Origin of the sequence: Streptomyces ziwulingensis (assembly GCF_039542605.1) — a bacterium.
GTDB lineage: Bacteria > Actinomycetota > Actinomycetes > Streptomycetales > Streptomycetaceae > Streptomyces > Streptomyces ziwulingensis.
Map to the genome: position 1 here is coordinate 56850 of NZ_BAABIG010000041.1, position 57671 is coordinate 114520.

The 57671-nt window shown below is 72.9% G+C and carries 50 protein-coding genes and 1 riboswitch (2 of these 51 cut by a window edge); of the genes, 36 read left to right on the forward strand and 14 right to left on the reverse strand.

The features are described from left to right. The 10 genes from lepB (ABEB00_RS20720) to ABEB00_RS20765 form a co-directional block, all read left to right on the forward strand. Positions 1-131 carry the 3' end of a signal peptidase I gene (lepB, locus tag ABEB00_RS20720; RefSeq protein ID WP_345621403.1) on the forward strand. The gene continues 1009 nt to the left of window position 1, outside the view, so 131 of the gene's 1140 nt are visible here — the last part of the coding sequence; its start codon lies off the left edge, out of view; the stop codon is at positions 129-131. After that, positions 28-975 carry a signal peptidase I gene (gene lepB, locus ABEB00_RS20725; protein ID WP_345621521.1) on the forward strand — a complete coding sequence of 316 codons (948 nt, stop codon included), beginning with the start codon at positions 28-30 and terminating at the stop codon, positions 973-975. The genes lepB (ABEB00_RS20720) and lepB (ABEB00_RS20725) overlap by 104 nt, the downstream gene beginning before the upstream one ends. 78 nt (positions 976-1053) lie before the next feature. Continuing rightward, positions 1054-1821: a signal peptidase I gene (gene lepB / locus ABEB00_RS20730; RefSeq protein ID WP_345621404.1), complete on the forward strand. Its 768-nt coding sequence runs from the start codon at positions 1054-1056 to the stop codon at positions 1819-1821. Further along, entirely contained in the window at positions 1811-2335 is a 525-nt protein-coding gene (locus ABEB00_RS20735; RefSeq protein ID WP_345621405.1) for an NUDIX hydrolase, read from the forward strand. Before lepB (ABEB00_RS20730) ends, ABEB00_RS20735 begins: the two co-directional genes overlap by 11 nt. A 56-nt stretch (positions 2336-2391) precedes the next feature. Then, positions 2392-2700 carry a DUF2469 domain-containing protein gene (locus ABEB00_RS20740; protein WP_345621407.1) on the forward strand — a complete coding sequence of 103 codons (309 nt, stop codon included), beginning with the start codon at positions 2392-2394 and terminating at the stop codon, positions 2698-2700. Between the two features lie 131 nt (positions 2701-2831). Continuing rightward, complete coding sequence (locus ABEB00_RS20745; protein ID WP_345621408.1) at positions 2832-3194, forward strand: YraN family protein; 363 nt, start codon at positions 2832-2834, stop codon at positions 3192-3194. Further along, on the forward strand, positions 3194-4813 hold the full coding sequence (locus ABEB00_RS20750) for a YifB family Mg chelatase-like AAA ATPase (protein ID WP_345621409.1): 1620 nt from the start codon (positions 3194-3196) through the stop codon (positions 4811-4813). Before ABEB00_RS20745 ends, ABEB00_RS20750 begins: the two co-directional genes overlap by 1 nt. Further along, entirely contained in the window at positions 4810-5970 is a 1161-nt protein-coding gene (gene dprA / locus ABEB00_RS20755; protein WP_345621411.1) for a DNA-processing protein DprA, read from the forward strand. The genes ABEB00_RS20750 and dprA overlap by 4 nt, the downstream gene beginning before the upstream one ends. 305 nt (positions 5971-6275) lie before the next feature. Beyond that, positions 6276-7118: an RNA polymerase sigma factor WhiG gene (gene whiG, locus ABEB00_RS20760; RefSeq protein ID WP_345621412.1), complete on the forward strand. Its 843-nt coding sequence runs from the start codon at positions 6276-6278 to the stop codon at positions 7116-7118. Positions 7119-7247: 129 nt separating this feature from the next. After that, positions 7248-7805, forward strand: a complete 558-nt coding sequence (locus ABEB00_RS20765; RefSeq protein ID WP_345621522.1) for a TetR/AcrR family transcriptional regulator — start codon at positions 7248-7250, stop codon at positions 7803-7805. Positions 7806-7905: 100 nt separating this feature from the next. On the opposite strand, the gene ABEB00_RS20770 is transcribed toward ABEB00_RS20765, so the two are convergent. Continuing rightward, positions 7906-8484, reverse strand: a complete 579-nt coding sequence (locus ABEB00_RS20770; RefSeq protein ID WP_425586540.1) for a M23 family metallopeptidase — start codon at positions 8482-8484, stop codon at positions 7906-7908. A 470-nt stretch (positions 8485-8954) separates the two neighbouring features. Between ABEB00_RS20770 and rpsB the strand changes: the two genes are divergently transcribed. The 9 genes from rpsB to ABEB00_RS20815 all read left to right on the forward strand — a co-directional run bounded on the left by rpsB (position 8955) and on the right by ABEB00_RS20815 (position 19099). Then, positions 8955-9908, forward strand: coding sequence for a 30S ribosomal protein S2 (rpsB, locus tag ABEB00_RS20775; RefSeq protein WP_345621414.1), 954 nt, complete (start codon positions 8955-8957; stop codon positions 9906-9908). Positions 9909-10064: 156 nt separating this feature from the next. Then, positions 10065-10901, forward strand: coding sequence for a translation elongation factor Ts (gene tsf / locus ABEB00_RS20780; RefSeq protein ID WP_345621415.1), 837 nt, complete (start codon positions 10065-10067; stop codon positions 10899-10901). 144 nt (positions 10902-11045) lie between these two features. Further along, positions 11046-11804 (forward strand): UMP kinase, encoded by a 759-nt coding sequence (gene pyrH / locus ABEB00_RS20785; protein WP_345621417.1) that lies wholly within the window; start codon positions 11046-11048, stop codon positions 11802-11804. A 181-nt stretch (positions 11805-11985) separates the two neighbouring features. Beyond that, positions 11986-12543 (forward strand): ribosome recycling factor, encoded by a 558-nt coding sequence (gene frr / locus ABEB00_RS20790; protein WP_345621418.1) that lies wholly within the window; start codon positions 11986-11988, stop codon positions 12541-12543. Next, on the forward strand, positions 12543-13706 hold the full coding sequence (locus ABEB00_RS20795; RefSeq protein WP_345621420.1) for a phosphatidate cytidylyltransferase: 1164 nt from the start codon (positions 12543-12545) through the stop codon (positions 13704-13706). The genes frr and ABEB00_RS20795 overlap by 1 nt, the downstream gene beginning before the upstream one ends. A gap of 151 nt (positions 13707-13857) precedes the next feature. Continuing rightward, positions 13858-14988: a dual-specificity RNA methyltransferase RlmN gene (rlmN, locus tag ABEB00_RS20800; protein WP_345621422.1), complete on the forward strand. Its 1131-nt coding sequence runs from the start codon at positions 13858-13860 to the stop codon at positions 14986-14988. 65 nt (positions 14989-15053) lie between these two features. Then, positions 15054-15159: riboswitch (TPP riboswitch) on the forward strand. Positions 15160-15236: 77 nt separating this feature from the next. Beyond that, positions 15237-16337 carry a thiamine ABC transporter substrate-binding protein gene (locus ABEB00_RS20805; protein WP_345621423.1) on the forward strand — a complete coding sequence of 367 codons (1101 nt, stop codon included), beginning with the start codon at positions 15237-15239 and terminating at the stop codon, positions 16335-16337. Continuing rightward, positions 16313-18067, forward strand: coding sequence for an ABC transporter permease (locus ABEB00_RS20810; protein WP_425586536.1), 1755 nt, complete (start codon positions 16313-16315; stop codon positions 18065-18067). The genes ABEB00_RS20805 and ABEB00_RS20810 overlap by 25 nt, the downstream gene beginning before the upstream one ends. Further along, a complete protein-coding gene (locus ABEB00_RS20815; protein ID WP_345621425.1) occupies positions 18068-19099 on the forward strand; it encodes an ABC transporter ATP-binding protein in 1032 nt (343 codons plus the stop codon). A 92-nt stretch (positions 19100-19191) separates the two neighbouring features. On the opposite strand, the gene ABEB00_RS20820 is transcribed toward ABEB00_RS20815, so the two are convergent. The 7 genes from ABEB00_RS20820 to ABEB00_RS20850 form a co-directional block, all read right to left on the reverse strand. Then, positions 19192-19902 (reverse strand): LAETG motif-containing sortase-dependent surface protein, encoded by a 711-nt coding sequence (locus ABEB00_RS20820; RefSeq protein ID WP_345621525.1) that lies wholly within the window; start codon positions 19900-19902, stop codon positions 19192-19194. Between the two features lie 165 nt (positions 19903-20067). After that, the gene (locus ABEB00_RS20825; protein WP_345621426.1) at positions 20068-21195 is read right to left on the reverse strand and encodes an LOG family protein; all 1128 of its coding nucleotides are present in this window, start codon (positions 21193-21195) and stop codon (positions 20068-20070) included. Between the two features lie 17 nt (positions 21196-21212). After that, positions 21213-21620 (reverse strand): VOC family protein, encoded by a 408-nt coding sequence (locus ABEB00_RS20830; protein WP_345621427.1) that lies wholly within the window; start codon positions 21618-21620, stop codon positions 21213-21215. 127 nt (positions 21621-21747) lie between these two features. Beyond that, entirely contained in the window at positions 21748-23109 is a 1362-nt protein-coding gene (locus ABEB00_RS20835) for a hypothetical protein (protein ID WP_345621428.1), read from the reverse strand. Continuing rightward, complete coding sequence (locus ABEB00_RS20840) at positions 23091-23861, reverse strand: ABC transporter ATP-binding protein (RefSeq protein WP_345621429.1); 771 nt, start codon at positions 23859-23861, stop codon at positions 23091-23093. The genes ABEB00_RS20835 and ABEB00_RS20840 overlap by 19 nt, the downstream gene beginning before the upstream one ends. Before the next feature lie 202 nt (positions 23862-24063). Continuing rightward, on the reverse strand, positions 24064-25437 hold the full coding sequence (locus tag ABEB00_RS20845) for an aspartate aminotransferase family protein (protein WP_345621430.1): 1374 nt from the start codon (positions 25435-25437) through the stop codon (positions 24064-24066). A 2-nt stretch (positions 25438-25439) separates the two neighbouring features. Beyond that, positions 25440-25955 carry an Lrp/AsnC family transcriptional regulator gene (locus ABEB00_RS20850; protein WP_345621431.1) on the reverse strand — a complete coding sequence of 172 codons (516 nt, stop codon included), beginning with the start codon at positions 25953-25955 and terminating at the stop codon, positions 25440-25442. Positions 25956-26137: 182 nt separating this feature from the next. On the opposite strand from ABEB00_RS20850, the gene ABEB00_RS20855 reads away from it, so the two are divergent. Next, complete coding sequence (locus tag ABEB00_RS20855; protein ID WP_345621433.1) at positions 26138-27577, forward strand: gamma-aminobutyraldehyde dehydrogenase; 1440 nt, start codon at positions 26138-26140, stop codon at positions 27575-27577. A gap of 55 nt (positions 27578-27632) precedes the next feature. Here the strand turns inward: ABEB00_RS20855 and ABEB00_RS20860 are convergent, their stop codons facing one another. Both ABEB00_RS20860 and ABEB00_RS20865 read right to left on the reverse strand, forming a co-directional pair. Continuing rightward, on the reverse strand, positions 27633-28322 hold the full coding sequence (locus ABEB00_RS20860; RefSeq protein WP_345621434.1) for a glycerophosphodiester phosphodiesterase: 690 nt from the start codon (positions 28320-28322) through the stop codon (positions 27633-27635). A 26-nt stretch (positions 28323-28348) separates the two neighbouring features. Continuing rightward, positions 28349-29410 carry an adenosine deaminase gene (locus ABEB00_RS20865; RefSeq protein WP_425586537.1) on the reverse strand — a complete coding sequence of 354 codons (1062 nt, stop codon included), beginning with the start codon at positions 29408-29410 and terminating at the stop codon, positions 28349-28351. Between the two features lie 155 nt (positions 29411-29565). On the opposite strand from ABEB00_RS20865, the gene ABEB00_RS20870 reads away from it, so the two are divergent. Next, positions 29566-30693: a DUF4190 domain-containing protein gene (locus tag ABEB00_RS20870; protein ID WP_345621436.1), complete on the forward strand. Its 1128-nt coding sequence runs from the start codon at positions 29566-29568 to the stop codon at positions 30691-30693. 28 nt (positions 30694-30721) lie between these two features. On the opposite strand, the gene ybiA is transcribed toward ABEB00_RS20870, so the two are convergent. After that, complete coding sequence (gene ybiA, locus ABEB00_RS20875; RefSeq protein WP_345621437.1) at positions 30722-31330, reverse strand: riboflavin biosynthesis intermediates N-glycosidase; 609 nt, start codon at positions 31328-31330, stop codon at positions 30722-30724. A 202-nt stretch (positions 31331-31532) separates the two neighbouring features. Between ybiA and ABEB00_RS20880 the strand changes: the two genes are divergently transcribed. From ABEB00_RS20880 to ABEB00_RS20910, 7 genes are all read left to right on the forward strand, one after another. Next, positions 31533-33068 (forward strand): gamma-aminobutyraldehyde dehydrogenase, encoded by a 1536-nt coding sequence (locus ABEB00_RS20880; RefSeq protein ID WP_345621438.1) that lies wholly within the window; start codon positions 31533-31535, stop codon positions 33066-33068. A gap of 54 nt (positions 33069-33122) precedes the next feature. After that, positions 33123-34370: a polyamine ABC transporter substrate-binding protein gene (locus ABEB00_RS20885; RefSeq protein WP_345621439.1), complete on the forward strand. Its 1248-nt coding sequence runs from the start codon at positions 33123-33125 to the stop codon at positions 34368-34370. A 5-nt stretch (positions 34371-34375) separates the two neighbouring features. Next, complete coding sequence (locus tag ABEB00_RS20890) at positions 34376-35566, forward strand: ABC transporter ATP-binding protein (RefSeq protein ID WP_345621440.1); 1191 nt, start codon at positions 34376-34378, stop codon at positions 35564-35566. After that, entirely contained in the window at positions 35566-36495 is a 930-nt protein-coding gene (locus tag ABEB00_RS20895; RefSeq protein ID WP_345621441.1) for an ABC transporter permease, read from the forward strand. Before ABEB00_RS20890 ends, ABEB00_RS20895 begins: the two co-directional genes overlap by 1 nt. Continuing rightward, positions 36496-37296 carry an ABC transporter permease gene (locus tag ABEB00_RS20900; protein WP_345621442.1) on the forward strand — a complete coding sequence of 267 codons (801 nt, stop codon included), beginning with the start codon at positions 36496-36498 and terminating at the stop codon, positions 37294-37296. Further along, a complete protein-coding gene (locus tag ABEB00_RS20905) occupies positions 37293-38705 on the forward strand; it encodes an NAD(P)/FAD-dependent oxidoreductase (RefSeq protein ID WP_345621443.1) in 1413 nt (470 codons plus the stop codon). The genes ABEB00_RS20900 and ABEB00_RS20905 overlap by 4 nt, the downstream gene beginning before the upstream one ends. A 134-nt stretch (positions 38706-38839) precedes the next feature. After that, positions 38840-39364: a hypothetical protein gene (locus ABEB00_RS20910; RefSeq protein ID WP_345621444.1), complete on the forward strand. Its 525-nt coding sequence runs from the start codon at positions 38840-38842 to the stop codon at positions 39362-39364. 73 nt (positions 39365-39437) lie between these two features. Here ABEB00_RS20910 and ABEB00_RS20915 read toward each other — a convergent pair whose 3' ends face one another. Continuing rightward, positions 39438-40232, reverse strand: a complete 795-nt coding sequence (locus ABEB00_RS20915; RefSeq protein ID WP_345621446.1) for a phosphatase PAP2 family protein — start codon at positions 40230-40232, stop codon at positions 39438-39440. Positions 40233-40362: 130 nt separating this feature from the next. After that, positions 40363-41697: a 4-aminobutyrate--2-oxoglutarate transaminase gene (gabT, locus tag ABEB00_RS20920; protein WP_345621447.1), complete on the reverse strand. Its 1335-nt coding sequence runs from the start codon at positions 41695-41697 to the stop codon at positions 40363-40365. 275 nt (positions 41698-41972) lie between these two features. Between gabT and ABEB00_RS20925 the strand changes: the two genes are divergently transcribed. The 3 genes from ABEB00_RS20925 (at position 41973) to ABEB00_RS20935 (ending at position 47931) form a co-directional block, all read left to right on the forward strand. After that, the gene (locus ABEB00_RS20925; protein ID WP_345621449.1) at positions 41973-44540 is read left to right on the forward strand and encodes an ATP/GTP-binding protein; all 2568 of its coding nucleotides are present in this window, start codon (positions 41973-41975) and stop codon (positions 44538-44540) included. 119 nt (positions 44541-44659) lie between these two features. Continuing rightward, the gene (locus ABEB00_RS20930; RefSeq protein ID WP_345621450.1) at positions 44660-46246 is read left to right on the forward strand and encodes a PucR family transcriptional regulator; all 1587 of its coding nucleotides are present in this window, start codon (positions 44660-44662) and stop codon (positions 46244-46246) included. A 221-nt stretch (positions 46247-46467) separates the two neighbouring features. Further along, positions 46468-47931 (forward strand): aldehyde dehydrogenase family protein, encoded by a 1464-nt coding sequence (locus tag ABEB00_RS20935; protein WP_345621451.1) that lies wholly within the window; start codon positions 46468-46470, stop codon positions 47929-47931. A gap of 88 nt (positions 47932-48019) precedes the next feature. Here the strand turns inward: ABEB00_RS20935 and ABEB00_RS20940 are convergent, their stop codons facing one another. Continuing rightward, positions 48020-50953, reverse strand: coding sequence for a glycoside hydrolase family 3 C-terminal domain-containing protein (locus ABEB00_RS20940; protein ID WP_345621452.1), 2934 nt, complete (start codon positions 50951-50953; stop codon positions 48020-48022). A gap of 437 nt (positions 50954-51390) precedes the next feature. On the opposite strand from ABEB00_RS20940, the gene ABEB00_RS20945 reads away from it, so the two are divergent. The 5 genes from ABEB00_RS20945 to ABEB00_RS20965 all read left to right on the forward strand — a co-directional run. Continuing rightward, positions 51391-53085 carry an extracellular solute-binding protein gene (locus ABEB00_RS20945; RefSeq protein WP_345621455.1) on the forward strand — a complete coding sequence of 565 codons (1695 nt, stop codon included), beginning with the start codon at positions 51391-51393 and terminating at the stop codon, positions 53083-53085. 29 nt (positions 53086-53114) lie between these two features. Continuing rightward, a complete protein-coding gene (locus ABEB00_RS20950; protein WP_345621457.1) occupies positions 53115-54146 on the forward strand; it encodes an ABC transporter permease in 1032 nt (343 codons plus the stop codon). After that, positions 54143-55081 (forward strand): carbohydrate ABC transporter permease, encoded by a 939-nt coding sequence (locus ABEB00_RS20955; protein WP_345621459.1) that lies wholly within the window; start codon positions 54143-54145, stop codon positions 55079-55081. The genes ABEB00_RS20950 and ABEB00_RS20955 overlap by 4 nt, the downstream gene beginning before the upstream one ends. A 74-nt stretch (positions 55082-55155) precedes the next feature. Then, complete coding sequence (locus ABEB00_RS20960; protein WP_345621460.1) at positions 55156-57123, forward strand: beta-galactosidase; 1968 nt, start codon at positions 55156-55158, stop codon at positions 57121-57123. Beyond that, positions 57120-57671: the beginning of a glycosyl hydrolase family 95 catalytic domain-containing protein gene (locus ABEB00_RS20965; RefSeq protein WP_345621462.1), read on the forward strand. Its footprint extends 1677 nt past the window's final position; only the first 552 of its 2229 coding nucleotides appear in the window; it begins with the start codon at positions 57120-57122; its stop codon lies beyond the right edge, outside the window. Before ABEB00_RS20960 ends, ABEB00_RS20965 begins: the two co-directional genes overlap by 4 nt.

Consider the following 57671-nt stretch of genomic DNA (forward strand, 5'->3'; position numbering starts at 1 on the left):
GACGGCGAGGAGGACCGGGGACGCCCCCTGGGAGCGGCCGGCCCGGCCGCGGGCAGCGCTCCGGCGCCCCGGAGCGACCTCCCGGCGGCGGGTGGAGGCGCGGTGACGGACGGGCCCCGGGGCCCTGGTGACCAGGGCCCCGGCGACCAGGGACCGGGCGGCACCCCGCCTCCGGCATCCCGGCCGGCCCGCGGGCAGCGCTCCTTCTGGAAGGAGCTGCCCATCCTGATCGGCATCGCGCTGGTGCTCGCGCTGCTGATCAAGACGTTCCTGGTGCAGGCGTTCTCGATCCCGTCGGCGTCGATGCAGAACACCCTCACCATGGGGGACCGGGTCCTGGTCGACAAGCTCACGCCCTGGTTCGGGTCCGAGCCGGAACGCGGAGAGGTCGTCGTCTTCCACGACCCCGACAACTGGCTGGCCGGCGAGCCGACCACCGACCCCAACGCCCTGCAGACCTTCCTGAGCTGGATCGGCCTGATGCCGTCCGCCGAGGAGAAGGACCTGATCAAGCGAGTCGTCGGCGTCGGCGGCGACACCGTCGAGTGCAAGGGCACCGGCCCGCTCAAGGTCAACGGCAAGGCGCTGGACGAGACGTCGTACGTCTACGCCGGGAACACCCCGTGCAGCGTCGACGACCAGGGCGGCCAGTTCACGGTGAAGGTCCCCGAGGGCTCCCTGTGGGTGATGGGCGACCACCGGCAGAACTCCCGCGACTCCCGGTACAACCAGGCCGACAAGAACCAGGGCATGGTGCCGGTGGACGAAGTCATCGGACGGGCCGTCGTGGTCGCCTGGCCGGTCAACCACTGGAGCAACCTCCCCGTGCCGGACACCTTCGACCAGGCCGATCTGAACAGCTCGTCCGCCGCCGCCGGCGTCCTGTCCGTCGCGCCCCAGGGCGCCGCCTTCGCCGGGGCCGTGCCGTTCGTGCTCTGGCACCGCCGGCGCGTCAGCGCCGCCCGGACCCGCTGATCCCACGCGTGCGGCCGGTGATCCCGGGAGCCCGGAAGGGCTGACCGGCCCGGGTACCGACCGGTAGTGTGCCGACCCATGGGTGGCGAGAACACGACGCGTACGGCCCCGCACAGCGGTGGCGCCCGGACGGGTCCGGCGCCGGGCCGGACCGGGCAACGACTCTCCGGGCTGGCCGTCGCGCTGGGCATGGTGCTGTTCCTCGGCGGCTTCGCCTGGGCGGCGGTGACCTACCTGCCCTACACGGTGCCGACCGGCTCGATGACACCGACGATCGACGCCGGGGACCGGGTGCTGGCCCAACGCGTCGACGGCGCCGACGTACGCCGCGGCGACGTGGTCGTCTTCAAGGACGCGGCCTGGGGCGACGCCCCCATGGTCAAGCGCGTGGTCGCGGTCGGCGGCGACACCGTCTCCTGCTGCGAGGACGGCCACCTGAAGGTCGACGGCAAGACCGTCGACGAGCCGTACCTGCCCGGCGGAAAACCGGCCGAGGGTACCGAATTCCCGACCGTGACCGTCCCCGAGGGGCGGCTGTTCCTCCTCGGCGACGAGCGTCGCACCTCCCTGGACTCCACCGCCCACCTCACCGACGCGGCGGGCGGGACCGTGGCCCGCTCAGCGGTGGAAGCCCGGGTCGACGCCGTGGTCTGGCCGATGGAAGGCATGCTGGAACGCCCCACCGGCTTCGAGGCGCTCGGCGGCCTCTCCTCGCCCGGTCCGCTGCCCGCGGCCACCTGGATGGTGATCGCCGGGACCGTACTGATCCTCGCGGGCGCCGCCTACGGCCCCGTGGCCAAGCGGGCCGCCTCCCGCGCCCGGGCGGGGTCCGCAGGTGTCCGCTGAGGTGACGCGGGCCGGCGAGGACACGTACGCGGGCGGGCTGCGCAAGGTCGCCCGGGTGGTGCTGCTCGACCCCGAGGACCGCATCCTGCTGCTGCACGGCCATGAGCCGGACGACCCGGCGGACGCGTGGTGGTTCACGCCCGGTGGTGGTGTGGAGGGCACGGAGACCCGCGAGCAGGCCGCGCGCAGGGAACTCGTGGAGGAGACCGGCATCACGGAGGTCGAGCTGGGACCGGTGCTGTGGCGGCGCCGGTGCTCGTTCCCGTTCGCGGGCCGCCGCTGGGACCAGGACGAGTGGTACTACCTGGCCCGTACCGCCCAGACGGCGACCGCGGCCACCGCGCTGACCGAACTGGAGCGGCGCAGCGTCGCGGGAGCGCGCTGGTGGACGTGCCGGGAACTGGGCCAGGCACATGAGACGGTGTATCCGACCAGACTCGCCGAGCTGCTGCGTACGCTGCTCGACGAAGGTCCCCCGGCCGCGCCGGTGACCCTTGACACCGAAATCGTCTAGGTGCTCACGGCCCTGGCGCACAATGGGGGGATCGCACGGCTGAAGGGGAACATGCCATGAGCGCCGAGGACCTCGAGAAGTACGAGACCGAGATGGAGCTGAAGCTCTACCGGGAGTACCGCGACGTCGTCGGTCTGTTCAAATTCGTGATCGAGACCGAGCGGCGTTTCTACCTCACCAACGACTACGAGATGCAGGTCCACTCGGTCCAGGGCGAGGTGTTCTTCGAGGTGTCGATGGCGGACGCCTGGGTGTGGGACATGTACCGGCCGGCCCGGTTCGTCAAACAGGTACGGGTCCTCACGTTCAAGGACGTGAACATCGAGGAGCTGAACAAGAGCGACCTGGAGCTGCCCGCCGGGTGACCTGAGCTGCCCGCCGGGTGACCTGAGCCGTCCGGTCGGGTGACGGAGTTCTCCACAGCCGTCGGCCTGTCCACCAAGATCCAACAGGTCCTCGTTCTGCCCTCATCGTTGGCGCCGGAGGTGGTGCCGACATGAACGCACGCGGTGCGAAGGGCAGGTACGGCGAGACGCTCGCCGCCCGCCGGCTGACCGAGTCCGGTATGACGGTCCTCGCGCGCAACTGGCGCTGCGGCAGGACCGGTGAGATCGACATCGTGGCCCGTGACGGGGACGTCCTGGTCGTCTGCGAGGTGAAGACCCGCGCCGCCGGGGCCTTCGAACATCCGATGGCCGGGGTCACCCCCGACAAGGCGGAGCGGCTGCGCGACCTCGCCCAGCGCTGGATCCAGAGCCACGGCGGAGCGCCGCCCGGCGGCGTCCGCATCGACCTCGTGGGCGTCCTCCTGCCGCGGCGCGGCGCGCCCGTCGTGGAGCACGCGCGGGGGGTGGCGTGATGGGGTTCGCGCGTACGTGCTCGGTCGCACTGGTCGGTGTGGAGGGTGTGGTCGTCGAGGTCCAGGCCGACCTGGAACCGGGCGTCGCCGCGTTCACGCTGGTGGGGCTCCCCGACAAGAGCCTGACCGAGAGCCGCGACCGGGTGCGGGCGGCGGTGGTGAACTCCGGCGCCCAGTGGCCGCAGAAGAAACTCACGGTGGGGCTCAGCCCGGCCTCCGTGCCCAAGAGCGGCAGCGGTTTCGACCTCGCCGTCGCGGCGGCCACGCTCGGTGCCGCCGAGCGGATCGACCCCCGGGTGCTCGCCGACATCGTGATGATCGGGGAACTGGGCCTGGACGGCCGGGTGCGGCCGGTGCGGGGCATCCTCCCGGCGGTGCTGGCCGCGGCCGACGCCGGTTACGACCAGGTGGTGGTGCCGGAGAGCGCCGCCGCCGAGGCGTCCCTGGTGCCCGGGGTCTCCGTGCTCGGCGTACGCAGCCTGCGCCAGCTCATCGCCGTGCTCGCCGACGAACCCGTGCCCGAGGAGGAACCTGACCAGCAGGGCCGCCCGGACCCGCTCCTGGCCGGCCTGCGGGTCCCGGGCACCGGCGCGGCCACCGGCATCCACGGCACGGCCGCGCACGACCAGGGCCACGACCTCGCCGACGTCGTCGGCCAGATGTCCGCCCGCACGGCCGTGGAGGTCGCCGCCGCGGGCGGGCACCACCTGTTCCTCGAAGGCCCGCCCGGCGCCGGCAAGACCATGCTGGCCGAGCGGCTGCCCGCGATCCTGCCCCGGCTCACCCGGCAGGAGTCGCTGGAGGTCACGGCCGTGCACTCGGTGGCGGGCCTGCTGCCGCCCGGCAGGCCCCTGGTCGACACGGCCCCCTACTGCGCGCCGCACCACTCGGCCACGATGCAGTCCCTCGTCGGCGGCGGCGCCGGCACCGCCCGGCCCGGAGCGGTCTCCCTCTCGCACCGAGGAGTGCTGTTCCTCGACGAGACACCGGAATTCAGCGGGCAGGCCCTCGACGCCCTGCGCCAGCCGCTGGAGAACGGACACGTCGTGATCGCCCGCAGCGCGGGTGTCGTGCGCTTCCCCGCCAGGTTCCTGATGGTGCTCGCCGCCAACCCCTGCCCCTGCGGGCGCTTCTCCCGCCAGGACGACCTGTGCGAATGCCCGCCCTCCGCGATCCGCCGCTACCGGTCGAGACTGTCCGGGCCGCTGCTGGACCGGGTCGACCTGAGGGTCGAGGTCGACCGCGTCACCCGCGCCGAACTGGCCGCGTGCGCGGCGCCCGGCGAGTCCACCGCCGAGGTCGCCGACCGGGTGCGGGCGGCCAGGGAACGGGCCGCGACCCGGCTGGCGGACACCCCGTGGCGCACCAACAGCGAGATCCCCGGACGCGAGCTGCGCAGCCGCTGGTACGCGGTGCCCGGGGCGCTGGACGAGGCCGAGCGCAGCCTGGACCGGGGCGTCCTGACCGCCCGCGGACTGGACCGGGTGCTGCGCGTCGCCTGGACCGTCGCCGACCTCGTCGGCCACGCCCGCCCGGACGGCACCGACGTCGCCCTGGCGCTGCAACTGCGCACCGGGGTGCCGCGCGGCGTACCCATGGCACTCGGGTCCCTGTCATGAGCGCCGAGGGCGCCACGCCCGGCAGCGTCCTGGACCGGGTCTTCCTCACCCGCGTCCTCGAACCGGGTGACGAGAGGGGCGGGCGCTGGGTGCGCGAGTACGGGGCGGCCGAGGTGGCCCGGCGGCTGCGCGAGGACGGGCCGCGCCCGCCGGGCGTGAGCGAGCGGCGGTGGGCGGGGCTGCGGTCCCGGGCCGAGCGGGCCGACCCGCACCGGGACCTGGCGGCGGCGCGGGCGGCGGACACGCGGTTCGTGGCGCCGGGGGACGCGGAGTGGCCCGGGCAGCTCGACGACCTCGGCGACGCCCGGCCACTGGGGCTGTGGGTCCGCGGCCGGCCGAGCCTGCGGATGTGGGCGCTGCGGTCGGTCGCGGTGGTCGGCGCCCGCGCCTGCACCGAGTACGGGGCGCACATGGCGGCGACGCTCGCCGCCGGCCTCGCCGAACGCGGCTGGGTCGTGGTCTCCGGCGGCGCCTACGGGGTCGACGGCGCCGCCCACCGGGGCGCCCTGAGCGCGGGCGGGGCCACCGCCGCCGTCCTCGCCTGCGGCGTCGACCGGCCCTACCCGCGTGGCCACACCGGGCTGATCGCGCGGATCGCCGAGCAGGGGCTGGTGGCCGGGGAGCTGCCGCCCGGCGAGCACCCGACACCGAGCAGATTCGTGCTGCGCAACCGCGTCATCGCCGCGCTCACCCGCGGCACGGTCGTCGTCGAGGCCGCCCACCGCAGCGGCTCGCTGGTCACGGCGCGGGCGGCCCAGCGGCTGGGCCGGCACACGATGGGCGTCCCCGGCCCGGCCACCAGCGCCCGGTCGGCGGGAGTCCACGAACTGCTGCGCGGCGACGCGGTACTCGTCACCGACGCCGCGGAGATCGTCGAGCTGGTCGGCGACATGGGCGAACTGGCCCCCGCCAGGCACGGCCCGGTGCTCCCCACCGACCTGCTCGAACCCCGCGCCCGGCAGGTCCTGGCGGCGCTGCCGGCCCGAGGGGCCGAACCACCCGCCGAGATCGCCCGCCGCGCGCAGACCACAGCGGACGACGCGGTCGCGAGGCTGTACGAGCTTCGAGCACTTGGGTACGTCGAACGACACGGCGACGGCTGGAAGTTGACACGCCAGGCGATGATCTCGTCCCGCGCCCGCGCGGGCCCCTGCTGACCGAGCGTGTTCGGCCGTCCGGGGGAACCCCTACGCCCTTGCGAATTCCCGTAGTTGGGGCAACCGGGTGATCACTCAGAGCAATCACCGACCACTCGACAGGGCGTGCAGCGGAACGTATCTGCGCATCCTCACGCCCCCCTCTTCGCTCACCGCGACACTTCAGTCACGCTACGCTCACGAAGACCCCCCAAGCGGACAGACCCCATACGGACAGACAGCCCACAAGGACAGACCCCCACCAGGCATCGGGCCGCCCCCTCCCGGCCGACCCGACAACACGGCAGAACGGCACAAGGCGACGCATGCCCCAGCACACCTCCGGGCCCGACCGGGCGGCGCTCCCCCCAGCCGCCCGCGACGGTGGCAGAGTGCGGCCTCCCGCTCCCTCGGCGCTCGACGAGCTGTGGCGGTCGTACAAGACGACGGGGGACGAGCGGCTGCGGGAACAGCTCATCCTGCACTACTCGCCCCTGGTGAAGTACGTGGCCGGCCGGGTGAGCGTGGGGCTGCCGCCCAACGTCGAGCAGGCGGACTTCGTGTCGTCCGGGGTGTTCGGGCTGATCGACGCGATCGAGAAGTTCGACATCGACCGGGAGATCAAGTTCGAGACGTACGCGATCACCCGGATCCGGGGCGCCATGATCGACGAACTGCGGGCGCTGGACTGGATCCCGCGCTCGGTGCGGCAGAAGGCGCGGAACGTGGAGCGTGCCTACGCGACGCTGGAGGCCCGGCTGCGGCGCACCCCGTCCGAGGGCGAGGTGGCCCGGGAGATGGGCATCGCGGTGGAGGACCTGCACGCGGTCTTCAGCCAGTTGTCGCTGGCCAACGTGGTGGCGCTGGAGGAGTTGCTGCACGTCGGCGGGGAGAGCGGGGACCGCCTCAGCCTGATGGACACGCTGGAGGACACCGCCGCCGACGATCCGGTGGAGGTGGCCGAGGACCGGGAGCTGCGCCGGTTCCTGGCCCGGGCGATCAACACCCTGCCGGAGCGGGAGAAGACCGTCGTCACGCTCTACTACTACGAGGGGCTCACCCTCGCCGAGATCGGCAACGTGCTGGGTGTGACCGAGAGCCGGGTCAGTCAGATCCACACCAAGTCCGTGCTGCAACTGCGGGCGAAGCTGGCGTCATTCGGCCGCTGACCAGGCCGGACGGTGCGTGGCCGGGCGGTCGGCGGGGCGGGGTGCCGGCCGGGGCGGGGGTGCGGTGTCTCCCGTCCGCGGGGGCACGTCCGTACAGTGGTCGGCGTGCCAAGGATTCGAGCGGCCTCCGTGGCCGAGCACCGGTCGATGCAGCGTGCCGCCCTGCTGGACGCGGCACGCTCCCTGCTGTCCGACGGCGGGACGGAGGCGCTGACCTTCCCCGCCCTCGCCGAGCGGACGGGTCTCGCGCGCTCGTCCGTGTACGAGTACTTCCGGTCGCGGGCCGCGGTCGTGGAGGAGCTGTGCGCGGTCGACTTCCCCGTCTGGGCGGCGGAGGTGGAGGCCGCGATGGCCGCGGCGGACCCGCCGGAGGACAAGGTCGAGGCGTACGTGCGCAAGCAGCTCGAACTGGTCGGGGACCGGCGCCACCGTGCCGTGGTCGCGATCTCGGCCAGCGAACTGGACGCCGGGGCGCGGGAGAAGATCCGGGCGGCGCACGGCGGACTGATCGCGATGATCGTCGAGGCGCTCGGGGAGATCGGCCACGAGCAGCCGCGGCTCGCGGCGATGCTGCTCCAGGGCGTCGTCGACGCGGCGGTACGCCGGATCGAGCTGGGGGTGGCGGAAGACCCGGCGTCGGTGACGGACGCGGCGGTGTCCATGGCGCTGCGGGGGGTCCGGGGCTGAGCGCGGGCACCGCGAGGGAGGCCCCGCCCCTCAGTCCCCCCTCTCCAGTCCCCCCTCTCCAGTCCCCCCTCTCCAGTCCCCTCTCTTCAGTCCTCGCCCTTCAGTCCCCGGTTGGCGGCCGCCGGTCCTCGGCTCCAGCCGGGATCGGGACCCCCAGGACCGGCAGCAGTACCGGACGGTGCGGGTTCAGGAGCCACGGCGGCAGCAGGGACAGCGGGTTCAGGTAGGTCTCGCCTCTGCGCAGGCCCCAGTGCAGGCAGCCGGCCGGGCAGTGCGAGCCCGCCGCCTCCACCGTGCCGACCACCTCGCCCGCGGCCACCTCCGTGCCCTTCTCCACCGAGGCCCGTACCGGCTCGTAGGTCGTGCGCAGGGGCGGTTCGCCGGTGTCCGCCGCCGTCACCGAGACGACGCCCTTCCCCGCCACCCGGCCGGCGAACGTCACCCGCCCCGCCGCCACCGCCCGTACCGGCGTGCCGGGCGGGGCCGCGAGGTCGACGCCGCGGTGGCCCGGCCGGTACGGCGTCGCGGGCGGAGCCCAGCCCCGTACGACGGTGGGGTGCGGGGCGACCGGCCAGGAACGCGCGACGGCCGGGACCGAGGGGTCCGCGGGGACCGAGGGGCCCGAAGGGTCCGGGAAGGACTTCGTGACCGTCTCGGCCCGCACCGGCGGCGACGCCACGGACCCGGCGGCCCCACCGATGAGCAGAGGCAGGAGCAGAAGCAGAAGCAGGAGCAGGGACTGGGACTGGGACTGGGACTGGGACTGGGACTGGGCGGGTAACGGCACCGGCCACCCACCCGCCCCCCATGTCGCGGACCCCCGCACCGCACCCGCCCGCACACCCCGCCCCGCTCGCCCCGCTCGTCCCCTTCGCATGCGAGAAGCCTCGCGCGAGAGCGCCGGTCACCGCTTGTGCCTGTGGGCGGCGTCCCGGTTGTGGACAGCGGCGTCACCCGGTGCTCCCCGGGTCCCGTACACTTCTGATGGCGACCCGGCTGACCGGGTCGACTTCGCACGCCCCGGCGCGAGGCCCTGTCGAGCCTCGGGTCAGCGCCCCTCGGTCCTCAGTGGCACGGCGCACAGCGGGCGTCAGGCGCGGAAGCCGTCCGGCATCCGCGGCACAACCGAGAAACACAAGGAGAACGGCCATGGCCGTCGTCACGATGCGGGAGCTGCTGGAAAGCGGCGTCCACTTCGGTCACCAGACCCGTCGCTGGAACCCGAAGATGAAGCGCTTCATCTTCACCGAGCGCAACGGCATCTACATCATCGACCTGCTCCAGTCGCTGTCGTACATCGACCGCGCCTACGAGTTCGTCAAGGAGACCGTCGCCCACGGCGGCACGGTCATGTTCGTCGGCACGAAGAAGCAGGCGCAGGAGGCCATCGCGGAGCAGGCCACCCGCGTCGGCATGCCCTACGTCAACCAGCGCTGGCTGGGCGGCATGCTCACCAACTTCTCGACCGTCTACAAGCGTCTGCAGCGCCTCAAGGAGCTTGAGCAGATCGACTTCGAGGACGTCGCCGCGTCGGGTCTGACCAAGAAGGAGCTTCTCGTGCTCTCGCGCGAGAAGGCCAAGCTGGAGAAGACCCTCGGCGGTATCCGCGAGATGTCCAAGGTGCCCAGCGCCGTGTGGATCGTGGACACCAAGAAGGAGCACATCGCGGTCGGCGAGGCCCGGAAGCTCAACATCCCGGTCGTCGCCATCCTCGACACCAACTGCGACCCCGACGAGGTCGACTACAAGATCCCGGGCAACGACGACGCGATCCGCTCCGTCACCCTGCTCACCCGCGTGATCGCCGACGCGGTCGCCGAGGGCCTCATCTCCCGCTCCGGTGTCGCCACCGAGGGCAAGGGCGACAAGGCCGCCGGCGAGCCGCTGGCCGCGTGGGAGCGCGACCTGCTCGAGGGCGAGAAGAAGGCCGACGACGGCGCGGCCAAGGCCGAGGACGGCGAGGCGAAGGCCGACGAGGCCGAGAAGCCCGCCGAGGCCGAGACCCCCGCCGCCGAGGCCACCGAGGCCCCCGCGGCCGAGGCCCCCGCCGAGGAGGCGCCGGCCGCCGAGGCCCCCGCCGCCGAGGGCGAGCAGCAGGTCTGACCCGTCAGTCGGTGTCGACGGCGGGAGCGGTGACCACCACTCCGCTCCCGCCGTTCACCCGTAGGTCAGCGCAGGGTCACGGCGCTACAGCTCGCTGCGGGCCGCAGACCCCGTAGATCTCCGATCTTCCAGACTTCGAGAAAGACTCACAGACTCATGGCGAACTACACCGCCGCCGACGTCAAGAAGCTCCGCGAGCTGACCGGCGCCGGCATGATGGACTGCAAGAAGGCGCTGGACGAGGCCGAGGGCAGTGTCGACAAGGCCGTCGAGGCGCTCCGCATCAAGGGCCAGAAGGGCGTCGCCAAGCGCGAGGGCCGCTCCGCCGAGAACGGCGCGGTCGTCTCGATCATCGCCGACGACAACTCTTCCGGTGTCCTCGTCGAGCTGAAGTGCGAGACGGACTTCGTCGCCAAGGGCGACAAGTTCCAGGGCGTGGCCGAGGCCATCGCCGCGCACGTCGCGAAGGTCGCCCCGGCCGACCTGGAGGCACTGCTCGCCTCCGAGATCGAGCCCGGCAAGACCGTCCAGGCGTACGTGGACGAGGCCAACGCCAACCTCGGCGAGAAGATCGTCCTGGACCGCTTCGCGCAGTTCACCGAGGGTTACGTCACGGCCTACATGCACCGCACGATGCCCGACCTGCCCCCGCAGATCGGTGTCCTGGTCGAGCTGGACAAGCCGAACGCCGAGATCGCCAAGGGCGTCGCCCAGCACATCGCCGCCTTCGCGCCGAAGTACCTCTCCAAGGAGGACGTGCCGGCCGAGGTCGTCGAGTCCGAGCGCCGCGTCGCCGAGGAGACCACCCGCGCCGAGGGCAAGCCCGAGGCCGCCCTGCCGAAGATCGTCGAGGGTCGCGTCAACGGCTTCTTCAAGGACGCCACGCTGCTCGGTCAGCCGTACGCGCTGGACAACAAGAAGTCCGTCCAGAAGGTCCTGGACGAGGCCGGTGTCACCCTGAAGCGCTTCACGCGCATCAAGGTCGGCATCTGAGTCCGTACCGCGACGGACGTACGACCCCGGTAGGGTCGACAGCAGATCTGACGAGGAGGCCATTGCCGCGCATGGGATGTGTACCAGCCCACCGGCAATGGCCTCCTTCGTGTGTGTGACCCACGTAAAAGAGGCGAGATCTCCATGACCACCAAGGCCGAGAAGAGCGACGACCCCAAAGTGAGCGGCCGGTTTCTGCTGAAACTGTCCGGAGAGGCGTTCTCCGGCGGCGGGGGCCTGGGCGTCGATCCCGACGTGGTGCACGCCATCGCCCGCGAGATCGCGGCGGTCGTCCGGGACGGCGCGCAGATCGCCATCGTGATCGGCGGCGGCAACTTCTTCCGCGGCGCCGAACTCCAGGTGCGCGGCATGGACCGGGCCCGCTCCGACTACATGGGCATGCTCGGCACCGTGATGAACTGCCTCGCCCTCCAGGACTTCCTGGAGAAGGAGGGCGTCGACTGCCGCGTGCAGACCGCCATCACCATGGGGCAGGTCGCCGAGCCGTACATCCCGCTGCGCGCCGTGCGCCACCTGGAGAAGGGCCGCGTGGTCATCTTCGGCGCCGGCATGGGCATGCCGTACTTCTCCACCGACACCACCGCCGCGCAGCGCGCCCTGGAGATCGACGCCGAGGCCCTGCTCATGGGCAAGAACGGCGTCGACGGGGTCTACGACGCCGACCCGAAGACCAACCCGGACGCCGTCAAGTTCGACGCGCTCGGCTACGGCGAGGTCATCACCCGGGACCTCAAGGTCGCCGACGCCACCGCGGTCACCCTCTGCCGGGACAACAGCCTCCCGATCGTCGTCTTCGAACTCCTGAAGGAGGGCAATATCGCCCGCGCCGTCAAGGGTGAGAAGATCGGCACGCTCGTGGGGGACCAGAACAGCCGGGACTGACCGGGCAGTACCGCCGTCCCCCGGTCTCCACCTGTCCGGGGGACGGACGGGACGGGGCCGGACCGGGGGATGGACAATGTCCTGCCGGTCCGGAACCGTGCAGGAAGAAGACGCGACGCAGCCGGCCGGCGCCTTGACGAGGAACCGCAGCCGGGCCCACTCAGAGACGCAGGAGCAAGTGGTGATCGAAGAGACCCTCCTCGAGGCCGAGGAGAAGATGGAGAAGGCCGTCGTGGTCGCCAAGGAGGACTTCGCCGCGATCCGCACCGGCCGTGCGCACCCGGCGATGTTCAACAAGATCGTGGCCGACTACTACGGCGCGCCGACGCCGATCAACCAGTTGGCCTCGTTCTCGGTGCCCGAGCCGCGCATGGCCGTGGTGACCCCCTTCGACAAGAGCGCCCTGCGCAACATCGAACAGGCCATCCGCGACTCGGACCTGGGCGTCAACCCCAGCAACGACGGCAACATCATCCGCGTGGTGTTCCCGGAGCTGACCGAGGAGCGCCGCCGCGACTACATCAAGGTCGCCAGGAGCAAGGCCGAGGACGCCAAGGTGTCCATCCGCGCGGTGCGCCGCAAGGCCAAGGACGGCGTCGACAAGCTGGTCAAGGACGGCGAGGTCGGCGAGGACGAGGGGCGCCGCGCCGAGAAGGAGCTGGACGACACCACGGCGAAGTACGTCGCCCAGGTGGACGAACTCCTCAAGCACAAGGAAGCGGAGCTGCTCGAGGTCTGATGAACGACTCTTCTTCCTGGGGGGCGCCGCCACAAGCCGGGTACTGGGGGCCGTCCGATCGGGGACCTGTCCAGGGGACTGCCCCGGCGGGTCCCGCGTACGACGCGCACCCCGCGCAGCAGACTCGCCCCATGCCGATCGTGCCCGGGGTACCCGACTTCGGCGGGGACCAGGAGGACGACCGGGGGACCGCTCGGCCGGGCGGTCCCCTGTTCCGAGACGAGACCTCGCCGGCGCCGGCCCACGCGGCGGTGCCGGCCTACGCGGCGGCGCCGGCCCACACGGCGGTGGCGCAGAATCCGGAGCCCATGCACGACGCCCCGCAGCCGGCTCCGCCACCGAAGAAGAAGACCGCGGGGCGTGACCTGGGCGCCGCGATAGGGGTCGGTGTCGGGCTCGGCGTGGTGGTCATCGCGTCGCTGTTCGTCGTCAAGGCCGCGTTCGTCGGTGTGGTCGCGATCGCCGTCGTGGTCGGGCTGTGGGAGCTGACCAAGCGGCTGGACGAGCGCAAGGGCATCCACGCGCCGCTGGTGCCGCTGGCGGTCGGCGGCGCGGCGATGGTGGTCGCGGGCTACGCGCGCGGCGCCGAGGGCGCCTGGGTCGCCATGGCGTTCACCGCGCTCGCCGTCCTCGTGTGGCGGATGGCACAACCGCCGGAGAACTACCTGCGGGACGTCACGGCGGGTGTCTTCGCCGCGTTCTACGTGCCGTTCCTGGCCACGTTCGTCACCATGATGCTGGCGGCCGACGACGGTTCGCGGCGGGTGCTGACCTTCCTGGCGCTGACGGTCATCAGCGACACCGGGGCCTACGCGGTCGGCTGGCGCTTCGGCCGGACCAAGCTCGCCCCGCGGATCAGCCCCGGCAAGACCCGCGAGGGACTGCTGGGCGCGGTCGCCTTCGCGATGGTGGCGGGCGCGCTGTGCATGGAGTTCCTGATCGACGGCGGTTCCTGGTGGCAGGGGGTGCTGATGGGCCTGGCGGTCGCGGTCAGCGCGACCCTCGGCGACCTGGGCGAGTCGATGATCAAGCGGGACCTCGGCATCAAGGACATGGGCACGCTGCTCCCCGGTCACGGGGGCATCATGGACCGGCTGGACTCGCTGCTGCCCACGGCACCGGTGGTGTGGTTGCTGCTCGTGATCTTCGTCGGATCGGCTTGACGGCGGTCGGGTACTCTGGAAGGGCTCGCGGCATCTGCTGCGGGCCCTTTCGTGTCCCCGCCGACGCGGGGATGGTCCAGTGAGGTCTCCTGGCTTCGGCATGGCCCTGCCGTAGTCCCCGCCGACGCGGGGTTGCCACTGGCCCGTCGTCATGAGGAGTTGTCCGACCGTGGCCCGTCCTGCCCCCGGTGAGCTGACGTTCGCCACCCCCCGCGGAGCCAAGAAGCCGCCGCGGCACCTCGCCGACCTCACGCCCGCCGAGCGCAAGGAGGCGGTGGCCGCGGCCGGTGAGAAGCCGTTCCGCGCCAAGCAGCTCTCGCAGCACTACTTCGCCCGGTACGCGCACGACCCGGAGCAGTGGACCGACATCCCGGCCGGCTCCCGGGCCCGGCTCCAGGAGGCGCTGCTGCCCGAGCTGATGACGGTCGTGCGGCATCTGTCGACCGACCAGGGCACCACCCGCAAGACGCTGTGGCGGCTCTTCGACGGCACGCTCGTGGAGTCGGTGCTGATGCGCTACCCGGACCGGGTGACCATGTGCATCAGCTCGCAGGCCGGGTGCGGGATGAACTGCCCGTTCTGCGCCACCGGCCAGGCCGGACTCGACCGCAACCTGTCGACCGCCGAGATCGTGCACCAGATCGTGGACGGCATGCGGGCGCTGCGCGACGGTGAGGTGCCGGGCGGACCGGCGCGGCTGTCCAACATCGTCTTCATGGGCATGGGCGAGCCGCTCGCCAACTACCAGCGCGTCGTCGGGTCGATCCGGCGGCTGACCGACCCCGAGCCCGACGGCCTCGGCCTCTCCCAGCGCGGCATCACCGTCTCGACGGTCGGCCTCGTCCCGGCGATCAACCGCTTCGCCGACGAGGGCTTCAAGTGCCGGCTCGCCATCTCGCTGCACGCTCCCGACGACGAGCTGCGCGACACCCTCGTCCCGGTGAACACGCGGTGGAAGGTGCGCGAGGTGCTGGACGCCGGCTTCGAGTACTCCGCGAAGTCCGGCCGCCGGCTCTCCATCGAGTACGCGCTGATCCGGGACATCAACGACCAGGCGTGGCGTGGCGACCGGCTCGGGCGGCTGCTCAGGGGCAAGCCCGTGCACGTGAACCTGATCCCGCTCAACCCGACGCCGGGCTCGAAGTGGACCGCCTCCCGGCCCGAGGACGAGAAGGCGTTCGTCGAGGCGATCGCCGCCCACGGGGTGCCGGTGACGGTCCGGGACACCCGCGGCCAGGAGATCGACGGGGCGTGCGGCCAGCTCGCGGCAACCGAACGTTAGTGCGAGCGGTACGCTGACCTCCGTACCCACCTCTTCATAACCCACCTCTTCGTACCCACATCTTCATATTCCGACAGGGGAGCGCCACAGCGCTGAGAGTGCGGCACCGGCCGCAGACCCTCCGAACCTGGCCCAGGTCATTCTGGGTAGGGAGATCGGTCACCACTCGAGCTGTTGCGCCCCGCCCGGGACCCGTCGAGGGAACCGGGCGGGGCCGCGTCTCTTCCTGGACGTCCCAGGAGGAATCAGTGAGCACCACCACCGGCACATCCGCGAGCATCACCAAGAAGGCCGCCGCCCTGGCCGTCGGACTCGGCCTGGTCACGCTCTGCGCGTGCGGGTCGTCCGCCGACGACCAGGGGTCCGGCGACTCCAGGACCGTCACCCTGGTCAGCCACGACTCGTGGGCGGTGTCCAAGAGCGTCCTCGCCGCCTTCGAGAAGAGCAGCGGCTACCAGGTCAAGGTGCTGGAGGACGGCGACGCGGGGCAGGCCGTCAACAAGGCCGTCCTGACCAAGGACAACCCGCAGGGCGACGTCTTCTTCGGCGTCGACAACACCCTGCTCTCCCGCGCCCTCGACAACGGGCTCTTCCAGCCGTACGAGGCCAAGGGCCTGGACCGGGTCGACGCCCGCTACCGGCTCGACGACAAGGACCGGGTCACGCCCGTCGACTACGGCGACATCTGCGTCAACTACGACAAGGCGTACTTCGGCGAGCACAGGATCGCGCCGCCGAAGACCCTCGCCGACCTCACCGAGCCCCGGTACAAGAACCTGCTCGTCACCGAGAACGCCGGCACCTCCTCGCCCGGCCTCGGCTTCCTGCTCGGCACCGCCGCCGAGTACGGCGACGACGGCTGGGCGGGTTACTGGAAGAAGCTCCGGGCCAACGGGGTGAAGGTGGTCGACGGCTGGGAGCAGGCGTACAACGAGGAGTTCTCCGGCTCGGCCGGCGGCAAGAAGGCGGGCGGCGACCGGCCGCTCGTGGTCTCCTACGCCTCCTCCCCGCCCGTCGAGGTCGTCTACGCGGAGCCGCGGCCCGACACCGCGCCGACCGGCGTGGCGACCGGCACCTGCTTCCGCCAGACCGAGTTCGCCGGGCTGCTGAGCCACGCGAAGAACGCCGAGGGCGGCAAGGCGTTCCTGGACTTCCTGATCAGCAAGGAGTTCCAGGAGGACATGCCGCTGAACATGTTCGTCAACCCGGTCACCGACGACGCGAAGCTGCCCGCTGTCTTCACCGACAACGTGCCGGCCGTCGCGGACCCGCACACCCTGGCGCCCGAGAAGATCGCCGCCAACCGTGACCAGTGGGTCAAGTCATGGACCTCCCTCGTACTGAAGTGACCCGCCCCGAAGCGAGCCGTCCCGAAGCGAGCCGTCCCGAAGCGACGCGAGCGGCGGCCGCGGCGAAAGGCGCGGCGGCGGGCGGGCGGACCCGGCGGCGCGGGCCCGCGGTGCGGCTCGCGCTGGTGACCGTGCCCGTCGCCTTCTTCGCGGTCTTCTTCGCCTACCCGGTCGCCGCGATCGTCGCGCGGGGCCTGCGGACGGACGGCGGCTGGCACCTCGGCCGGATCGGCGAGGTGCTGGCCTCCGCCGACCTGAGGCACGTGCTGTGGTTCACCACCTGGCAGGCGCTCGCCTCCACCGCGCTCACGCTGCTGGTCGCGCTGCCGGGCGCCTATGTCTTCGCCCGCCTGGACTTCCCCGGCAAGCAGGTGCTGCGGGCCGTGGTCACGGTGCCCTTCGTGCTGCCGACGGTCGTCGTCGGCTCGGCGTTCCTGGCGGTGGTCGGCCGCGGCGGGCTCCTGGACGACCTGTGGGGCGTCCGCCTCGACACCACGGTCTGGGCCATCCTGCTCGCGCACGTCTTCTTCAACTACGCCGTGGTCGTCCGCACCGTCGGCGGCCTCTGGTCGCAGCTCGACCCCCGGCAGGAGGAGGCGGCGCGGATGCTCGGCGCCTCCCGGCCGCGGGCCTGGCGGCAGGTGACCCTGCCCGCGCTCGGGCCCGCCGTGGCCGCCGCCACGCTGATGGTGTTCCTGTTCTGCTTCACCTCCTTCGCCCTGGTGCAGATCCTCGGCGGCCCCCGCTTCTCCACCCTGGAGGTGGAGATCTACCGGCAGACCGCGGACGTCTTCGACCTGTCCACGGCCGCCGTACTGACCATGATCCAGTTCGTGGCGGTGGGCGCGGTCCTCGCCCTGCACGCCTGGACCGTACGGCGCCGGGAGACCGCCCTGCGCCTGGTGGACCCCTCGGTGACCGCGGGCCGGCCGCGCGGGGCCGGGCAGTGGGCGGTGCTGGGCGGGGTCCTCGCCACCGTCGCCGTACTGCTCCTGCTGCCCCTGGTGGTGCTGGTGCGGCGGTCGCTGGACGCGCCCGGCTTCGGCTACTTCCGGGCGCTGACCCGCGAGGACGACGGCGGCGCCTTCCTCGTCCCGCCGATCGACGCGATCGGCAACTCGCTGGAGTACGCCGCCGTCGCGACCGTCCTCGCGGTGGCCGTCGGCGCGCTCGCGGCCACCGCGCTGACCCGGCGGGACGCGGGGCGTTTCGTGCGGGGCTTCGACGCGCTGCTGATGCTGCCGCTCGGGGTGTCGGCGGTGACCGTCGGCTTCGGGTTCCTGATCGCGCTGGACGAGCCCCCGCTCGACCTGCGCTCCTCCTGGATGCTGGTGCCGCTCGCCCAGGCACTGGTCGGTGTGCCCTTCGTGGTACGGACCATGCTGCCGGTACTGCGGGCGGTGGACGACCGGCTGCGGCAGGCGGCTGCGGTGCTCGGGGCGTCGCCGTGGCGGGTCTGGCGGGAGGTCGATCTGCCGATGGTGTGGCGGGCGTTGCTGGTCGCGGCCGGTTTCGCGTTCGCGGTGTCGCTGGGGGAGTTCGGGGCGACCGTGTTCATCGCGCGGCCCGACAACCCGACGCTGCCGGTCGCCGTCTCCCGGCTCCTCGGCCGCCCCGGCGACCTCAACTACGGGCAGGCGATGGCCCTGTCCACGATCTTGATGGTGGTGTGCGCGGTGGCGCTGCTGGTGCTGGAGCGACTGCGTACCGACCGGACCGGGGAGTTCTAGATGCCACTGAGCACGCTGCTGAGCCTGGAGGGGGCGACCGTCCGCTTCGGCGGGCGGGCCGCGCTCGACGCCGTGGACCTGTCCGTCGCCGAGCACGAGATCGTCTGCGTGCTCGGCCCCAGCGGCAGCGGCAAGTCCACGCTGCTGCGGGCGGTGGCCGGGCTGCGGCCGCTGGACGCGGGCCGGGTGACGCTCGACGGACGAGACCAGGGCGGCGTGCCCGCGCACCGGCGCGGCGTCGGCCTGATGTTCCAGGACCACCAGCTCTTCCCGCAGCGGGACGTCGGCGGCAATGTCGCCTTCGGCCCGCGGATGCACGGCCTGAGCAGGGACGCACAGCGCACGCGGGTCGAGGAGCTGCTGGAGCTGGTCGGTCTGCCGGGGGCCGCGCGCCGGTCGGTGGCCGCGCTCTCCGGCGGTGAGCAGCAGCGGGTGGCGCTCGCCCGCGCGCTCGCGCCCCGCCCCCGGCTGCTCATGCTCGACGAGCCGCTCGGCCAGCTCGACCGGTCGCTGCGCGAGCGGCTGGTGGTCGAACTGCGGGAGCTGTTCGGCCGGCTGGGCACCACGGTGCTCGCGGTGACGCACGACCAGGGCGAGGCGTTCGCGCTGGCCGACCGGGTCGTGGTGATGCGGGACGGGACGATCGCCCAGTCGGGGTCGCCGCTCCAGGTGTGGCAGCGGCCGGCCGACGCCTTCGTCGCCCGTTTCCTCGGCTTCGACAACGTGGTCGCGGCGACCGTCACCGGACCGGCCGCCGACACCCCGTGGGGCAAGCTGCCGGTCCCCGAGGGCGCCCCGCAGGGCCCCCGCGACCTCTTGGTGCGCCCCGGCGGCGTCCGGCTCACCCGCGCCGACGCGGGCCTGCCCTGCACGGTCGCCGCCCGCACCTTCCGCGGCACCCATGTCGCCGTCCGCCTGCGGCCCGCGGACGGGCCCCCGCTGGAGGCGGCGTGCGCGCTGCGGTCCGCGCCGGAGGTCGGGGACCGGGTCGGGGTGGAGTTCGACGTGGCCGAGATCGTCGTACTGGGGTGAGCGCCGGGTAGCGGGCGGACACGGGGACGGCCCGCCCCTGGCAGGGACGGGCCGTCAGGTGCGGTGTGGCACCCGGGTGTCGCGGTGCGGCGTCAGCTCGCGCTGTTCGCCCCACGGCGGCGCAGGCCGAAGAAGACCGCGCCGCCACCGACCACGACCAGGGCGGCCGCGACACCGGCGATCATGCCGGTGTTGGAGTCGGCGCCGGTCTCGGCCAGGTTGGAGTCGGCGGCCGCGGGCGAGGGCGCGTTGTCGGCGGCGCCCGCCGGAGCGGTGCTCTCGCTCTCGGAGGAGGCCGGGGTGGTCGGAGCCGGGGACTCCGGCTCCTCGGCCGGCTTCGTCGGCGTGGGCGTGGGCGTCGTCGGCTCGGGAGTCTCCTCCTCGGGGGGAGTCTCCTCCCCGGCGCAGGCGGTGCCCGGGGTGACGAGGTTGGGCTTGATGTCCTCGTCGACGGACTGGGCGGCCTTGACGTGGATGCGGTACGTGGTGTTCGGCTTCCAGTCGTCGGCGAAGGTGATGGTGACGCCCTCTCGGGAGCCCTTCACCTCCTGCTCACCGACGTTGACCTCGGCGGCGCCGTCCACCTGGCGGTAGACGGTGACGGTGGCGGGCACACCCGAGGGGTCGACGTCGGTGACGGTGATGACGCCCTTGGAGCCATCGCAGATCGCGGCGGCGGAGAACTCACCGATGTTGCAGGCGAACGCGTTGCCGGCGGCGCCGACGGCCAGGGCGACCGTCGCGGTGGCGACACCGAGGGCACGAACGCTGCGGCGGGACGCCGTACGGCGGAGTATGGACAGGGGCACGTTGGTCCTTTACAGGATGCGCTGGATGCGGGGGGCTGCCCGGGGCGCCACGGACACACTCTCATGACACGAACGCCCCAGGAGACTCACAGGTCTATTGGTCTCGCCCGCGTACTGTCAACGCATATGCCCAGGAAGACGGTTGACTTTACCCGCTTATTAACCAGCAAGACGTTTCAGGGCCTTCGGCGCGTCCTCGATCCGGTCGACCAGAGCGATCCGCGACTCCATCGCCCGCCCCTCGGCCAGGGCCCGCAACAGCGGCCAGGCGGGCAGCCGTTCCGTCCAGTGCGCCCGGTCCACCAGCACCATGGGCGTGGGTTCGCCGCGCGAACCGTAGTAGTTCGGCGTCGCGTTGTCGAACACTTCCTGTACGGTTCCGGCGGCGCCCGGCAGGAAGATCACGCCGGCGTTCGAGCGGGCCAGCAGGCCGTCCTCACGGGTGGCGTTGGCGAAGTACTTGGCTATGTGGGTGGCGAAGGCGTTGGGCGGCTCGTGGCCGTAGAACCAGGTCGGGATGCCGACCGAGGCGCCGCCCTCGGGCCAGCGCGCCCGGACCTCGAAGGCGGCGCGCGCCCACTCGGTGACCGAGGGCGTGAACGACGGCGCCTTGGCGAGCGGCAGCAGCGCCTCGCCGAGCACGCTGTCCTGGTAAGGGGCCAGGTAGGCACCGAGGTTGGCGGCCTCCATGGCGCCGGGGCCGCCGCCGGTGGCCACGGTGAACCCGGACCGGGCCAGGACGCGGCCGAGGCGGGCCGCGCCGGCGTACTCCTCGGTGCCGCGCGCCATGGCGTGGCCGCCCATGACACCCACCACCCGGGCGTCGACGAGGAGTTCGTCGACGGCGTCCGAGACGGCGTCGTCGTGGACGGCGCGCAGCATGGAGGCGAAGATGTCCCCGTCCGCCTTGGTCCGCTGGAACCACGCGTAGGCGCGGGCGTCCGGCGTCGCCTCGTAACCGTCCTCCAGGGAGGCGAACAGCTCCTCGGGGGAGTGCACGCGCGCCCGGTAGGGGTCGAAGGGCAGGCCGGGGACCGGAGGGAAGACCAGGGCGCCGGCGGCCCGTACGGCGACCTCGGCCGCGGGTTCCATCGCGCAGCCGAGGAAGACGGCGTCCGAGGTGTCGAGGGTCTTCAGCGCCCGCGTACGGCCCGTCAGGTCGACGGCCTGGACGCGGTGGTGGGCGAGGGTGCCGCGGTCCGCGACGACCTCGTCGAACTCCGCGAGGGACTCGATCTCCCGGTCGTGGGAGGCGGGTTGCGGCCGGGCGGGTGTCAGATGATCCACCCGCCCATGCTAGGTGCTCAGCTCTCCACCGCCGCCGGGTCCATCCACACGACCTCCCAGGTGTGGCCGTCCAGGTCCTCGAAGGCGCGGCCGTACATGAAGCCGTGGTCCTGGGTCTCGCCGGTGACCGAGCCGCCCGCCGCGACCGCCTTGTCCACCAGTTCGTCGACCTTCTCGCGGCTCTCGGCGCTCAGCGCGAGCAGCACCTCGCTGGTCCGCTTCGAGTCCACGATCTCCTTCTTCGTGAACACGCCGTACTTCTCGGGGGTGTGGAACATGACGACGATCGTGTCGCTCAGCGGGATCGAGGCGGTCGTGTCGTCACTGAACTGGGCGTTGATCGAGTAGCCCAGCTCGGTGAAGAACTTCTTCGTCGCGTCCAGGTCGCCGGTGGCCAGGTTCACGAAGATCATCTGCTGGTACATGAGGGCCTCTCCCCTTGGTGTCACGTGGGTGTCATGTCGGTGCGTCTCGTACGCGTCTCGTTCGCAGGGGTAGACCGGGGGCCGGGGGCGAACTCATCGCTGTACGGGAGATTTTCTTCGAAAGTTTTTACGGACGCGTCAGCGGCAGCGCGGCCACTTCGGCGACGGCCAGGGTCAGCGGGCCGAAGAGGGCGATCAGCGCGGCGGCGCGTACGGCGGCGGCGCTGCGCAGCACCGTGCCGGGCGCCCCGAGGCGCAGCAGGGCGGCCGTGGTGTCGGCGCGGGCGTGTCTGGCCTCGACGGCCGCGGTGAGCAGGGTGGCCACCGTGCAGCCCGCCACGAGGAGGGCGCCGAGCGTGCCGAGCGGGCCGAACACCGGCCCGTCCGTGTCGTAGCGCACCGCCGCCGCGTACGCCCCGGAGGCCACCGCGCAGACCACGCCCAGGGGCCGGCCGATGCGGTGGGCCTCCGCCATCAGCACCCGGCCGGCCAGCAGCCGGAGCGCGCCGGGGCGGTGCGTCTGGAGCAGGCGTCCGCACAGGTGGGTGAGGCCCGGCCCGGCGAGGGCCAGGCCCAGGGCGGTCAGGACCCACCCGGCCAGGACACCGGCGCTCAGGCCACCGGCTCCGGTGCCGGCCCGGCCCGCCATGGTCTGGGCGGCCACGCCCGCGGTCAGCACGGCGACTCCCCAGGGGAGGGCGCCGGTGCCGGGGCGGGCGGGCCGGGGGGCGGGTTCGGCGTCCGTGGCGCGCGGGGTGCCGTTCGCGGGGGCGGGGGCGGCCGCAGTCGGGCCCGGGACGGACTCCGGGAGGCCGTCGGCGGGGCCGGGGCCGGGCTCGGCGGGCGGGCCGCCCGCGGACTGGACGACCCGGCGGGCGCCGAAGCGGCCGTACGCCCCGAACGTCTCCCTGGTCGCGAGACCGTACGCGCCGAAGCGGCCGTACCGGTGGCCCGCGCCGCCCGCCGGGGCGGGCCGGGGCTCGCGCGGGCGCAGTGTCAGGGCCACCGCCGCCGACGCGGTCACCGGCACCAGGGTCAGCAGTGTCACCGCCGCCGGGACGGGGAGCGGCAGGCCCGCGGCGAGCGAGTCGGCGGCCGGGCCGTCGAAGGGCAGGCCGGCCAGGTCGCCGCGGAGCTGGAGGAAGAGGACCAGGGCCGCCAGCGAGCCCAGCGAGCAGGCCAGCGCGGTGGTGGTCGCCGAGACGGCCAGCAGGCGGCCGGGTCCGAGGCCGACCGCCGAAAGGCCGGGGCGGGGCCGGGTGCCCGGGTCGGCGCGGGCCACCGCGACGGCGAGGTACACCGTGGTGGCGAGCGGCGCCGCGCACCAGGCCAGCCGGAGGGCGGAGTCGCCGGTGGTGCCCGGGTGGCCGATCGCGTGGCCGAGGGCGCTGAGCAGCAGGAAACCGGTGCCCGCGGAGGCCGCCGCGACCAGCAGCCGGCGCAGCAGGACGGCGGACCGGGCGGCGAGGGTCAGACGGAGAGCGAGCACGCGGCCCGGCCCTCCGCCGTCCCGGCGCCGCCGGGGAGGTCGGCGGTCTCCACGACCGGGGGCAGGTGCAGGGTCCGCACCCGCCGCCCGTCGAGCAGCGCGACCGCGCGGTCCGCGAGGGCGGCGATCTCCGCGTCGTGGGTGGCCAGGACGACCGTGACGCCGTGCGAGCGGGCCGCGCTGGTGAGCGTGCGCAGCACCTGGGCGCGGTCGGCGCGGTGCAGCGGGGCGGTCGGTTCGTCGGCGAAGAGCACCGACGGGGTGACGGCCAGCGCGCGGGCGACACAGACCCGCTGCCGCTCGGCCTGGCGCAGTTCGTCCGGGCGGCGGCGCGCGTCCTCGGCGACGTCGAGGCGCTCCAGCCACTCCAGGGCGGCCTGCCGGGCGCGGCGCCGGCCGGTGCCGCGCAGCATCAGGGGCAGGGCGGTGTTCTCCCAGACGGTCAGCTCCGGGACGAGCGCCGGGGCCGGGTCGATCCAGCCGAAGCGGTCGCGGCGCAGCCGCTCGCGGGCGAACGGGCCCATGGTGTGCACCGGCACGCCGTCCAGGAGCACCGTGCCGCGGCGCGGCCGGACCTGCCCGGACAGACAGCGCAGCAGGGTGGTCTTGCCGCTGCCGCGCGGCCCGGTCACGGCGAGGATCTCGGCCCGGGTGACGCCGAGCGAGACGCCGCGCAGCGCGGGGGAGCCGTCGGCGTGCTGGAAGTGCAGGGAGTCTGCCCGGAGCAGCTCGTCGTCCGGCGGGGCCACCATGGGCGTACACCTCGGTTCTGGTCCGTTCCCCTGGCGCCTGTCACCCGTCCGGGGGAACGGGGCAGGGCCCATCGGTCACCAGGCACGCTAGGCAGGGCGGAGCGGGCGGCCGGACAGCACGCGGCCCCGGGCCGCCGTTTCTCACTCGAACGGGCGGCACCGGGGCCGTCGCTGATCATGACGTCAGCTCATCACAGCTTCCTCACAGCTTCGTCCACGCCTCCGTGAGGGTGGCGCGCAGGATCTGCTCGATCTCGTCGAACGTCTCCTGGTTCGAGATCAGCGGCGGGGCGAGCTGGACGACCGGGTCGCCGCGGTCGTCGGCACGGCAGTACAGGCCGTTCTCGTAGAGCTTCTTCGACAGGAAGCCGTACAGGACGCGCTCGGTCTCCTCGTCGGTGAAGGTCTCCTTGGTGGCCTTGTCCTTGACCAGCTCGATGCCGTAGAAGAAGCCGTTGCCGCGGACGTCACCGACGATCGGCAGGTCATACAGCTTCTCCAGGGTGGCGCGGAAATTGTCCTCGTTGTCCAGCACGTGCTGGTTGAGGCCCTCGCGCTCGAAGAGGTCGAGGTTGGCCAGGCCGACCGCCGCGGAGACCGGGTGGCCGCCGAAGGTGTAGCCGTGCAGGAAGGTGTTGTCGCCCCGGTAGAACGGCTCGGCGAGGCGGTCGGAGATGACGCAGGCGCCGATCGGGGAGTAGCCCGAGGTCATGCCCTTGGCGCAGGTGATCATGTCCGGGACGTAGCCGAACTTGTCGCAGGCGAACGTGGTGCCGAGGCGGCCGAAGGCGCAGATGACCTCGTCGGAGACGAGCAGCACGTCGTACTGGTCGCAGATCTCGCGCACCCGCTGGAAGTAGCCGGGCGGGGGCGGGAAGCAGCCGCCCGCGTTCTGCACCGGCTCCAGGAAGACGGCCGCGACCGTCTCCGGGCCCTCGAAGAGGATCTCCTGCTCGATCTGGTCGGCGGCCCAGCGGCCGTACGCCTCGGGGTCGTCGCCGTGGATCGGGGCGCGGTAGATGTTGGTGTTGGGCACCTTGTGCGCGCCCGGGACGAGCGGCTCGAAGGGGGCCTTCAGGGCGGGCAGGCCGGTGATGGACAGGGCGCCCTGCGGGGTGCCGTGGTAGGCCACCGCGCGGGAGATCACCTTGTACTTGGTGGGCTTGCCGGTCAGCTTGAAGTACTGCTTGGCCAGCTTCCAGGCGGTCTCCACCGCCTCGCCGCCGCCGGTGGTGAAGAAGACCTTGTTCAGGTCGCCCGGGGCGTGGTGCGCGAGCCGCTCGGCCAGCTCGATGGCCTTGGGGTGGGCGTAGGACCAGATCGGGAAGAACGCCAGCTCCTGCGCCTGCTTGGCCGCGGTCTCGGCCAGCTCGACGCGCCCGTGGCCGGCCTGGACCACGAACAGGCCGGCCAGCCCGTCGAGGTAGCGCTTGCCCTTGTCGTCGTAGAGGTAGGTGCCCTCACCGCGCACGATGGTGGGGACGGGGGCGTTCTCGTACGACGACATGCGGGTGAAGTGCATCCACAGGTGGTCGTACGCGGTCCGGCTGAGGTCCTTGGCGCTGTCGGTGCTCACGGTTATCGGGTTCCCCACATGTAGGTCTGCTTCTTGAGCTTGAGGTAGACGAAGCTCTCGGTGGAGCGCACGCCGGCCAGGGCCCGGATGCGTTTGTTGATGACGTCCAGGAGGTGGTCGTCGTCCTCGCAGACGATCTCCACCATCAGGTCGAAGGAGCCGGCCGTCATCACCACGTACTCGCACTCGGGCAGCGCGGCCAGCGCGTCGGCGACGGACTCGACGTCGCCCTCCACGTTGACCCCGACCATCGCCTGGCGGCGGAAGCCCACGGTCAGCGGGTCCGTCACGGCGACAATCTGCATCACACCCTGGTCGAGCAGCTTCTGCACGCGCTGGCGCACGGCCGCCTCGGAGAGACCGACCGCCTTGCCGATGGCCGCGTAGGGGCGCCTGCCGTCCTCCTGGAGCTGTTCGATGATGGCGAGGGAGACGGCGTCCAACTGGGGACCGCCGTGCCTGGACTCGCGGGAGTCCCTGGGGTCTGCGCTTCGACTGGCCACGGCTTCACTGTGCACGAGGTATACGCCGTTTCGCAAGGCGAGATCGATGAAATCCGTTGTTTGGGTGACGTAAGTCTGCGGATTTCGCATTCTGTGGGGTGTCGGGGGTGTTGAAAACGTCGGCCCTCCGATTAGGGTGGGTGTCTCACCCAATGGACGCCCGTACCGATGGACATCCGAACTCTGGAGGGCCGGCAGTGACTACCGAGCTGCGTCGTCTGCGCAACCACATCGACGGTGAGTTCCGGGACGCCGCCGACGGACGGACCACCGAGGTGGTCAACCCCGCCACGGGCGAGCCCTACGCGACCGCGCCCCTGTCCGGGCAGGCCGACGTGGACGCCGCCATGGCGGCCGCCGCCGCGGCCTTCCCGGCCTGGCGGGACACCACCCCGGCAGAGCGCCAGAAGGCCCTGCTGAAGATCGCGGACGCCTTCGAGGAGCGCGCCGAGGAGCTGATCGCCGCCGAGGTGGAGAACACGGGCAAGCCGATCGGGCTGACCCGCACCGAGGAGATCCCGCCGATGGTGGACCAGATCCGCTTCTTCGCGGGTGCCGCGCGGATGCTGGAGGGCCGCAGCGCCGGCGAGTACATGGAGGGGCTGACCTCCATGGTCCGCCGCGAGCCGATCGGTGTCTGCGCGCAGGTCGCGCCGTGGAACTACCCGATGATGATGGCCGTGTGGAAGTTCGCCCCGGCGCTCGCCGCGGGCAACACGGTGGTCCTGAAGCCGTCCGACACCACGCCCGCCTCCACGGTCCTGATCGCCGACATCATCGGCTCGGTGCTGCCCAAGGGCGTCTTCAACGTCGTCTGCGGCGACCGCGACACCGGCCGCCTGATGGTGGAGCACCCCACCCCGGCGATGGCCTCCATCACCGGCTCGGTGCGGGCCGGCATGTCGGTCGCCGAGTCGGCGTCGAAGGACCTCAAGCGGGTCCACCTGGAGCTGGGCGGCAAGGCCCCGGTCGTCGTCTTCGAGGACATCGACATCCCCAAGGCCGTCGAGGAGATCTCGGTGGCGGGCTTCTTCAACGCCGGCCAGGACTGTACGGCGGCCACCCGCGTCCTGGTCCACGAGTCGATCCACGACGAGTTCGTCAGCGCGCTGGCGAAGGCGGCCGCCGAGACGAAGACCGGGCAGCCCGACGACGAGGACGTGCTCTTCGGCCCGCTGAACAACCCCGCCCAGCTCAAGCAGGTGGCCGGCTTCATCGAGCGGCTGCCCGCCCACGCCAAGGTCGAGGCCGGCGGCCACCGGGTCGGCGACAAGGGCTACTTCTACGCCCCGACCGTCGTCTCGGGCCTCGCGCAGGACGACGAGATCGTGCAGCACGAGGTCTTCGGCCCGGTCATCACCGTGCAGGCGTTCCGCGACGAGGACCAGGCCGTGGAGTGGGCCAACGGCGTGGACTACGCGCTGGCCTCCTCGGTGTGGACCAAGGACCACGGGCGGGCCATGCGGCTCTCCAAGATGCTCGACTTCGGCTGCGTGTGGATCAACACGCACATCCCGCTGGTCGCGGAGATGCCGCACGGCGGCTTCAAGAAGTCCGGGTACGGCAAGGACCTGTCGGGCTACGGGTTCGAGGACTACACGCGGATCAAGCACGTGATGACGTCGCTGGAGATGTGACGTATCGGGAGAGATGACGCCGTCGGAGAGGCGGCGTCTCAGGAGAGACGGCGTCTCAGGAGGGTGTGCCGCGCACCCCGCACAGCACGTCCACCCGGTTGGTGGTGATCGAGTCGGTGCCCAGGTCGAGCAGACGGCGCATCGAGCGCCGGGTGTCCGGGGTCCAGGCGGAGAGCAGGCAGCCGTCGCGGTGGACCCGGTCCGCCAGGGGCCGGTCCAGCAGGGAGAAGCGGTAGTTGAGCCAGCGCGGGCGGACCGCGGCCAGCAGCGCGGGGCGCGGCGGGGCGAGCGTCGTCCAGGTGAGGGCGATCTCGGCGGCCGGGTCGGCGGCGCGGACGGCGAGCATGGCGGCGGCGCCCGCGCAGTAGTACACCCGCTCCCGCGCCCCGCACTCGCGTACGACGGCCACGATCCGGCGGACCGCGCGGGCGCCGGGGACGCCGGGCAGGTCCAGCATCACCCGGTGCCCGTCGGTCGCCGCCAGCGCCTCGGCCAGCGTCGGTACGCCGCCCGCCGTCAGCTCCCGGACCTCGTCGGCCGAGAGCGCGGACAGCGGGCGGTCCCGCCCCCACAGCCGCCGCAGCGTCTCGTCGTGCAGCAGCACGGGTACGCCGTCCCGGGTCAGCCGTACGTCGATCTCGACCGCGTCGGCGCCCCGGCGCAGGGCGGAGCGCAGCGAGCCGAGGGTGTTCTCGCGGACGCGGTAGGGGTCGCCGCGGTGGGCCACGGCGGTCACGTCGGTCATGGCGGTGGTGCCTTCCGGCGAACTGGTCAGGAGGTGAGCCAGGCGGTGGTGTACGCGTCGATCTCCTCGCTGATCCGGGCCTTGCCCGGCGCGTCGAGGAAGGACGCGTCCACCGCGCTCTTCGCCAGTGCGGCGAGACCGCGCTCGTCCAGCTCCAGCAGGCGGGCGGCGACCGCGTACTCGGTGTTCAGGTCGGTGCCGAACATCGGCGGGTCGTCGGAGTTGACCGTGACCGGCACTCCGGCGCGGACGAACTCGCCTATCGGGTGCTCGTCGAGGGTGCGTACCGCGCGGGTGGCGATGTTGGAGGTCGGGCACACCTCCAGCGGGATCCGGCGCTCGGCGAGGTGCGCCAGCAGCTTCGGGTCCCGCGCGGAACTGGTGCCGTGGCCGATGCGTTCGGCGCCCAGATACGTGAGGGCGTCCCACACCGTCTCGGGGCCGGTGGTCTCACCGGCGTGCGGCACGGAGTGCAGCCCGGCGGCGATCGCCCGGTCGAAGTACGGCTTGAACTGCGGCCTGGGTACGCCGATCTCGGGTCCGCCCAGTCCGAAGGAGACCAGGCCCTCCGGGCGCAGCCGGTCGTCGGTGGCCAGCCGGGCCGTCTCCTCGGCGGCCTCCAGACCCGCCTCACCGGGGATGTCGAAGCACCAGCGCAGCACGGTCCCGAACTCGGACTCGGCCGCCTTGCGGGCGTCCTCGATGGCGTCCATGAAGGCGCGCGCGTCGATACCGCGCCGGGTGGAGGAGAACGGGGTGAGGGTCAGTTCGGCGTAGCGGACCTGCTGCCGGGCCAGTTCCCGGGCCACCTCGTAGGTCAGCAGCCGGACGTCCTCCGGGGTGCGGATCAGGTCGACGACGGACAGGTAGACCTGGATGAAGTGGGCGAAGTCCGTGAACGTGAAGTAGTCCGCCAGGGCCTCGGGGTCGGTGGGGACCTTCGAGTCGGGGTGGCGGGCGGCCAGTTCGGAGACGATCCGGGGGGAGGCGGAGCCGACGTGGTGGACGTGGAGTTCGGCCTTGGGCAGTCCGGCGATGAAGGCGTGCGGATCGCGCGGGACGGCGGGGTCGACGAGGTGCTCGGTCATGGGTTCCTCCCCGGAACGGCGCCCGGCGCCGGGCGGGGCCCGGCGGGGCGCGGGTGATCGGCTGATCGGTGGTCCGGGATCATCGTAGGCCGGGGCTCCGCCCGGCAGGGACGCGCGTAGCATGACGGCACGTTCGACAGAGGGGACCCCAGCGCATGTCCGACGACGCGCAGCCGCCGGAAGCCGACGCTCGCGCGGGCAGTGGGGCGGGGCCGGGTGCCGGTGCCCCGTCGGACCGGCCCGGCGCGGGGCCGGGTGCCGGTGCCCCCTCGGACCGGCCCGGCGCTTCGTCGCCGCCGGACGCGCAGGCCGGGAGGGTCCCCGTCGACCACCCGCCCGCTTCCTCGCCGGTGGAGGCGCATGCCGGGCCGCCCCCCGTCGACGACCCGTGGCCCGCGCCCGCCGACGGTGACGCGGGGACGCCGCCCGACGGTCCCGGGCACACCGTCGTGTCGGACGCGCCGCCGGCCTGGGCGTCGCCGTCCGTCGGCGAGCACCAGACCGTCACCTCCATACCGACCCTGAACGACGAGCCCCCGGTGGCTTCCCCCGCCCCGCCGTCCCCGCCGGCCCGGCCCTGGGCGACCCCGTCCGCGCCGGTCGACACCGCCGGGACCAGCGGCCGGGCCGATCCCTTCGCGCCGCCCGGCCCCCCGGCCGCCGCCGCGAGCGGCGCGGCCAACCCGTTCGCCGCGCCCGCGTCCGCCCCCGCCTCCTCGCCGCCGCACGGCCGGGGTGGGTCCTTCGAGCCGTCCGGCCCCGCGACTGATGCGCCCGCGCCCGCCAACCCCTTCGCCCCGCCCGCCGCCGGGGCCGCCTTCACGAAGGGCTCCGGCGCTCCCCACGGGCCCGGGTCCACCCCTTACGGCCTCCCGCCCTACGGCTCGGCCGGCCCCGTGCCGCCGCCGCCCACCGCGCCCGACGGGCCCGGCCGGGTGCCCTACGGCTATCCCGCGGGATACGGCTATCCGGCGGCTCCGGCCGGTTACGGCGGCGGGCCGGGGGCGCACGGTTACTACGGCTGGCCGGGTGCCGTGCCCGTGCCGAGCAACGGGCAGGGCACGGCCGGGCTGGTGCTCGGGATCATCGCCGCCGTCGGCTTCTGCCTGTGGCCGGTGGCCATCCTGACGGGCGTCCTCGCCGTCGTCTTCGGCGTGCTCGGCCGGGGCAAGGCCCGCAGGGGCGAGGCCACCAACCCCGGCGTCGCCCTGGCCGGCATCATCTGCGGAGCCGTCGGCCTCGCCCTGGGCGTCGGACTCGGCGCACTGGTGCTGTTCACCTAGGGCCTGTCCAACAGATCCTGGCCTGTCGTCACCCCGCCGCCCGCAACCGCCCCCGTGCCTCCATCAGGGCGAAGCCGAGCAGGTTCGGGCCGCGCCAGCGTCCGGGATCGGTCGCCGCCTCGTCGTCGGCGGTCAGGCCGATCCCCCACACGCGGTCCACGGGGCTCGCCTCCACCAGTACCCGGTCACCCGTGCCCAGCAGGAAGTCCCGCAGCCCGGCGTCGGCGCCGAACTTGTGGACGCTGCCCTCGACGACGATCTCCCCGCGCTCCCGCGCCCAGACCGCCTCGTCGAAGCCGCGTACCAGCCGGCCCGCCTTCTTCGCCTCGGCGGGATGCCGAGCGGCCAGCACCCGGGCCCGCGCCTCCGGGTCCCGGAACAGCCGCGCCTTGGCCGCCATCATCCAGTGCTCGGCGCTCGCGTACGTCACGCCGTCGACCGTGAACGGGGCCGGCCACCACTGGCTGAGACACCCCGGCCCGATCCGGCCGTCCGGCCGCGGCCGGTGTCCCCAGAAGAAGAGGTACTTGACTCTCGCGCCCGCCCCGACCGCCGCCAGCAGCGCCTCCCGGCTGTCGATGCTCTCCGTACCCGTACCCGTACCCGTAGCCGTGCCCGCCCCCGCCGTCTCTCCCATGCACGCGAGTCTGGCAGCCACCACTGACACTCCGTCTCCCCTTTTCCTCGGCAACTCGACACCTGGCCGACAGATTTCGTCGCGTAATCCAAAAGCAACAACGGAATCACTTGTTGGGGGTTTACTGCTCTGTCAGGATCGGCACTCACATCGAGTCTGAGCCACGCCGGACCCCGTCCCGGGGACACCGAGGAGAGCCGACATGCACCATCCGGACAAGCCCGCCGAGGAACGATTCCCGGCCGCGGAGCGCTTCGCCGACGGGGCCCAGTACCTCGCGGGCCGCCTCACGCCGGGCACCTCCGGCCGTACCCACACGGTCGTCGACCCGGCGACCGGCGCACAGGTCCTCACCTACGCGCTCGCCGGTACCGACGACGTCGACGCGGCCGTCGCCGCCGCCCGCGCCGCCTTCCCCGGCTGGGCCGGCGCCACCCCCGGCGAACGCTCCGACGCGCTGCACCGCCTGGCCGCCGTGCTCGGCGACCGGGCCGAGGAGTTCGCCCGCGCCGAGTCCCTGCAGTGCGGCAAACCGCTCAAACTCACCCGCGAGTTCGACGTGCCGGGCACGGTCGACAACGCCGCCTTCTTCGCGGGCGCCGCCCGCCGTCTCGCGGGACAGGCGGCGGGGGAGTACTCCGGCGACCACACCTCGTACGTCCGGCGCGAACCCCTCGGTGTCGTCGGCTCCGTCGCGCCCTGGAACTACCCGCTCCAGATGGCCGCCTGGAAGATCCTCCCGGCCATCGCCGCGGGCAACACGATCGTGCTGAAGCCCGCCGAACTCACCCCGCTGACCTCGCTGATGTTCGCGCAGGCCGCCACCGCGGCCGGGATACCGGACGGCGTCGTCAACGTCGTGGCCGGGACGGGGCGCGAGGCGGGCGAGCACCTCGTCGGCCACCCCGACGTGGTGATGACCTCCTTCACCGGCTCCACCGCCGTCGGCAGACGGGTCGCCGAGGTCGCCACCGCCACCGTCAAGCGGCTGCACCTGGAACTCGGCGGCAAGGCCCCCTTCGTGGTCTTCGACGACGCCGACCTGGCGGCCGCCGCCCACGGCGCCGTCGCGGGCGCCCTGATCAACACCGGCCAGGACTGCACGGCCGCCACGCGTGCCTACGTACAGCGCCCGCTGTACGAGGCGTTCGTCGAGCGGACCGCCGCGCTCATGGAGACCGTCCGGCTCGGTGACCCCTTCGCCCCCGGCACCGACCTCGGCCCGCTGGTCAGCCACGCGCAGCGGGACCGCGTCGCCGGCTTCGTGGACCGGGCCCGCGGCTACGCCCGCGTGGTGACCGGCGGAGAGGCGCCCCGGGGGAAGCTGACGGACGGCGCCTACTACCGGCCGACCCTCATCGCCGACGCCGCCCAGGACAGCGAGGCCGTCCAGGCCGAGATCTTCGGACCGGTCCTGGTGGTGCTGCCGTTCGACAGCGACGACGAGGGCATCCGGCTCGCCAACGACACCCCGTACGGACTGGCCGCCTCCGCCTGGAGCCGGGACGTCTACCGGGCGAACCGCGCCACCCGCGAGATCAAGGCGGGCTGTGTGTGGGTCAACGACCACATCCCGATCATCAGCGAGATGCCGCACGGCGGCTACAAGGCGTCCGGCTACGGCAAGGACATGTCCGTGTACTCCTTCGAGGAGTACACCCAGATCAAGCACGTCATGTTCGACAACACGGCGGTGGCCGCCAAGGACTGGCACCGCACCGTCTTCGGAGACCGCTAGCCACCACCGCAGGCAGCCGGCCACGGCCGACCCGTCCGAAAGGGCAGCACGCGCATGAGGAGTTACGAGCCCGACCGCCTCTCCCCGGCCCAGGTGGCCGCGGTGCGGCGGACGCTGCGCAGCGGGCGCGGCGCCCTGACCCGCCGCTCACTGCTGCGCGCCGGCGCCGGCGGCACACTCGCGGCGGGCGGCGCGGGCGCCCTGGCCGGCTGCGGCATCCCCGCCGCCGGGAAGAGCCAGGGCGGCACGTCAGCCGCCGACCACTCGGCGAAGGAGAAGCGGGTCGACTTCTCCAACTGGACCGAGTACATGGACGTCGACGAGGCCGGGAAACGGCACCCGACCCTGGACGCGTTCACGAAGCGGACCGGCGTCCAGGTCGACTACACCGAGGACATCAACGACAACAACGAGTTCTTCGGCAAGATCAAACCGCAGCTCGCCGCGGGCCAGGACACCGGCCGGGACCTGATCGTCCTCACCGACTGGCTGGCCGGCCGGCTCATCCGCCTCGGCTGGGTGCAGAAGCTCGACCCGGCGAACCTGCCGCACGCCTTCGCCAACCTCTCGCCGCAGTTCCGCACCCCCGACTGGGACCCGGGACGCGCCTACTCCTATCCCTGGCAGGGCATCTCCACCGTCATCGCCTACAACAAGAAGGCACTCGACGGCGTCGAGGTCAGGTCCCTCTCCGACCTCCTCGACCACCCGAAGCTCAAGGGCCGCGTCGGCCTGCTGACCGAGATGCGCGACACCGTCGGCATGACCCTGCTCGACCTCGACAAGGACCCGCGCTCCTTCACCGACGACGACTACGACGCGGCGATCGCCCGGCTGCAACGGGCCGTCGACAGGGGCCAGATCCGCCGCTTCACCGGCAACGACTACACCTCGGACCTGTCCAAGGGCGACTTCGCGGCCTGCCTCGCCTGGGCCGGTGACGTCGTCCAGCTCAAGGCGGACAACCCGGACATCGACTTCCTCGTCCCCGACAGCGGCTACCTCACCTCCAGCGACAACCTGCTGGTCCCCAACAAGGCCCGGCACAAGACCAACGCCGAACGGCTCATCGACTACTTCTACGAGCCCCGGCCGGCGGCCCGGCTCGCCGCGTACATCAACTACGTCTGTCCCGTGGACGGAGTGCGGGACGAACTGGCGAAGATCGACCCCGACGCGGCCCAGAACCCGCTGATCATCCCCGACCGGGCCATGCAGGCCAGGTCCCGTGCCTTCCGTTCGCTCAGTGCGAAGGAAGAGACGGCCTACGAAGCCATATTCGCGAAGCTCACCGGGGCGTGACGACGATGAAGACGACGACAGACGCCGGCGGCGCGACGGACGGCGGCGGGGAGGGCGGAGATGTCAGGCTCACCGGCATCAGCAAGACCTACGGCTCCTTCACCGCCGTGCACCCGCTCGACCTGACCGTCCCGCAGGGCTCCTTCTTCGCCCTGCTCGGCGCCTCCGGCTGCGGCAAGACCACCACCCTGCGCATGATCGCGGGCCTGGAGGAACCCAGTTCGGGCACGGTCCACCTCGGCGACCAGGACGTCACCCGCCTGCCGCCGTACAAGCGGCCGGTGAACACCGTCTTCCAGTCCTACGCCCTCTTCCCGCACCTCGACATCTTCGAGAACGTCGCCTTCGGCCTGCGCCGGCGCGGCATCCGGAGCGTGCGCGGGCAGGTCGAGGAGATGCTCGACCTGGTCCAGCTCGGCGAGCAGGCCCGCAAGAAACCGCACCAGCTCTCCGGCGGCCAGCAGCAGCGCGTCGCGGTCGCCCGCGCCCTGATCAACCACCCCCGGGTGCTCCTCCTGGACGAGCCGCTCGGCGCCCTCGACCTGAAGCTCCGCCGCCGGATGCAGCTCGAACTCAAACGCATCCAGACCGAGGTCGGCATCACCTTCGTCCACGTCACCCACGACCAGGAGGAGGCCATGACCATGGCCGACACGGTCGCGGTGATGAACGCGGGCCGCGTCGAGCAGCTCGGCGCGCCCAGCGACCTCTACGAGAACCCGCGCACCACGTTCGTCGCCAACTTCCTCGGCACCTCCAACTTCATCGAGGCCGAGGTGGACGGCCGGCGCGGCGGGGACCTCGTGCTGAAGGCGGGCGGCGGCGCACTGGTCCTCCCCGAGGGGCGGTGCGGGGCGCCCGCGGCCACCGGCGGCAAGGTGCTGGCCGGTGTCCGCCCGGAGAAGGTCTCCCTCACCCACGCCGACGACGCCGGCTCCGTACCCGACGGCCGCAACCGCCTCACCGGCACCATCGCGGACGCCAGTTTCCTCGGCGTCTCCACGCAGTACGTCGTCGACAGCGCGGTCTGCCCGCGGTTCGCCGTCTACGCCCAGAACGTCGAGCGCGACCCGCGGCTCGTCCCCGGGGCCGAGGTCGTCCTGCACTGGAACCCGGCCCACACCTTCGCCCTGGACGCCGCCCAGTCCGTCTCGGACGGACTGCCCGGGCCGGCCGGAGCGGAAGAGGGCGCCTGATGACGACCCGCACCGAGGCACCCCCGCCGCTCGCCCCGACCGCCCCGCGGCAGCGGCCGCCCCGCAGGCGCGGCCGGTTCACGCCGTACTGGCTGCTGCTGCCCGGCATCCTCTGGCTGGTCGTCTTCTTCGCCGTGCCGATGGTCTACCAGGCGTCCACCTCCGTGCAGACCGGCTCCCTGGAGGAGGGCTACCGGGTCACCTGGCACTTCGCCACCTACTGGGACGCGCTCGCCGCCTACGGGCCGCAGTTCCTGCGCTCGGTCGCCTACGCCGCCGCCGCGACCGTGCTCTGCCTGCTGCTCGGCTATCCGCTGGCCTACCTGATCGCGTTCCGCGCGGGCCGCTGGCGAAACCTGATCATGATCCTGGTGATCGCGCCGTTCTTCACCAGCTTCCTGATCCGCACCCTGGCCTGGAAGACGATCCTGGCCGACGGCGGACCGGTCGTCGGCGCCCTGAACACCCTGCACGTCCTGGACGTCACGAACTGGCTGGACTGGACGACCGGCGACCGCGTGCTGGCCACCCCGCTGGCGGTGGTGTGCGGTCTGACGTACAACTTCCTGCCGTTCATGGTGCTGCCGCTGTACACCTCGCTGGAGCGCATCGACGGGCGGCTGCACGAGGCGGCGGGCGATCTGTACGCCCGGCCCCGCACGACCTTCCGGAAGGTCACCTTCCCGCTGTCGATGCCGGGGGTCGTCTCGGGCACACTGCTCACCTTCATCCCGGCCACCGGCGACTACGTCAACGCCGACCTGCTCGGCTCCACCGACACCCGCATGGTGGGCAATGTCATCCAGACACAGTTCCTGCGGGTGCTGGACTACCCGACGGCCGCGGCGCTCTCCTTCCTCCTGATGGCCGCGATCCTCGTCGTGGTCACCCTCTACATCCGCAGGTCCGGCACGGAGGACTTGGTGTAAATGACCTTCGTCAACTGGCTCAAGCGCCATCTGGTGGTCTTCGCCGGACTGCTGACGCTCGCCTACCTGCTGCTGCCCAACGTCGTCGTCACGGTGTTCTCCTTCAACAAGCCCGTCGGGCGTTTCAACTACGAATGGCAGCGGTTCTCCGCCGACGCCTGGAAGGACCCGTGCGGGGTCGCCGGCCTGTGCGGCTCGCTCTCGCTCAGCCTCCAGATCGCCTTCTGGGCGACGCTGGGCGCCACCGCCCTCGGTACCGCCATCGCCTTCGCCCTGGTCCGCTACCGCTTCCGGGCGCGTTCCGCGGTGAACTCGCTGCTCTTCCTGCCGATGGCGATGCCCGAGGTCGTGATGGCCGCCTCGCTGCTCACCCTGTTCCTCAACATGGGCGCGCGACTCGGCTTCTGGACGGTGCTCATCGCGCACATCATGTTCTGCCTGAGCTTCGTGGTCACGGCCGTCAAGGCACGCGTGATGTCGATGGACCCCCGGCTGGAACAGGCCGCGCAGGACCTGTACGCCGGTCCGTTCCAGACGTTCCTGCGGGTCACGCTGCCGATCGCGGCCCCCGGGATAGCCGCCGGCGCGCTGCTCGCCTTCGCGCTCTCCTTCGACGACTTCATCATCACCAACTTCACCGCGGGGTCGGCCGTCACCTTCCCGATGTTCGTCTGGGGGTCGGCGCAGCGCGGCACGCCCGTACAGATCAATGTCATCGGGACGGCGATGTTCGTCCTCGCCGTCGTGTTCGTCCTGTTCTCCATGGCCGTCGGAAACCGCAGAAAGCGCCGCACACCATGAGCCGCAGCAACGACTGGACCAAGTCCCTCGCCGACGCCCAGCCGGTCCCGTACTGGCTGGACGGCCCCGGCCGGCCCCGCCCCGAGCCCGCCCTCACCGGCGCCGAGACCTGCGATCTGCTGGTCGTCGGCGGCGGCTACAGCGGCCTGTGGACCGCGCTGGTCGCCAAGGAACGCGACCCCGGCCGGAACGTGGTGCTGATCGAGGGCCGCGAGGTGGGCTGGGCCGCCTCGGGCCGCAACGGCGGTTTCTGCTCCGCCTCCCTCACCCACGGCCTGGCCAACGGCCTCGCCCGCTGGCCGGCGGAGATCGACCGGCTCCAGGAGCTGGGCGCCCGCAACCTCGACGCGATCGAGGCGGCCGTCGCCCGGCACGGCCTGGACTGCGACTTCGAGCGCACCGGCGAGATCGACGTGGCGACCGAGCCGTACCAGGCGTCGGAGCTGAAGGACTGGTACGAGGAACTGGGGCGCCGGGGGTTCGCGGACGGCGTCGAGTACCTCGACGCCGAGGCCGTGCGCGAGCACGTCGACTCGCCGACCTTCCGAGCCGGTCTGTACGACCGCCGCAGCGTCGCCCTGCTCGACCCCGGCAAACTCGTCCGCGGTCTGAAGCGGGCCTGCCTGCGCCTCGGCGTCCGCTGCTACGAGCACACCCCCGCGCTCGCCCTGCAGCCGTCCGGCGCGGGCATGGCCGTACGCACCCCGTACGGATCGGTGCGCGCCCGCACGGTCGCGCTCGGCACCAATGTCTTCCCCAGCCTGGTCAGGCGGGTCCGGTCGTACACCGTCCCGGTCTACGACTACGCGCTGATGACCGAGCCGCTCACCGCCGGCCGGCTCGCCTCGATCGGCTGGAAGGGCCGGCAGGGCCTCGCGGACAGCGCCAACCGGTTCCACTACTTCCGGCTCTCCGCCGACAACCGCGTCCTGTGGGGCGGCTACGACGCGGTGTACCCGTACGGGGGCCGGGTCCGCACCGAGCACGACGACCGCCCGGAGACCTACGCCAGGCTCGCCGGGCACTTCTTCACCTGCTTCCCGCAACTGGAGGGCGTCCGCTTCACACACGCCTGGGGCGGCGCGATCGACACCTGCTCCCGGTTCGCGCCGTTCTTCGGCACCGCGCACCAGGGACGGGTCGCCTACGCCGCCGGGTACACCGGCCTCGGCGTCGGCGCGACCCGCTTCGGGGCCGAGGTGATGCTCGACCTGCTCGCGGGGGAGCGCACCGAGCGCACCGCACTGGAGATGGTCCGCAAGAAGCCGCTGCCCTTCCCGCCCGAGCCCTTCGCGTACACCGGGATCGCGCTCACCAAGTGGTCGCTGGCCCGCGCGGACGCGCACGGCGGGCGGCGCAACCTGTGGCTGCGGACCATGGACCGGCTGGGCCTGGGCTTCGACAGTTGAGCCGAGCGGCGCGGGGGCGCGGTGCGCCGCTTCACCCGTACGAGGTGGCGGAAGTCGCGTAATGCCCGCCCGGGACCTCCCTCTCCCTCCGGGCGCACCCCGCGTCCGCGAGCGAGTCGATGGGAGGTCTCCTCATGCCCGGGGCGACGAAGACGGCGGTCGAGTGGTTGGCATCGGTCGCACCTGATCCCGAGTCCTGTCGCCGGGAGTGGCGGCGCGATCCCCTGGGGATCGCGCTGCTGCCCGCCGGCCGGGCCTGGGACGTGCTCATCCTGCCGGGCAGGCTGGGCCGTCCCACCCTCGACGTCCTCACCCGGCTGCCGCACCGGCCCGGTCCGGTCCTCGTCGACTTCGGCGACGCCCGGACGGGGTTCTTCGTGCCACCGGGCACCGCGGCCCGCTGGCTGGGCACCGGCATCCGCGCCGCCGGGCCCGGCACCTGGATAGTCGTGCCGCACCCCGGACGGCCGGCGGCCGGCGGCATCCGCTGGCTGGTCACGCCGGACGGCACCGGCACGCTCACCGACCCCGCCCTGCTCGAACTGGCGATGCACGAGGCGGCGGCCCGGCTCGCGGACCGCAGGAGCGACCGGGAGGGACCGACCGCGGGGCGCTGGCCGGAAGGGACCGGCCGGAAGGGACCGGCCGGAAGGGGCTGACCGGCAGGACTCACTGGCGGGACTGACCGGCAGAAGTGAACGGCAGAAGTGACCGGCAGTACTGGCCTGGTGGTCAACGCCTCCGGCGGCGGACGAGCAGCCGGAGGCAGCCGAGGCCCGGTCCGAACAGGCACCAGCTCGCCACCACGTCCAGCGGCCAGTGATAGCCCCGGCGGACCAGCCCGTAGGAGGTTCCGAGCACGAGGACGGCGCAGGCCAGGACGGACAGGCGGCGGGCGGCGGCGGAACGCGGCAGGGGGAGGAGCAGCAGCGTCGCCGCGCCGTAGGCGACGACGGCGGTGGCGGTGTGGCCGGAGGGGTAGTAACCGGTGGCGGGCGGTACCGCCGGGGTGCCGGGGCGGTCGGTCCACAGCTTCAGCGGGACCACCAGCGCCGGTACCAGCGCCATCAGCGCGGCCCCGGCGACGGGCGGCAGCCACCAGCGGGCGGCTCCCGCGGCCCGGCCGCGCCAGGCGACGAGGCCCAGCGCGACGGCGAGGACGGGCACGGCCACCTGCGTGTTGCCCAGGTCGGAGAGGAGTTCGGAGAACCGGTCCGGACGGACGAGGGCCCGGCTCAGCCGTTCGTCGGCGCGGATCAGGGGGCCGTCGGTGAGGACCTGCCAGGTGATCAGCGCGAAGAGCAGGACGGGCGCCCCGAGCAGGCACATCAGGAAGAGGGGGGTCGGCCGCCCCGGAACAGGGGGGGTGGTTCCGAGGCGGCCGAAAGGACCGGAACGTCGCGCGCCCCGGGGGGTTTGGGGCGAGCGACCGTCCGATCGAGGAGACCCGGAGCCAGTGGCTCCGGTGGTGTGCGCGAGGGCACGACCAGGTCGAAGCTGGGGAGGCCCCGGCCTGGGTTCGCCCACAGTCCCCTGTGGGCGGGGTGTATCTCTCATCTGCGTAGAACCTACGACAGGGGGAGGGCCGAAAACAGGGAGACCGGCGTCCTCCCATCCACCCCGCACACCTTCTTCACACCCTCTGCCGCTTCACCGCTCAGACCTGGGCGAGGGCCTGCTCGATGAGGTCGAGGCCCTCGTGCAGCAGTTCCTCGCCGATCACGAGCGGCGGCAGGAAGCGGAGCACGTTGCCGTAGGTTCCGCAGGTCAGGACCAGCAGACCGGCGGCGTGGCACGCCGTGGCGAGGGCGGCGGTGGCCTCCGGCGCCGGCTCCTTGGTGGCGCGGTCCTTGACCAGCTCGATGGCGATCATGGCGCCGCGGCCGCGGATGTCGCCGATGAGGTCGAACTTCTCGGCCATGGCGGACAGCCGGCCCTTCATGACCTCCTCGATCCGCCTGGCCCTGGCGTTGAGGTCCAGCTCCCGCATCGTCTCGATCGCCCCGAGCGCGCCCGCGCAGGCCACCGGGTTGCCGCCGTAGGTGCCGCCCAGACCGCCCGAGTGGGCGGCGTCCATGATCTCGGCGCGTCCGGTGACGGCGGACAGCGGCAGCCCGCCCGCGATGCCCTTGGCCGTGGTGATCAGGTCCGGGACGATGCCCTCGTCCTCGCAGGCGAACCACTGGCCGGTGCGGCAGAAGCCGGACTGGATCTCGTCCGCGACGAAGACGATGCCGTTGTCCGAGGCGAACTTCCGGATGGCCGGCAGGAAGCCCTTGGCGGGCTCGATGAAGCCGCCCTCGCCGAGCAGCGGCTCGATGACGATCGCGGCCACGTTGTCGGCGCCGACCTGCTTGGAGATCTCGTCGACGGCCTGCGCGGCGGCCTCCGGACCGGCGTTCTCCGCGCCGGTCGGCCAGCGGTAGCCGTAGGCGACCGGGACGCGGTACACCTCGGGCGCGAACGGGCCGAAGCCGTGCTTGTACGGCATGTTCTTCGCGGTCAGCGCCATCGTGAGGTTGGTACGGCCGTGGTAGCCGTGGTCGAAGACGACGACCGCCTGCCGCTTGGTGTAGGCACGGGCGATCTTCACGGCGTTCTCGACGGCCTCGGCGCCGCTGTTGAACAGCGCCGACTTCTTGGCGTGGTCGCCCGGGGTCAGCTCGGCCAGCGCCTCGCAGACCTCGACGTACCCCTCGTACGGCGTGACCATGAAACAGGTGTGGGTGAAGTCGGCGAGCTGCGCGGACGCCCTGCGGACGACGGCCTCGGCCGAGGCGCCGACGCTGGTCACCGCGATGCCCGAGCCGAAGTCGATCAGGCTGTTGCCGTCCACGTCCTCGATGACGCCGCCGCCGGCGCGGGTGACGAAGACCGGCAGCGTGGACCCCACGCCCCGCGCCACCACGGCGGTGCGGCGGGCCTGCAGCTCCCGCGACTTGGGGCCGGGGATGGCGGTGACGACGCGGCGCTCCTGCGGAAGTGCGGTCATGCGGGGCTCCTGGGGGTCTTGCGGGCGGGACGCGCGGGTGTTTTTCTCGTACGTTCTCTTCTCGCAGGCTAGGGCGGTGCGGGAGAGCTGGGCATGCTCCATGTGGGCAGTGTCGCCGGGGCGGGTTGTCCGCCGTGGACAGAGACAGGTGTGCGGTCCGGAGCGGACGCCCGGCCGCGTAAGCGGTGAACTGCCCTGCCGGGGGCGTTAGATTGACTCGCGGACGGTGCATGCGGACGGTGCACGGAACGGCTGGTCGGGCAGGGGGCAGGGCGATGGACAGCGACGGGAACCCGGACGCGCGGGGCACGCACGCGGATCGGGTGCCGCCGGCTCCCGCGCTGCCCCCCTCGGCGGGGTGGGCGCGGCCCGCGGTACCGCCGCCGCCGAACCGGGCACCGGGCACGCCACCCGTGCCGCAGCAGGCCCCGCAGCAGCAGGCCCCGCAGCAGATGGACCGGCAGTGGACGGACCGGCAGCAGATGGACCGGCAGACCGACCGGCAGACGGACCGGCAGGTTCCGCAGCAGGTCCCCCGGTCCGGGTCCGCCGTCGTCGGATGGCTGGACACGCCGAGGCCGGCCGCCCGGCCCGGGATCTGGCGGTACGGCCACCGGCCGCCCGAGCGGGAGGTCACGGAGAAGCTCGCCCCGGTGACGGTGGCGGGCATGCTGATCCCGCTCGCGCTGGCCGTCGTGGTGTGGTCGTTCTGGCACCGCGGGGTCGTCCCGTACCAGTTCGTGCTGTTGCGGATGTTCACGCCGGACGACTGGTGGTGGGGCGGCACGCTGGCCTCGCCCAAGGTGTTCGAGGACCGGGCGCTGCCCGCCCCGGGCGCCGAGGCACTGGTGGTGTACGACGGCGTCTTCTTCGTCCTGCTCGTCCTCGCGGTGGCCGCGCTCGGAAGCTGGCGCGCCATCGTCGGCCACTACGTGGGCCGCCGGACCCAGCCGGCCCGCGCGCTGACCGCCCTGCTCCTCGCCCTGGTCGCGCTCAGCCTGGTCTTCCCCGAGGCATTCCCCGGCGTCGGCTGGTCCGCGGTGCCGGTCGTCGCCCCGCTGCTCTCGCTGACCGCCCTGATCTCGGGCGACTACGAGCCGATGACCTCCCTGCTCTTCACCGACACGCTGTACGCCGTCGTCACCGCCCTCGTGGTGTGGCCCTTCGCCCGGCTCGGCGCCTGGTGGCCGTACCTGCGCGAGCGGCTCGCCGCCCGCCGGGCGGGCGCCGAGCCCACCGCCGTGCCCGACCGCCCCCGCTCCCACTGGCCCGACCTGCGCGACGCCGGCCAGTACGAGGCCGCCGAACTGCTCACCGCCGAGGTGGCCGGCGGCCGGATGAACGACGTCGACTGCGTCCGCGTCGAGCACGCCTTCGCGCTCGCCCGGCGGAGCGCCGGCCTCGACGCCTTCCGGCAGCAGGTGCTGCACCGGGGCGGCGCGGCCTGGACCCACCCCTCCGGCGCCCGGGACCTGCCCCGCCGGGCCGCCCGCCACGACCTGCTCGCCGGTCAGGTACGCATCGGCCGCTGGGCGGCGGCCGAACGCGCCCCCCGGTCGTACGACGGTGCCGAGGCGGCCCTCGACCCCGGTGTGCTCGGCACCTCCCTGCTCGCCGTCGGCCCCCCCGGGTCCGGCAAGACCCGCACCCTCGTCGAACCGGTCACCGAGGCCCTCGCGCTCCAGGCGCTCACCGGCCGCTGTGCCGTCGTCGCCGTCTCCGCCGCCGGCCGCCCGCTCGGCGCGGACGACGCCTTCGACGTGATCGTGCGGATCGGCGACCCGTCCTCCGTGCACGACCTCGACCCGTACGCCGAGTCCGACGACCCGGACGAGGCGGCCGCGGTCCTCGCCGAGGCGCTGGTGGGCGACCTCGACACGGTCGGCGGCCAGGGCGCGGCCACCGCGCTGGCGCAACTCCTCGGCCCGTACCGCGCGGTGCACGGCCGCTTCCCCGCCCTGCCGGAGCTGCGCGAACTGCTGGAGGGCGAGGAGACGGCCCTGACCGCGCTGCGCGAGGCGCTCGCCGCGAACGGCAACGGCGTCATGCTCCGCGAACTCGACGCCCGGCTGCGCCAGACCGGCACGCCGGGCGACGCGGGCCGCGCCCTGGCCGACCGGCTCGGCCTGCTGAACCGGCCGGTGTTCGCGGACTTCTTCGGCGGCGGCGGCCCGAGCCGGCCGTTCTCGCTGCGCGCGCTCGCCCACCACCCCCTGCGGGTCCGCGTCGACCTGCCCGCCCGCGGTCACGAGGAGGCGGGCCGGCTGATCACCCGGCTGGTCCTCGCGCAGTTCACCTCCGTGGTCCGGGACGGCGGCGGCCGGGAGGGCGCCGGACACGAGGCCCGCCGTAGCCACTTCGCCGCCCTGGTCCTGGACGACGCGACCGGCGCCGTCACCGCCCGGTCGGTCCGCGGCATCCAGGCCCTGCGCGGACAGCGGGCGGGCGTGCTGCTCACCCTGCGCACCGTCGCGGACGTCCCCGAGGCGCTGCACGGCCCGCTCTACGGCGCGGTGGGCTGCCGGATGGCCTTCTGCGGCGTCACCACCTGGGACGGCGGCCGGTTCGCGCAGGCCTGGGGCACCGAGTGGGTGGAGACCACGGAGGTCGCCAAGCACACCGTCTTCGCCGACCAGCCGATGACCCGGGCGCTGCACGCGCTGCGCAAACTGGTGACCGGCAAGGCGGTCACCACGGACGCGGTGACCGTGCGCCAGGTCGAGCGCGAACGCTGGTCGGCCTCGGAACTGGCGCACGCCGTGCCGCCCGGCCACGCGGTGCTCTCGCTGACCACCGTCGAGGGGGAACACGCGCCTCCACTTCTGGTGGATCTGCGGGGGTGACGCCCCCGCCGGACGCGCCGGCACCGTACGGTGAGGCAGAATCGGCACAGGTCGTTCATACGTGACGGCCAAATGATCACCGGTTTTGCACACCATCCCGACGCGGAGCTGACGGCCTCATGCCCCCGACCCTCGCCTCGCTCGTCCACCACTCCGCGCTGAAGCTGACCGTGCGGGCGGGCGGGGAGCGTCTCGACGCGCCCGTGCGCTGGGCGCACGCCAGCGAGCTGGCCGACCCCGTCCCCTACATGGAGGGCGGGGAACTGCTGCTGATCACCGCCCTCAAACTGGACGCCGAGGACCCCGAGGCGATGCGCCGCTATGTGAGGCGGCTGGCCGGCGCCGGGGTGGTGGGGCTCGGCTTCGCCGTCGGCGTGCACTACGAGGACATCCCCGCCGCCCTCGTCGACGCCGCCGAGGAAGAGGGGCTGCCGCTCCTGGAGGTGCCGCGCCGCACCCCCTTCCTCGCCATCAGCAAGGCCGTCTCCGCCGCCATCGCCGCCGACCAGTACCGGGCGGTGACCGCCGGGTTCGCCGCCCAGCGGGAACTGACCAAGCAGGCGCTCGGCGAGGGGCCCGAGGGCCTGCTCACCGCGCTGGCCGCGCAGGTCGACGGCTGGGCGGCGCTCTACGACGCCACCGGCGCCGTCGCCGCCGCCGCGCCGGAGTGGGCCGGCCGCCGGGCGGCCCGGCTCACCGCCGACGTCCAGCGGCTGCGCGAGCGGCCCGCGCCCGCCTCCGCGGTGGTCGGCGGCCCCGACCACGAGGACCGCGTCGAACTGCACTCCGTCGGCACCTCCCGCCGGCCCCGCGCCACCCTCGCCGTCGGCACCGCCACCACCCTCGGCACCGCCGAGCGCTACGCCGTCCACTCCGCCGTCGCGCTGCTGACCCTGACCACGGAACGCTCCCGGTCCCTGCACGCCGCCGAACAGCGGATCGGCACGGCCGTACTGCGCATGCTGCTGGCCGGGGAGCCCGACCACGCCCGCGCGGTCGCCGGCGACCTGTACGGGGAACTGCTCGACGCGCCCTTCCGGCTGGTCGTCGCCGAGGCGGCGGTGGCGGGGAGCGGCGACCCGCTCGGCACCCTCGCCGAGGTGGTGGAGGCCGCGGCGGCGCGGGCGGGCGAGGCGGTGCTGGTGGTCCCGCAGGGCGAGCGGCTGGTGGTGCTCGCCGCCGACGGCGGCGCGGCGGTCGCCGCCTGCACCGACTACGCCACGGCCCTGGAGGCGGGCCGGCCGCGGCCGGAACCCGCCACCGGCACCGCCGAGGACGCCTGGGTCGCCGGGCTGTCGGCGCCGTCCGGGCCCATCGCCGCGTCGGCCGCCTACCGGCAGGCCGAGCAGGCGCTGTCGGTGGCGCGGCGGCGCGGCCGGGTCTGCGTGGAGCACGAGCGGCTCGCGGCCGGCTCGGTGCTGCCGCTGCTCGCGGACGACGCGGTACGGGCCTTCGCGGACGGGCTGCTCCGGGCCCTGCGCGACCACGACGCGACCGGCCGCGGTGACCTGGTGGCCTCGCTGCGCGCCTGGCTCTCCCGGCACGGCCAGTGGGACGCGGCGGCCGCCGACCTCGGCGTCCACCGCCACACCCTGCGCTACCGGATGCGCCGCGTGGAGGAGATCCTCGGCCGCTCCCTGGACGATCCGGACGTCCGCATGGAACTGTGGCTGGCCCTGAAGGCGACGGCCCCGGAGGGCGGCTAGCCACCCGGACCACCCGGGCCGCCCGAATCACCCGGGGGAGCCGTACACCATCCGTCGTACGCCATTACGTCGTACTCGCCGCCCCTACTGCTACACGCCGGACAAGCGACCCTCCGCCGCCCCGCCCCTACCGTGGACCCAGCACCCCGTAGCACCCCGTACCCCGTAGCACCCCGTACCCGTCACACCACACCCGCAACGCGGAAAGGCCGGGACTCTTCATGCCCGAAAAAGAAGTGGCAGGGGCCACCCACGCCTTCTGGCTCGCCGGCCGCCAGGCCACCGGTGAGGACACCTTCGACGTCGCCTCGCCCTGGGACGGCCGGGTCGTCGCCGCCGTGAGCGTCCCGACCGACGCGCAGGTAGAGGAGGCCGTGGCCGCCGCGTACGCCGTACGGGACGAGTTCGCCGCCACCCCGGCGCACGTGCGGGCCGCCGCCCTCGACCACGTCGCCCGGCGGCTGGCGGAGCGCACCGAGGAGATCGCGCGGCTCATCTCCGCCGAGAACGGCAAGCCCGTCAAATGGGCCCGGGGCGAGGTCGGCCGCGCGGTCTCCGTGTTCCGGTTCGCCGGCGAGGAGGCCCGCCGGTTCAACGGCGGCGACGCCCAGCGGCTGGACACCGACGCGGGCGGCCAGGGCCGGCTCGCCCTCACCCGCCGCTTCCCCAAGGGCGTCGTGCTCGGCATCGCGCCCTTCAACTTCCCGCTCAACCTCTGCGCCCACAAGATCGCCCCGGCCGTCGCGGCCGGCGCGCCGATCATCCTCAAGCCGGCCCCCGCCACCCCGCTCTCCGCCCTGGTCCTCGGCGAACTGCTCGCCGAGACCGAGCTGCCCGCCGGTTCCTGGAGCGTCCTGCCGGTCGCCAACGACCGCATGCCCGCCCTCGTCCAGGACGAGCGGCTGCCGGTGATCTCCTTCACCGGCTCCGAGAAGGTCGGCTACGCGATCATGGACTCGGTGCCGCGCAAGCACTGCACCCTGGAACTGGGCGGCAACGGCGCGGCCGTCGTACTGGCCGACTGGTCGAGCGACGAGGACCTGGACCGGGCCGCGCAGCGCATCGCGACCTTCTCCAACTACCAGGGCGGCCAGTCCTGCATCTCGGTGCAGCGGGTGATCGCCGACGCCGCCGTGTACGACCGGCTGCTGCCGCGTATCGTCGCCGCCGTCGAGGCCCAGGTCACCGGAGACCCGGACGACGAGGCCACCGACGTCGGCCCGCTGGTCAGCGAGGACGCCGCCCAGCGCGTCGAGCGGTGGGTGGACGAGGCCGTCGCGGCCGGTGCCGTCCTGCACACCGGCGGCGCGCGCGACGGCGCCTCCTACGCGCCGACCGTCCTCACCGACCTGCCCGACGGCACCACCCTGGCCTGCGAAGAGGTCTTCGGCCCGGTGCTCAGCGTGCGGAAGGTGCACGGCGAGGCGGAGGCGTTCGCCGCCGTCAACGACTCCAAGTACGGCCTCCAGGCGGGCGTCTTCACCCACGACCTGCGCACCGCCTTCCGCGCCCACCGGGCCCTGGAGGTCGGCGGCGTGATCGTCGGCGACGTGCCCTCCTACCGCGCCGACCAGATGCCGTACGGCGGCGCCAAGCAGTCCGGCGTGGGCCGCGAGGGCGTGCGGTTCGCGATGGACGACTACACCTACGAGCGGGTCATGGTCCTCACCGGCCTCGCGCTCTGACCCCACCGCACCAAGGCCCGTCCGGCGGCCGGAGGCCCCGCCCGGGGCGCCGGCCGCCGGACCGGCCGGCTGCCCGCGGCCCCGGCCCTCAGCCGGAGAAGCCGGCCCGCGCGAGCCGCACCGGGCCGCGCAGGGTGATCCGCAGGTCGTGGACGCCCTCGGCGACCAGCCCCGTGCGCAGTTCGAGGTAGTCGTACGGCCCCGCGGTGGGCTGCTCCGTCGACAGGACCGCCCGCACCGGGCCGCCGTCCAGGGACAGTTCCACCGTGCCCCCGCCCGCCACCGTCACCGTCACCGCGGTGATGCCGGGGCCGAAGTCGCAGTTTCTGAAGAGCAGTTCGCCCGAGTTCCCGGCGGTGGGCGTCACCGCGTCGCCGGACTCCTTGGTCCGGTCCACGATCTCCGTCCCGCTCTGCTCGTCGAAGTCCGCCGCGTCCAGGCCGCGGGCGCGCACCGGACGCGGCCCGGCCGCCTCCCCGTCGAGCGTGAGCGTCGTCCGCAGCCGGACGTCCTCGCTGGACGCCCCGGCCAGCAGCGCGTACGGCCCCGGCTCCACCCGGTGGCGGCCGTGCGCCACGTCCCAGTACGCGAACGCCGGCACGGGCACCTCGAAGTCGACGGCGGCCGTCCCGCCGGGCGCCAGCGTGAGCCGGCGGTGCGCGAGCAGTTCGCGGCGCGGGCGCGGCACGGAGGGCGCCTCGGCCCGCAGGTAGAGCTGGGCCACCTCGTCGGCGGTGACGTCCCCGGTGTTGGTCACCGTGAAGGAGACCCGCACCACGTCCTCCTCGACGCGGGCGGTGAGACCGTCGTAGGCGAAGGACGCGTACGACAGGCCGTGCCCGAACGGGAAGAGCGGGGTCCCCTCGAAGTACAGATAGGTCTGCCGGGAGCCGATCACGTCGTAGTCCAGCAGGTCGGGCAGGTCCTCGTCGCCCGCGTACCAGGTCTGCGGCAGCCGCCCGGCCGGTGAGACGTCCCCGGCCAGCACGCGGGCCAGCGCGGTGCCGGCGGCCTGGCCGCCGTGCGCGGTCCACAGCACCGCCGGGAGCGGCCCGGTGTCGACGGCGTACGGGTAGGCGCAGACCAGCGCCAGCACGGTGGCCGGGTTGGCCGCACGGGCCGCGCGCAGCAGCCGTTCCTGGTGTTCGGGGAGGCGCAGCGTCGTACGGTCCTCGGTCTCGCGGCCGTTGATGTGCGGGTCGTTGCCCGCCACCACCAGCACCACGTCGGCCCCGGCGGCGGCCCGCGCCACCGCCTCCTCGCCGCGCTCGGTGACGACCGTCCCGAAGACCTCGGCTTCCTCCCCGGCAACCTTCACGCCGTCGGCGGCCACACAGACGTGCCGGCCCGTTCCCAGGTGCCTCAGGAGGTGACCGTCGCCGTGCGGTTCCAGCCGGAACGTCTCCTGCACCACCCAGCCCCCGGGCTGGTCGGCGGCGGCCCGCACATAGCCGTCCTCGGCGACCGAGAGGTAGCGGCCGTCGGGCGCGCGCAGGGTGAGGACGCCCTCGCCCCAGTCGACCAGCGCCAGTTCGGTGCCGGTGGCGTCGGTGGTGAGCGGCGGCAGGTCGGTGCGGCCGGCCAGCAGCGCCGGGTCGAGGGCGCCCTCGGTCCCGGCGGGACCCGCCTCGGCGGGGGCGTCGGGGTCCGCCGCCGGAACGTGCAGGAACGTGCCGGCGGAGGTGCGCAGCCGGATCCGGTCCACCCCCTCGGCGAACTCCACCCGGTCCGCGCCGAACCGCTCGTACACGCCTTCGAGCGGCGTCGAGCGGTGCAGCAGCGAGCCGCTGTACCAGTCGAGTTTGCACTCGTCGGCGAGCAGGCCGACGACGGCGAGGCGGGTGTCGGGGGCCAGCGGCAGCAGGCGGTCGTTCTTCAGCAGCACGATCGCCTGCTCGGCGGCCTCCTGGGCCAGCGCGCGGTGCTCGGGGGTGTCGAAGGCACCGGCCAGGCCCGCCGCTCCGGCCGCGTCCGCCGCACCGGCCAGGCCCGCCGCTCCGGCCAGATCCGCCGCTCCGGCCGCGTCCGCCGCACCGGCCAGATCCGCCGCTCCGGCCGGGTCGAACTCGCCGAGCCGGAGGCGGACCGAGAGCTGCCGGCGCACCGCCGTGTCGATGTCGGCCTCGGTCAGCAGGCCCCGCTCCAGCGCCCCGCGCACCCGGGCGGTGATCAGCGAGGAGTCGGTGCCGTGGTCGGTGAAGCTGTCGACGCCGGCCCTCAGCGCGGCGGCGGTCGCCTCCTCGTGGGTGTCGAAGTAGTGCTCGGACGTGACCAGGTTGGACGGGGCGCCCGCGTCCGAGCAGACCAGCAGTTCCTGGTCGGTCCAGGTGCGCAGGTGGGACCGCAGATAGGGGGAGAGGTGGTTGGGGCGGCCGTTGACCAGGTTGTAGGCCGGCATCACCCCCGCCACCGCGCCCGCCTCGACCGTCTCACGGAAGGCGCGCAGGTCGTACTCGTGCAGGACGCGGGGGCGCACCGACGAGGAGGCGGTGTCCCGGTCGGTCTCGTTGTTGTGGGCCAGCCAGTGCTTCAGGACGGGCGCGGTACGCCAGTAGATCGGATGACTTCCGCGCAGACCGCGGGTGTAGGCGACGGCGATGGCCGAGGTCAGCCGGGGGTCCTCGGAGTAGCCCTCCTCGTTGCGTCCCCACAGCGGGTGGCGGAGCAGATTCACCGTCGGCGACCACACGTTGAGGCCCACCCGGCCGTCGCGTGCGCGCATCGCCCGCACCTCCGCGGCGACCGCCTCGCCGACCCGGCGCACCAGGTCCTCGTGCCAGGTCGCGCCGAGCCCCACGGCCTGCGGGAACACGGTCGCCCCGCCCATCCAGGCGACCCCGTGAAGTGCCTCCTGACCAGTGCGGAAGGCGGCCACACCGAGTCGTTCGACGGCCGGTGCGAACTGGTGCAGGAAGCCGGTCTTCTCGTCGGGCGTCAGCCGCGACAGCAGGTCGTCGACGCGCTCGGCCAGGGGCAGGCCCGGGTCGCGGAACGGCGGCGTGGGCGGCATGGGTGCGGTCACCTGGAGTTCCCCTTGCGATGGTGCGGCGAGGCGCTTTCGAAGCGCTTCGATGCTCAGCCGCGAGGTGCCGGGTGTCAAGACATCGTGGGGCAACCCGTCCGGGTCCGCACTCGCGTCCCGTGTGCCATAGGGGCGATCAAGCAGGTCCATACCTCCGAGGAATCTTGGAAACGACCCTTGTGCACCCCTAGGTGTTCACTTAACCTCGCAGCAACATCGAAGCGCTTCGACTGCGAGTCGCCGCCCGCGGGACCCACCTCCGCGCCCACGCGGTCCTCCGCCGGCCGCTTCAGCTCAGCGAGTTCCGCCCCGGGCGACGCCTGCCGGGTTCCCGCTCGGCTCCCGCCGTGCTTTTCCCCGCTCCACCCGTTCCACCGAAGACACCACAGCCGACGGCCACCGCCGGGTGTCCTGGTGCGCCATGAAGGGTTGACGCAATGACGCCGAACGCCGCCTCCGCCGCCTCCGCACCGAGCCGGAGAAGTTTCCTCGCCTCCACGGCGGTCGCCGCCGCCGCGGTCGCCGGAGGCGTGCCGCTGCTCTCCGCCTGCGGCGGCACGGACAGTGGCTCGCGCGACGGCACCACCTCGGGCAAGGACGCCGCGAAGCTGTTGCCGGCCTACGTGGCCGGCACCGTGGTGACGCCCGACATCCCGGCCAGGAACGGCTCCGCGATCGGCTTCACCGGCGAGCTGGACCTCGCCACCCTCAAGTCCGCGGTGCCGCACAAGCTCGGCAAGGGCGGCCGGGTCACCGTCATGTCGCCGTTCTGGGGCTCCCCGCCGAAGTCCGACAACGCCTACTACCGCGCGATGAACGACCTGATCGGCGTCGACGTCGAGTGGCAGAACCAGGACGGCAACACCTACGAGCAGAAGCTCGGCGCGGTCCTCGCCTCCAGCGACGTACCGGACGTGGTGGTCGTCCCGAGCTGGAACCTGAACGGCAAGATCCCCAGCGCCGTCATCAGCAAGTTCGCCGACCTCGGCCCGTACCTGTCCGGCGACGCGGTCAAGGAGTACCCGAACCTCGCCGCGATCCCCACCGACGCCTGGCGGCGCTCGATCTTCGGCGGCAAGCTGCGCGGCCTGCCCCAGCCCGCCCCCACCGTCACCGGCATCGTGCCCCTCTACCGGCAGGACATCTTCGAGCAGGAGGGGTACGAGGTACCCCGCTCCTGCGACGAGTTCATGGCCCTGGCCAAGGACGCCACCGACGCCAAGGCCAAACGCTGGGCCTGCCTGGACATGAAGTGGACCGCCTTCCAGGCGTTCGGGGTGCTCTCCGGCAACGAGAAGCCGCTGGGCTGGACCGTGATCGACGGCCGGATGACCAACCGCGTGGAGACCGACGGCTACCTCGAAGCCCTGGAGTGGACCCGCAAGCTGTTCGCCGCCGGTGTCGTCCACCCCGACGCCGAACTCGGCAAGAGCCAGGCCACCGACCCCGGCCCGAAGTTCGCCAAGGGCGAGTTCCTGATCTACGCCCAGAACATCAGCCAGTGGTGGAGCCGTACCGGCGAACAGGCGTCCCAGAACCCGGAGTTCAAGATCTGGGGCATGGACATCTTCGGCCACGACGGCGGCGACCCGGTGCTCTGGGCCGAGCAGCCCGCCGGCATCTGGGCCTTCGTGAACAAGAAGGCGTCCAAGGCGGTGATCAAGGACGTGCTGGCGGCGGCCAACGTCACGGCGGCGCCGTACGGCACCAAGGAGTACATGGCCACCAACTACGGCGTCGAGGGCACCCACTACACGGTCAAGGACGGCGTCCCCACCAAGACCGACCAGGGCAACATCGACGTGATGAACGCCTACGTCATGCTGGCGAGCCCGGCCCCGACCGTCGCCCACCCCGACTTCCCCGAGGTCGCCAAGGGCCAGGTGGAGTGGCAGCAGCGGATGGGCGCCTTCACCCGGAAGTCCTCGTTCTACGGCATGCAGATCACCGAGCCCTCCCGCTACACCAACCTCTCCTCCGACTTCGAGCAGATGGAGGACGACTTCGTCCGCGGCCGCAAGAAGATGAGCGAGGTCCAGCAGGCGATCTCCGAATGGCGCAGCAAGGGCGGCGACAAGCTGCGCGACTGGTACCAGAAGCTGCTCGACGACAACGGTTCGGCGGCGAACTGACCGGGACGGGCGAGGCGAGGAGAACGGCCGTGTCGCACAGCACGGTGCCTCGGAGCAGGGCCGAGGCCGAGACGACGGAAGAGACCCCGGTGGCGCCCGGCGACGCCACCGGGACCCCGGACCGGCCCGCCGGGAAACCGAGCCTGCGCCTGCGCTTCCGGCGCGACCGCGTACTGCTGCTGATGACACTGCCGGCGCTGCTGCTCATCCTGGTCTTCCACTACGTGCCGATCCTCGGCAACGTCGTCGCCTTCCAGGACTACGACCCCTACCTCAGCGACAACGGCGTCGTCTCCATGCTGCACAGCCCGTGGGTCGGCGTGGAGAACTTCGAGCGGATCTTCGCCGACTCCGCGTTCTGGAACGCGGTCCAGAACACGCTGATCCTCTTCATCCTCCAGCTCGTGCTCTTCTTCCCGATCCCGATCCTGCTCGCGCTGCTCCTCAACAGCGTGGTCCGGCCCCGGGTGCGGGCGCTCTCCCAGGCCATCCTCTACCTGCCCCACTTCTTCTCGTGGGTCCTGGTCATCGCCGTCTTCCAGCAACTCTTCGGCGGCGCCGGGATCTTCTCCCAGTTGCTGCGCGAGCACGGCTACGACGGCCTGGACTTCATGACCGACCCGGACACCTTCGCGCTGCTGATCACCGCGCAGAGCGTCTGGAAGGACGCCGGCTGGGGGATCATCGTCTTCCTCGCCGCGCTCGCCTCGGTCAGCCCCGACCTGTACGAGGCCGCCGCGATGGACGGCGCGGGCCGCCGGCGCCGCATGTGGCACGTCACCCTGCCGGCGCTCCGCCCGGTGATCGCGCTGCTGCTGGTGCTGCGCGTCGGCGACGCGCTCACCGTCGGCTTCGAACAGATCCTGCTGCAACGCGACATGGTGGGGCCCGGCGCCGCCGAGGTGCTGGACACCTTCGTGTGGTGGAACGGCGTACGCAACCAGGACTTCGGCTACGCGGCGGCCGCCGGACTCGTCAAGGGCGTCATCAGCCTCGGCCTGGTCCTCGCCGCCAACAAGGTCGCCCATCTCATGGGCGAGCAGGGGGTGTACAAGAAGTGACCGCGGTGATCGACCGACCCGAGTCCGGGCAGCCGTCCCGGTGGGGCGCGCCGCCCCGCCCGGCCTGGGAGGAGAGGCCCGCCGCGGCCGGCGTGGCCGGCAAGGGCCTCGTCCTGCTCCTCGCCTGCCTCGCCATCCTCTTCCCGCTGTGGATCGTCGTCGTCACCAGCCTGTCCTCCCGGCAGCGCATCGACGAGGCCGGCGGCCTGGTGATGATCCCCAAGGACGTCACCTTCGTCGCCTACCAGGAACTGCTCGGCGGCGGCCAGGTCACCCGCGCCGCGGTCATCAGCATCCTGGTCACCCTGGTCGGCACGGTGTTCTCCATGACCGTCTCGGTGCTGTGCGCCTACGGCCTGTCCCGCACCGGCTCGCTCGGCCACCGCTGGATACTGATGCTGCTGCTGGCCACCATGTTCTTCAGCGCCGGACTCATCCCGACCTACCTGCTGGTGCAGTCGCTCGGCCTGACCGACACCTACCTCGCGCTGATCCTGCCGAGCGCGCTCAGCGTCTTCAACATCCTGGTGCTGCGCGGCTTCTTCACCGGGATCTCCCAGGAACTGATCGACAGCGCCCGCATCGACGGCGCCGGCGACTTCCGCATCCTGTGGAAAATCGTCATGCCGCTCTCCCGCGCCGTCCTCGCGGTGATCACGCTCTTCTACGCCGTCGGCTACTGGAGCGCCTGGTTCAACGCCTCGCTGTACCTGAACGACCAGGACATGATGCCGCTGCAGAACGTCATGATCCAGCTCGTGCAGAAGCAGGAGGCACCGGTCGGCCTCGGCCAGGCCATCAAGACCGGCGAACTCTCCGGCCTCGCCGTGCAGATGGCCGTGATGGTCATGGCACTGCTCCCGGTCGCCGTCCTGTCGCCCTTCGTCCAGCGCCACTTCAAGAAGGGCATGCTCACCGGCGCCGTCAAGGGCTGACCCGTGCCCCCGCCGCGGCGGCCCCCCCGGCCCGGCCGCCCCCGCCTCCCCCACGCAGAAGGACGGACCGCCAGATGCCCGAGCTGAGCGACGCCACCCGCGGTCGCATCCTCTACGGCGGGGACCACAACCCCGAGCAGTGGCCCGAGGAGACCTGGTACGAGGACGTCCGCCTCATGAAGGAGGCCGGCGTCAACTCCGTCACCCTCGGCGTCTTCTCCTGGTCCCGGCTCGAACCACGCCCGGGGGAGCGGGACTTCGGCTGGCTGGACCGGCTGATGGACCTCATGCACGCGCACGGCGTCGGCGTCGTCCTCGCCACCCCGACCGCCTCGCCCCCGCCCTGGCTCGGCCGCCTGCACCCCGACACCCTGCCCCGCGACGAGGACGGCCGCACCGAGTCCTGGGGCGGCCGCCAGCACTTCTCGCACTCCAGCGCCGTCTACCGCCGCCACGCCGCCGAGATCACCGAGGCGCTCGCCACCCGCTACGCCGGCCACCCGGCCCTCATCCTGTGGCACCTCAACAACGAGTACTGCACCTACGACCACGGCGACGAGGCCGCCGCCCGCTTCCGCGACTGGCTGCGCGTCCGGTACGGCACCCTCGACGCACTCAACACCGCCTGGGGCACCGCCTTCTGGAGCCAGACCTACGGCGACTGGGAGGAGATCCTGCCCGCCCGCCGCACGCACTACCTGAAGAACCCCGCCCAGGTGCTGGACTTCCGCCGCTTCACCTCCGACATGCTCCTGGAGTGCTTCACCGCCGAACGTGACATCGTCCGCCGGCACACCCCGCACATCCCGGTCACCACCAACTTCATGCCGCTCTTCTTCGGCCAGGACGGCTGGCGCTGGGCCGAGGAGGAGGACGTCGTCTCCGTCGACCTCTACCCCGACCCGCGCGACCCGCTCGCCGCCCAGCGCGGCGCCCTCGTCCAGGACCTCACCCGCTCCCAGGCCCGCGGCCCCTGGGCGCTGATGGAACAGGCCACCGGCGCCGTCACCTTCCGGGACGTCAACCACCCCAAGCCGCGCGGCCTCACCCGCCTGTGGTCCCTCCAGGCCGTCGCCCGCGGCGCCGACGCCGTCTGCTACTTCCAGTGGCGCCAGTCCCGGCAGGGCGCGGAGAAGTTCCACTCCGCCATGCTCGGCCACGCCGGACCCGAGGGCCGCGGCTTCCAGGAGGTCAAGCGGCTCGGCGCCGACCTGGCGACGATCGGCCCCGAGACGGCCGGCCGGCCGGTGCGCGCCGACATCGCGGTCCTCCACGACTGGCACGCCTGGTGGGCCTCGGCCCACCAGGCCCGCTCCTCCGCCCGGATCGACCACGCGGACATCCTCACCGCCTGGCACCGCGCCCTGTGGGAAGCCCACCTCACCACCGACTTCGCCCACCCCGCGCACGACCTGACGGCGTACCGCATGGTCGTCGTCCCCCAGCTCCACGCCCTCGACGACACCGCCGTCGACAACCTCCTCGGCTACGTCGCACAGGGCGGCACCCTGGTCTGCGGGTTCCGTACCGGCGTCACCGACCAGGACGACCGGGTACGGCCCGGCGCCATGGACGCCCGGCTGCGCGCCCTGTTCGGCATCCGCACCCTGCACGAGTGGTGGCCGCTGGAGGAAGGGGAGAGCGCGCACTGCGAGGGCTTCGACGGCACCCTGTGGTCGGAGGAGATCGAACCCGACGGCACCGCCGCCGAGACCGTCCCCTACCGGGGCGGCGAACTCGACGGCCTGCCCGCGCTGCTGCGCAAGGGCACCGCCTGGTACTTCTCCACGCTGCCCGCACCGGGGGCGCTGCGCGGCCTCCTCACGCGCATCGCCGCCGGTGCGGGCGTCCGCCCGGTGCTCGCCGGCCTGCCCGCCGAGGTGGAGGCGGTACGCCGGGGCGACCTGCTCTTCCTGCTCCACCACGGCCGCGACCCGGTGACCGTCGAGGTCCCCGGCAGCCACCGCGACCTGTTGACCGGAGTCCTTGTCACCGACCGCGTCACCCTCGGCCGGCACGGCGCGGCGGTACTCGCACCATGACCGCCGCCGCCGCTGCCGGCCGCGCCGCGCCGGGCCCGGTCCACGGCACCTGGGAGCCGTCCCCGGCCGCCCGCTGGGAGGACGCCTTCCTCAGCGGCAACGGCCACCACGGCGCCCTCGTCTTCGGTGACCCGCACGCCGACCGGGTCGTCGTCACCCACCACACCCTGGTCCGCCCCGACGGCGACGAGGCACGCCGGCGGCCGCCCCGGCTCGCCGCCCGGCTGTCCGCGCTCCAGGACCGCATGCTGGCCGGCGACCGCACCGCCGCCGAGGAGTTCACCGACGGCCGCCCCCTCACCTGGGTACGCGCCTTCCACCCCGCCTTCCAACTGCGCCTGGACCGACCGCCGCCAACCGGCCACGGCCGCGGGTACCGCCGTACCGTCGACTTCTCCACCGGCGAGACCACCGCCGCCCACGCCGACTGGGCCGGCCGGGTCTTCGTCTCCCGCGCCGACGACGTGATCGTCCAGCACGTCACCGCCGCGCCCCTCACCCTCGACGTGACGCTCGACCCCCGCCTGCCCGGCGCCCCGCACGGGCTC

Excerpts from the sequence above, each read along its gene's own strand:
- ABEB00_RS20810 (WP_425586536.1), top strand. The coding sequence starts at position 16,313 with ATGGACCTCCCTCGTACTGAAGTGACCCGCCCCGAAGCGAGCCGTCCC.
- ABEB00_RS20925 (WP_345621449.1), top strand. The coding sequence starts at position 41,973 with ATGGACAGCGACGGGAACCCGGACGCGCGGGGCACGCACGCGGATCGG.
- ybiA (WP_345621437.1), bottom strand. The coding sequence starts at position 31,330 with ATGGGAGAGACGGCGGGGGCGGGCACGGCTACGGGTACGGGTACGGGT.
- ABEB00_RS20870 (WP_345621436.1), top strand. The coding sequence starts at position 29,566 with ATGTCCGACGACGCGCAGCCGCCGGAAGCCGACGCTCGCGCGGGCAGT.
- ABEB00_RS20830 (WP_345621427.1), bottom strand. The coding sequence starts at position 21,620 with ATGTACCAGCAGATGATCTTCGTGAACCTGGCCACCGGCGACCTGGAC.
- ABEB00_RS20740 (WP_345621407.1), top strand. The coding sequence starts at position 2,392 with ATGAGCGCCGAGGACCTCGAGAAGTACGAGACCGAGATGGAGCTGAAG.
- ABEB00_RS20945 (WP_345621455.1), top strand. The coding sequence starts at position 51,391 with ATGACGCCGAACGCCGCCTCCGCCGCCTCCGCACCGAGCCGGAGAAGT.
- ABEB00_RS20745 (WP_345621408.1), top strand. The coding sequence starts at position 2,832 with ATGAACGCACGCGGTGCGAAGGGCAGGTACGGCGAGACGCTCGCCGCC.
- ABEB00_RS20935 (WP_345621451.1), top strand. The coding sequence starts at position 46,468 with ATGCCCGAAAAAGAAGTGGCAGGGGCCACCCACGCCTTCTGGCTCGCC.
- ABEB00_RS20910 (WP_345621444.1), top strand. The coding sequence starts at position 38,840 with ATGCCCGGGGCGACGAAGACGGCGGTCGAGTGGTTGGCATCGGTCGCA.
- ABEB00_RS20795 (WP_345621420.1), top strand. The coding sequence starts at position 12,543 with ATGAACGACTCTTCTTCCTGGGGGGCGCCGCCACAAGCCGGGTACTGG.
- ABEB00_RS20930 (WP_345621450.1), top strand. The coding sequence starts at position 44,660 with ATGCCCCCGACCCTCGCCTCGCTCGTCCACCACTCCGCGCTGAAGCTG.
- ABEB00_RS20900 (WP_345621442.1), top strand. The coding sequence starts at position 36,496 with ATGACCTTCGTCAACTGGCTCAAGCGCCATCTGGTGGTCTTCGCCGGA.
- ABEB00_RS20815 (WP_345621425.1), top strand. The coding sequence starts at position 18,068 with ATGCCACTGAGCACGCTGCTGAGCCTGGAGGGGGCGACCGTCCGCTTC.
- pyrH (WP_345621417.1), top strand. The coding sequence starts at position 11,046 with ATGACCACCAAGGCCGAGAAGAGCGACGACCCCAAAGTGAGCGGCCGG.
- ABEB00_RS20860 (WP_345621434.1), bottom strand. The coding sequence starts at position 28,322 with ATGACCGACGTGACCGCCGTGGCCCACCGCGGCGACCCCTACCGCGTC.
- ABEB00_RS20880 (WP_345621438.1), top strand. The coding sequence starts at position 31,533 with ATGCACCATCCGGACAAGCCCGCCGAGGAACGATTCCCGGCCGCGGAG.
- rpsB (WP_345621414.1), top strand. The coding sequence starts at position 8,955 with ATGGCCGTCGTCACGATGCGGGAGCTGCTGGAAAGCGGCGTCCACTTC.
- tsf (WP_345621415.1), top strand. The coding sequence starts at position 10,065 with ATGGCGAACTACACCGCCGCCGACGTCAAGAAGCTCCGCGAGCTGACC.
- ABEB00_RS20865 (WP_425586537.1), bottom strand. The coding sequence starts at position 29,410 with ATGACCGAGCACCTCGTCGACCCCGCCGTCCCGCGCGATCCGCACGCC.
- ABEB00_RS20895 (WP_345621441.1), top strand. The coding sequence starts at position 35,566 with ATGACGACCCGCACCGAGGCACCCCCGCCGCTCGCCCCGACCGCCCCG.
- gabT (WP_345621447.1), bottom strand. The coding sequence starts at position 41,697 with ATGACCGCACTTCCGCAGGAGCGCCGCGTCGTCACCGCCATCCCCGGC.
- ABEB00_RS20890 (WP_345621440.1), top strand. The coding sequence starts at position 34,376 with ATGAAGACGACGACAGACGCCGGCGGCGCGACGGACGGCGGCGGGGAG.
- ABEB00_RS20960 (WP_345621460.1), top strand. The coding sequence starts at position 55,156 with ATGCCCGAGCTGAGCGACGCCACCCGCGGTCGCATCCTCTACGGCGGG.
- lepB (WP_345621404.1), top strand. The coding sequence starts at position 1,054 with ATGGGTGGCGAGAACACGACGCGTACGGCCCCGCACAGCGGTGGCGCC.
- ABEB00_RS20840 (WP_345621429.1), bottom strand. The coding sequence starts at position 23,861 with ATGGTGGCCCCGCCGGACGACGAGCTGCTCCGGGCAGACTCCCTGCAC.
- ABEB00_RS20750 (WP_345621409.1), top strand. The coding sequence starts at position 3,194 with ATGGGGTTCGCGCGTACGTGCTCGGTCGCACTGGTCGGTGTGGAGGGT.
- ABEB00_RS20885 (WP_345621439.1), top strand. The coding sequence starts at position 33,123 with ATGAGGAGTTACGAGCCCGACCGCCTCTCCCCGGCCCAGGTGGCCGCG.
- dprA (WP_345621411.1), top strand. The coding sequence starts at position 4,810 with ATGAGCGCCGAGGGCGCCACGCCCGGCAGCGTCCTGGACCGGGTCTTC.
- ABEB00_RS20905 (WP_345621443.1), top strand. The coding sequence starts at position 37,293 with ATGAGCCGCAGCAACGACTGGACCAAGTCCCTCGCCGACGCCCAGCCG.
- whiG (WP_345621412.1), top strand. The coding sequence starts at position 6,276 with ATGCCCCAGCACACCTCCGGGCCCGACCGGGCGGCGCTCCCCCCAGCC.
- rlmN (WP_345621422.1), top strand. The coding sequence starts at position 13,858 with ATGAGGAGTTGTCCGACCGTGGCCCGTCCTGCCCCCGGTGAGCTGACG.